53 protein-coding genes and 2 tRNA genes (2 of these 55 cut by a window edge) are annotated in these 57,671 nt (G+C 34.0%); 42 read left to right on the top strand and 13 right to left on the bottom strand.

Features of this window, described 5'->3' with window-relative positions:
- Positions 1-539, top strand: partial view of a CHAT domain-containing protein gene (locus M0051_RS12005; RefSeq protein WP_306741770.1) — the end only. Its footprint begins 2,293 nt before the window's first position; only the last 539 of its 2,832 coding nucleotides appear in the window; the start codon falls outside the window, past its left edge; its stop codon occupies positions 537-539.
- Positions 540-962: 423 nt separating this feature from the next.
- Here the strand turns inward: M0051_RS12005 and M0051_RS12000 are convergent, their stop codons facing one another.
- From M0051_RS12000 to M0051_RS11985, 4 genes are all read right to left on the bottom strand, one after another.
- On the bottom strand, positions 963-1,733 hold the full coding sequence (locus M0051_RS12000) for a hypothetical protein (protein ID WP_306741769.1): 771 nt from the start codon (positions 1,731-1,733) through the stop codon (positions 963-965).
- Complete coding sequence (locus M0051_RS11995) at positions 1,705-2,271, bottom strand: RNA polymerase sigma factor (protein WP_306741768.1); 567 nt, start codon at positions 2,269-2,271, stop codon at positions 1,705-1,707. The genes M0051_RS12000 and M0051_RS11995 overlap by 29 nt, the downstream gene beginning before the upstream one ends.
- Before the next feature lie 451 nt (positions 2,272-2,722).
- A tRNA-Val gene (locus M0051_RS11990) sits at positions 2,723-2,797 on the bottom strand.
- 27 nt (positions 2,798-2,824) lie between these two features.
- Positions 2,825-2,899 (bottom strand) — tRNA-Val (locus M0051_RS11985).
- A 141-nt stretch (positions 2,900-3,040) separates the two neighbouring features.
- Between M0051_RS11985 and M0051_RS11980 the strand changes: the two genes are divergently transcribed.
- The 4 genes from M0051_RS11980 (at position 3,041) to pheS (ending at position 6,269) form a co-directional block, all read left to right on the top strand.
- On the top strand, positions 3,041-3,391 hold the full coding sequence (locus M0051_RS11980; RefSeq protein WP_306741767.1) for a hypothetical protein: 351 nt from the start codon (positions 3,041-3,043) through the stop codon (positions 3,389-3,391).
- Positions 3,392-3,414: 23 nt separating this feature from the next.
- The gene (locus M0051_RS11975; protein WP_306741766.1) at positions 3,415-4,227 is read left to right on the top strand and encodes a peptidylprolyl isomerase; all 813 of its coding nucleotides are present in this window, start codon (positions 3,415-3,417) and stop codon (positions 4,225-4,227) included.
- 102 nt (positions 4,228-4,329) lie between these two features.
- Complete coding sequence (locus M0051_RS11970; protein ID WP_306741765.1) at positions 4,330-5,154, top strand: peptidylprolyl isomerase; 825 nt, start codon at positions 4,330-4,332, stop codon at positions 5,152-5,154.
- A 92-nt stretch (positions 5,155-5,246) separates the two neighbouring features.
- Positions 5,247-6,269, top strand: coding sequence for a phenylalanine--tRNA ligase subunit alpha (pheS, locus tag M0051_RS11965; protein WP_306741764.1), 1,023 nt, complete (start codon positions 5,247-5,249; stop codon positions 6,267-6,269).
- Between the two features lie 100 nt (positions 6,270-6,369).
- Here pheS and M0051_RS11960 read toward each other — a convergent pair whose 3' ends face one another.
- On the bottom strand, positions 6,370-6,789 hold the full coding sequence (locus M0051_RS11960) for an OsmC family protein (protein ID WP_306741763.1): 420 nt from the start codon (positions 6,787-6,789) through the stop codon (positions 6,370-6,372).
- 467 nt (positions 6,790-7,256) lie between these two features.
- Between M0051_RS11960 and M0051_RS11955 the strand changes: the two genes are divergently transcribed.
- The 25 genes from M0051_RS11955 (at position 7,257) to uvrC (ending at position 37,218) form a co-directional block, all read left to right on the top strand.
- A complete protein-coding gene (locus M0051_RS11955) occupies positions 7,257-7,961 on the top strand; it encodes a Crp/Fnr family transcriptional regulator (RefSeq protein WP_306741762.1) in 705 nt (234 codons plus the stop codon).
- Between the two features lie 555 nt (positions 7,962-8,516).
- The gene (locus M0051_RS11950) at positions 8,517-9,260 is read left to right on the top strand and encodes a hypothetical protein (RefSeq protein WP_306741761.1); all 744 of its coding nucleotides are present in this window, start codon (positions 8,517-8,519) and stop codon (positions 9,258-9,260) included.
- Between the two features lie 246 nt (positions 9,261-9,506).
- Positions 9,507-10,673, top strand: coding sequence for a hypothetical protein (locus M0051_RS11945; RefSeq protein ID WP_306741760.1), 1,167 nt, complete (start codon positions 9,507-9,509; stop codon positions 10,671-10,673).
- 7 nt (positions 10,674-10,680) lie between these two features.
- Complete coding sequence (locus tag M0051_RS11940; RefSeq protein ID WP_306741759.1) at positions 10,681-11,388, top strand: hypothetical protein; 708 nt, start codon at positions 10,681-10,683, stop codon at positions 11,386-11,388.
- A gap of 143 nt (positions 11,389-11,531) precedes the next feature.
- Complete coding sequence (locus M0051_RS11935) at positions 11,532-11,729, top strand: hypothetical protein (RefSeq protein WP_306741758.1); 198 nt, start codon at positions 11,532-11,534, stop codon at positions 11,727-11,729.
- 413 nt (positions 11,730-12,142) lie between these two features.
- Positions 12,143-12,307 carry a hypothetical protein gene (locus M0051_RS11930; RefSeq protein ID WP_306741757.1) on the top strand — a complete coding sequence of 55 codons (165 nt, stop codon included), beginning with the start codon at positions 12,143-12,145 and terminating at the stop codon, positions 12,305-12,307.
- Between the two features lie 24 nt (positions 12,308-12,331).
- Complete coding sequence (locus tag M0051_RS11925; RefSeq protein ID WP_306741756.1) at positions 12,332-13,579, top strand: aspartyl protease family protein; 1,248 nt, start codon at positions 12,332-12,334, stop codon at positions 13,577-13,579.
- 90 nt (positions 13,580-13,669) lie between these two features.
- Entirely contained in the window at positions 13,670-15,877 is a 2,208-nt protein-coding gene (locus M0051_RS11920; RefSeq protein ID WP_306741755.1) for a peptidase domain-containing ABC transporter, read from the top strand.
- A gap of 57 nt (positions 15,878-15,934) precedes the next feature.
- Complete coding sequence (locus M0051_RS11915) at positions 15,935-16,348, top strand: GxxExxY protein (protein ID WP_306741754.1); 414 nt, start codon at positions 15,935-15,937, stop codon at positions 16,346-16,348.
- Between the two features lie 28 nt (positions 16,349-16,376).
- Positions 16,377-17,675 (top strand): HlyD family secretion protein, encoded by a 1,299-nt coding sequence (locus M0051_RS11910; protein ID WP_306741753.1) that lies wholly within the window; start codon positions 16,377-16,379, stop codon positions 17,673-17,675.
- Positions 17,676-17,705: 30 nt separating this feature from the next.
- Positions 17,706-18,656 (top strand): ROK family protein, encoded by a 951-nt coding sequence (locus tag M0051_RS11905; protein WP_306741752.1) that lies wholly within the window; start codon positions 17,706-17,708, stop codon positions 18,654-18,656.
- 47 nt (positions 18,657-18,703) lie between these two features.
- Positions 18,704-19,690 (top strand): DUF3187 family protein, encoded by a 987-nt coding sequence (locus M0051_RS11900; RefSeq protein ID WP_306741751.1) that lies wholly within the window; start codon positions 18,704-18,706, stop codon positions 19,688-19,690.
- A gap of 12 nt (positions 19,691-19,702) precedes the next feature.
- Entirely contained in the window at positions 19,703-20,071 is a 369-nt protein-coding gene (locus M0051_RS11895; RefSeq protein WP_110362342.1) for a YccF domain-containing protein, read from the top strand.
- Between the two features lie 382 nt (positions 20,072-20,453).
- Positions 20,454-21,929 carry an oligosaccharide flippase family protein gene (locus M0051_RS11890; protein WP_306741750.1) on the top strand — a complete coding sequence of 492 codons (1,476 nt, stop codon included), beginning with the start codon at positions 20,454-20,456 and terminating at the stop codon, positions 21,927-21,929.
- 108 nt (positions 21,930-22,037) lie between these two features.
- Positions 22,038-22,472: a dUTP diphosphatase gene (dut, locus tag M0051_RS11885; protein ID WP_306741749.1), complete on the top strand. Its 435-nt coding sequence runs from the start codon at positions 22,038-22,040 to the stop codon at positions 22,470-22,472.
- Between the two features lie 93 nt (positions 22,473-22,565).
- The gene (locus M0051_RS11880; RefSeq protein ID WP_306741748.1) at positions 22,566-23,570 is read left to right on the top strand and encodes a sugar phosphate nucleotidyltransferase; all 1,005 of its coding nucleotides are present in this window, start codon (positions 22,566-22,568) and stop codon (positions 23,568-23,570) included.
- Positions 23,571-23,577: 7 nt separating this feature from the next.
- Complete coding sequence (locus tag M0051_RS11875; RefSeq protein WP_306741747.1) at positions 23,578-25,350, top strand: tetratricopeptide repeat protein; 1,773 nt, start codon at positions 23,578-23,580, stop codon at positions 25,348-25,350.
- Positions 25,340-26,206: a DUF4292 domain-containing protein gene (locus tag M0051_RS11870; protein WP_306741746.1), complete on the top strand. Its 867-nt coding sequence runs from the start codon at positions 25,340-25,342 to the stop codon at positions 26,204-26,206. The genes M0051_RS11875 and M0051_RS11870 overlap by 11 nt, the downstream gene beginning before the upstream one ends.
- 8 nt (positions 26,207-26,214) lie before the next feature.
- Positions 26,215-27,441 carry a murein hydrolase activator EnvC gene (locus M0051_RS11865; RefSeq protein WP_306741745.1) on the top strand — a complete coding sequence of 409 codons (1,227 nt, stop codon included), beginning with the start codon at positions 26,215-26,217 and terminating at the stop codon, positions 27,439-27,441.
- Positions 27,442-27,464: 23 nt separating this feature from the next.
- Positions 27,465-30,761: a DUF4175 family protein gene (locus tag M0051_RS11860; RefSeq protein WP_306741744.1), complete on the top strand. Its 3,297-nt coding sequence runs from the start codon at positions 27,465-27,467 to the stop codon at positions 30,759-30,761.
- Positions 30,754-31,161: an ATP-binding protein gene (locus tag M0051_RS11855; RefSeq protein ID WP_306741743.1), complete on the top strand. Its 408-nt coding sequence runs from the start codon at positions 30,754-30,756 to the stop codon at positions 31,159-31,161. Before M0051_RS11860 ends, M0051_RS11855 begins: the two co-directional genes overlap by 8 nt.
- The gene (gene ybeY, locus M0051_RS11850; protein ID WP_306741742.1) at positions 31,162-31,587 is read left to right on the top strand and encodes an rRNA maturation RNase YbeY; all 426 of its coding nucleotides are present in this window, start codon (positions 31,162-31,164) and stop codon (positions 31,585-31,587) included. It abuts the gene before it with no gap.
- Positions 31,588-31,738: 151 nt separating this feature from the next.
- A complete protein-coding gene (mnmG, locus tag M0051_RS11845) occupies positions 31,739-33,616 on the top strand; it encodes a tRNA uridine-5-carboxymethylaminomethyl(34) synthesis enzyme MnmG (RefSeq protein ID WP_306741741.1) in 1,878 nt (625 codons plus the stop codon).
- Between the two features lie 134 nt (positions 33,617-33,750).
- Positions 33,751-35,394: an adenine deaminase gene (ade, locus tag M0051_RS11840; protein ID WP_306741740.1), complete on the top strand. Its 1,644-nt coding sequence runs from the start codon at positions 33,751-33,753 to the stop codon at positions 35,392-35,394.
- Between the two features lie 21 nt (positions 35,395-35,415).
- Positions 35,416-37,218, top strand: coding sequence for an excinuclease ABC subunit UvrC (gene uvrC / locus M0051_RS11835; protein WP_306741739.1), 1,803 nt, complete (start codon positions 35,416-35,418; stop codon positions 37,216-37,218).
- 70 nt (positions 37,219-37,288) lie between these two features.
- On the opposite strand, the gene M0051_RS11830 is transcribed toward uvrC, so the two are convergent.
- Complete coding sequence (locus M0051_RS11830) at positions 37,289-38,272, bottom strand: lipoate--protein ligase (RefSeq protein ID WP_306741738.1); 984 nt, start codon at positions 38,270-38,272, stop codon at positions 37,289-37,291.
- 182 nt (positions 38,273-38,454) lie between these two features.
- On the opposite strand from M0051_RS11830, the gene dtd reads away from it, so the two are divergent.
- The 4 genes from dtd (at position 38,455) to M0051_RS11810 (ending at position 42,339) form a co-directional block, all read left to right on the top strand.
- The gene (gene dtd, locus M0051_RS11825) at positions 38,455-38,907 is read left to right on the top strand and encodes a D-aminoacyl-tRNA deacylase (RefSeq protein ID WP_306741737.1); all 453 of its coding nucleotides are present in this window, start codon (positions 38,455-38,457) and stop codon (positions 38,905-38,907) included.
- Positions 38,908-39,249, top strand: a complete 342-nt coding sequence (locus tag M0051_RS11820; protein WP_306741736.1) for a nucleotide pyrophosphohydrolase — start codon at positions 38,908-38,910, stop codon at positions 39,247-39,249.
- Positions 39,250-39,401: 152 nt separating this feature from the next.
- Positions 39,402-40,301 carry a deoxyribose-phosphate aldolase gene (gene deoC / locus M0051_RS11815; RefSeq protein ID WP_306741735.1) on the top strand — a complete coding sequence of 300 codons (900 nt, stop codon included), beginning with the start codon at positions 39,402-39,404 and terminating at the stop codon, positions 40,299-40,301.
- Between the two features lie 127 nt (positions 40,302-40,428).
- The gene (locus M0051_RS11810; protein ID WP_306741734.1) at positions 40,429-42,339 is read left to right on the top strand and encodes a PAS domain-containing sensor histidine kinase; all 1,911 of its coding nucleotides are present in this window, start codon (positions 40,429-40,431) and stop codon (positions 42,337-42,339) included.
- On the opposite strand, the gene M0051_RS11805 is transcribed toward M0051_RS11810, so the two are convergent.
- Positions 42,340-43,326, bottom strand: a complete 987-nt coding sequence (locus M0051_RS11805; RefSeq protein WP_306741733.1) for a polyprenyl synthetase family protein — start codon at positions 43,324-43,326, stop codon at positions 42,340-42,342.
- A 203-nt stretch (positions 43,327-43,529) separates the two neighbouring features.
- Here M0051_RS11805 and M0051_RS11800 point away from each other — a divergent pair, with 203 nt between their 5' ends.
- The 4 genes from M0051_RS11800 (at position 43,530) to M0051_RS11785 (ending at position 47,862) form a co-directional block, all read left to right on the top strand.
- A complete protein-coding gene (locus tag M0051_RS11800; protein ID WP_120238039.1) occupies positions 43,530-43,829 on the top strand; it encodes a helix-turn-helix transcriptional regulator in 300 nt (99 codons plus the stop codon).
- 43 nt (positions 43,830-43,872) lie between these two features.
- Positions 43,873-44,322, top strand: a complete 450-nt coding sequence (locus M0051_RS11795) for a 6-carboxytetrahydropterin synthase (protein WP_306741732.1) — start codon at positions 43,873-43,875, stop codon at positions 44,320-44,322.
- A gap of 165 nt (positions 44,323-44,487) precedes the next feature.
- Positions 44,488-47,262 (top strand): DNA polymerase I, encoded by a 2,775-nt coding sequence (polA, locus tag M0051_RS11790; protein ID WP_306741731.1) that lies wholly within the window; start codon positions 44,488-44,490, stop codon positions 47,260-47,262.
- Between the two features lie 18 nt (positions 47,263-47,280).
- Positions 47,281-47,862, top strand: a complete 582-nt coding sequence (locus M0051_RS11785; protein ID WP_306741730.1) for an N-acetyltransferase — start codon at positions 47,281-47,283, stop codon at positions 47,860-47,862.
- 153 nt (positions 47,863-48,015) lie between these two features.
- On the opposite strand, the gene M0051_RS11780 is transcribed toward M0051_RS11785, so the two are convergent.
- The 6 genes from M0051_RS11780 to M0051_RS11755 form a co-directional block, all read right to left on the bottom strand.
- Positions 48,016-49,704, bottom strand: coding sequence for a S41 family peptidase (locus M0051_RS11780; protein ID WP_306741729.1), 1,689 nt, complete (start codon positions 49,702-49,704; stop codon positions 48,016-48,018).
- A gap of 255 nt (positions 49,705-49,959) precedes the next feature.
- Positions 49,960-50,157, bottom strand: a complete 198-nt coding sequence (gene yidD, locus M0051_RS11775; protein ID WP_245625798.1) for a membrane protein insertion efficiency factor YidD — start codon at positions 50,155-50,157, stop codon at positions 49,960-49,962.
- Positions 50,141-50,587 carry a ribonuclease P protein component gene (locus tag M0051_RS11770; protein WP_306741728.1) on the bottom strand — a complete coding sequence of 149 codons (447 nt, stop codon included), beginning with the start codon at positions 50,585-50,587 and terminating at the stop codon, positions 50,141-50,143. The genes yidD and M0051_RS11770 overlap by 17 nt, the downstream gene beginning before the upstream one ends.
- 79 nt (positions 50,588-50,666) lie before the next feature.
- The gene (locus M0051_RS11765) at positions 50,667-51,425 is read right to left on the bottom strand and encodes a uroporphyrinogen-III synthase (protein WP_306741727.1); all 759 of its coding nucleotides are present in this window, start codon (positions 51,423-51,425) and stop codon (positions 50,667-50,669) included.
- 37 nt (positions 51,426-51,462) lie between these two features.
- The gene (locus M0051_RS11760) at positions 51,463-52,353 is read right to left on the bottom strand and encodes a DUF4271 domain-containing protein (RefSeq protein ID WP_306741726.1); all 891 of its coding nucleotides are present in this window, start codon (positions 52,351-52,353) and stop codon (positions 51,463-51,465) included.
- Positions 52,354-52,461: 108 nt separating this feature from the next.
- Positions 52,462-53,268, bottom strand: coding sequence for a 5'-nucleotidase, lipoprotein e(P4) family (locus tag M0051_RS11755; RefSeq protein WP_306741725.1), 807 nt, complete (start codon positions 53,266-53,268; stop codon positions 52,462-52,464).
- A 151-nt stretch (positions 53,269-53,419) separates the two neighbouring features.
- Between M0051_RS11755 and M0051_RS11750 the strand changes: the two genes are divergently transcribed.
- The 4 genes from M0051_RS11750 to M0051_RS11735 all read left to right on the top strand — a co-directional run.
- Positions 53,420-53,905: an RNA polymerase sigma factor gene (locus M0051_RS11750; RefSeq protein ID WP_306741724.1), complete on the top strand. Its 486-nt coding sequence runs from the start codon at positions 53,420-53,422 to the stop codon at positions 53,903-53,905.
- 11 nt (positions 53,906-53,916) lie between these two features.
- Positions 53,917-54,972, top strand: a complete 1,056-nt coding sequence (locus M0051_RS11745) for a hypothetical protein (protein WP_306741723.1) — start codon at positions 53,917-53,919, stop codon at positions 54,970-54,972.
- Positions 54,973-55,037: 65 nt separating this feature from the next.
- Positions 55,038-56,096, top strand: a complete 1,059-nt coding sequence (locus tag M0051_RS11740) for an outer membrane beta-barrel protein (protein WP_306741722.1) — start codon at positions 55,038-55,040, stop codon at positions 56,094-56,096.
- 202 nt (positions 56,097-56,298) lie between these two features.
- Positions 56,299-57,671, top strand: the 5' portion of a protein-coding gene (locus tag M0051_RS11735) for a tetratricopeptide repeat-containing sensor histidine kinase (RefSeq protein WP_306741721.1). It continues 553 nt past the right edge of the window; only the first 1,373 of its 1,926 coding nucleotides appear in the window; the start codon lies at positions 56,299-56,301; its stop codon lies off the right edge, out of view.

Raw genomic sequence — 57,671 nt, 5'->3', positions numbered from 1 at the left:
CTATGCATACAATTATAGATGATGAGAATCCAATGTATTCGAAACTGGTATTTACTCAAACAAGTGATACAGTTCAGGACGGATTATTGAATACGCATGAAATTTATAACATGAATTTTAATGCTAGAATGGTAGTTCTTAGTGCTTGTAACACAGGAGATGGAAAACTTTTAAAGGGTGAGGGTGTGATGAGTTTAGCTAGAGGGTTCTTTTATGCTGGCTGTCCTAGTATTATTATGACCTTATGGACAGTTGAAGACCAAACCGGATCTAATTTAATGACTAATTTTTATGGTTATCTTTCGCAAGGATTCGAGAAGGATGAAGCTCTTCGTCAAGCTAAATTAAAATATTTAGAAACTGCCGATCCACTCAAGTCCCATCCTTATTTCTGGTCAGGCTATGTAACTATGGGAGATGTTGAGCCATTATATGATTTCGATCTCAAAAATAATATGGTTTATATCGGTTTTGGTGGTTTTGCATTAATTGCTCTTATCGTATTTAGAATAAGAAGAGTTAGGAGAAGAGTTGTTTAAGTATTAAATAGAGATGATCCGAAAGCCTAAGATATTGTTTTAGGCTTTTTTACTTTTTCGGTTTCAGATAAGTTTGTATTTTTAATAACTATCGCATTATAAGGCAAATATAGCTATTTCTTCAATGGTAAATATCTGATAATTTGAATTTACATTTTATGTTTATGATATCTATTTGTAAATGAAAGATATGATAATATCATAAAACCAATGAGCTAAAAATTCTAATAGAGCCAAGAATAAATTCCTTTAATATTAAACGTTAGAATTTAAGAAACACCGTTGACTAGATATGATTTAATATTTTTAGTAATAGATAATGCACTATTCTCCTATATTAAGTATATGTTAGATTTTAGAAAAAAGCAAAGCCGTTCAATTTAGTTGAACGACTTTATATATGTGTTAATGAATGAGTGTAATCTATTCCAATTTATTAAGAATTTCTTGTGCTTTTGCTTTATAGAAGCTATTTCCTTTTGCAATTGTATTAAACTGTTTAATGGCTTTATCTCTTTCGTTTGTCATCAAGTAACAAAATCCTAAATACCATTCAGATTGTTCTATAAACAAGTTGTTTTTGTGCTTTATTACTCTTGTAAAATTCTTGTTTGCTTTATGATATTCATTAATTTCTAAATTAGAAATACCTGAATAAAAGTTACTCGTAATATTTGTACTATCCTTGTCTAATATTTTCTTAAAAAGGGTTAAAGCTGTATAATAATCCCTGGATTCGTAACTCTTTAATGCTGTTACAAGCATATTATCGATATTAGCATCAGCCGAACGAGAATTATTTACGATCGCATACGGCTTGTAGTAATTGCTGTAAACTTTCTCATTCGAATAGGAGCTCTTGTTGTTTACAAGGAACATTAAACTACCTAAACCAATAAATAATGCTAATGAAGCTGCAACAATATTCCATTTGGTTAGATACTTAAATTTGCGCTTCTCTTGTTCTTTAGGAGGTATTTCTATTGCCTCCAGCTTGCTTCTAAGATCCATAATGTCATTTTCCATTATAGCCTCGTCAACCTCTTGATGTAAATCCAGTTCCATCTGTAAGTCTGTATCATCAAGAAGGTCCTTCTCAAATTCCTTTAGTTGGTCGTCAGATAAACCACCATCCAGGAAATCCTCAATACGGTCAAAATTCATATCACTCATCATATACTTCTTTAAATTCATTATCACTTTTAATACTCTCTATCAGAGTTTGTTTACACTGATATTTCCTTTTCTTTGCGTACTTCTCACTCTTATAGCCCATGATATCGGCAATTTCTTTAAGTGAGATTTTGTCTAAAGCAAGTTGAAGAACTTTTCTACAATCCGGGCCAAGTTTTTGGAAGTGTTTCTGATACAGTCGATACCTCTCAGTTTGGTCATAAGTCTCAGAAGCTTCGTCTAATCGATTATCCAGAACTCCTTCCGAATTGATTTCATTGCTGTTCTTTTTCTTTTCAAGTTGCTTTAACCACAAAAGTCTGCAAATGGAATAGATGTATGTTTTAAAGTTACAACTAAGAACCAACGGTTCTTTTTTCATTTTACGATAGATTACAATAATAGCTTCTTGAAAAAGATCGCGTGCGTCCTCCTCGTTCCCATTATTGTTCTCGATAAAATTGCGAATACTTGGAAAGAACTTTTTGTAGATGTAATTTAATACATCATTATTGCTCATACTTATTCCCTCAAGTATCGCTTCAGTAGTGTAATCCATATTTTCTACCCCTTTATTCCTTTTATGGCAAAAAGGTAACCCTCAAAAAGTGAAAAAAAATTAAAAAAATATCAATCTTACATGTAAGTAATTGAAAATTAGATAAATAAAAAACAAAAAAACTATTTTTTTTTCGTCTTTTTTTTATTTGTTATCATAAACCAAAGCAATATACTACTTATATTCAAATTTGGTTACTGCTAAAGCCTATTTTTTTATGATGAAATTATAAAAAAGTGGTGTAAGCGTACTAAAAAAGGAAGTGAATGCCTCATTATACTGTAGCCTAGTTGAGCAATTATACTTTAAATTTTATACAAATTTAAGTTATAGATTTTAATATTCTGGATTTCTAAGGATTGTATAAGCAATTTATTCTACTAAAAATAAATGTTCAATCGAGAAAGGGTATAAACAAAAAAATCGGCTTTCAAATGAAAACCGATTTTTGTGGGCGATATAAGATTCGAACTTATGACCCCTTGGGTGTAAACCAAGTGCTCTGAACCAACTGAGCTAATCGCCCCTGTTATTGGGAAATTTTGCTTTTTTGTGGGCGATATAGGATTCGAACCTATGACCCCTTGGGTGTAAACCAAGTGCTCTGAACCAACTGAGCTAATCGCCCTTGCCCTTAAAAGCGATGCAAATATAAGGTGGAATATTTTTATCTGCAAGAATAATTTTCAAAAAAATGAAAAAAATATTTCTGAATGACCCTAATATTCGAGGAAAGCTTTAAATTTAGCATTCGTAAAAATTTGATACTATGGATAATAATTTAGAGAGAGACTGGAATAGTTTGTTATATAAAATTTCTGAAGAATTTAATGTTGATGCCGATTTAAATGGAACTTTACTTTTAATTGGTATACAAGAGCGAGGTTTAGGCTTTCAGGAAAGTTATTCAAAAGAGGAAAAGTGGGATCACATCGATTTAGCAACATGTACACTACTTATGAAATGGAATTACTATTCTATTGATGGATATGATGAAGACAATTGGCCTATATTTGTAAAGAACAAAATGGTTCCGCGCTTTTCAAAGGACAAAGAAACTCAATTGTTAAAATCATCGATTGTGGAATACTTTAAAGACAATGGATATTTGAATGATTAAATAACAAACCTATACACATTAAAATGAAGAAACTACTTTACCTGACCTTTATACTTGCAATGGTATCTTGTCAACAAAAATTGGAATTAGGAAAGAAAAACAGAATTGTTGAAATTGAAACTGAATATGGTGATATCAAAATTAAGCTATATGACGAAACACCTTTGCATCGCGATAATTTCGTAAAATTGGCTCATGCAAATTATTTTGATGGAACTTTATTTCACAGAGTGATTGATGGTTTTATGATACAAGGAGGAGACCCTGACTCTAAAGCAGCTAAACCTGGTGTTAGACTGGGAGAAGGTGGTCCGGGATATCAGATAGATGCTGAGTTCAATCCTACTTTATTTCACAAAAGAGGGGTTATTGCTGCGGCAAGAGAAGGTGATGCAGTTAATCCACAAAAGAAATCATCTGGTTCACAATTTTATTTGGCTCAAGGTAAAGTATATACTCAGGGAGGATTGGATACCTTGTTAATGAAATTGAATGATAGAGTAAAAAATCAAATTTTTGAAAAGGCTCAAAAAAATAAGGCTACTGAGATTATGAAATTTCAATCGGAAGGTGATATGGATAAGGTTTCAGAATTGATAGATCAGATTCAAGTTGAAGTTGACTCTGTTTTTGCGACTCAGCAAGTTAAGTTTACGCAGGATCAGATTGATGCTTACACAACAGTAGGAGGGATTCCTCACCTAGATGGCAATTACACAGTATTTGGTGAAGTAATTGAAGGTATTGAGTTTATTGATAGTATTGCCAAAGTAAAAAGAGATGAATTTGATCGGCCATTGGAGGATGTAACAATGAAAATAAAGATTGTTCAGTAATTGATTAAAAAGAATAGCGAGCTCCGGAAATTATTTCGGAGCTTTTTTTGTGATGAATTTTAATGATATCTATCTTAGTTCAGTTTTTTAAAAAGAGTAACAATGAGAAAATTAGTTATACTTCTGATTTTATTTTTATTTCAATTTTCTGCGAAGAATACTTTTGCCCAAGGAACCAATTCAATAATCCTGATTGAGACCAATTTGGGTAATATGAAGGTGATGCTTTACAAGGAAACACCCAAACACAGACAAAATTTTTTACAATTGGTGGAGAACGATCATTTCGATGGCACTCTTTTTTACCGCGTAATCAAAGGATTTGTTGCCCAGGGAGGATCGCAAGATTCGAGAAATGCACCAGCTGGTAAAGCTATTGGATATGGGGATGCAAATAGAACCATACAATCGGAGTTTAATAAAATGTTTTTCCATAAAAAGGGAGCTCTTGCTTCTCCGCGTCAGCCCGATAAGGTGAATATTTTTAAAGAATCAGATGTATCGCAGTTTTATATTGCACATGGTAGGGTATTTACTAATGAAGAATTGGATGCCATGGAGAAAGAGGTTAATGTGCCTTTACGAAAAAGAATCGTAAAGAGATATTTAACTCCAAAGAAAAGACAAATTCTGGATTCTTTGAAAAAGGCCAAAAAGGTGGCGGAGTTTCGTGAAATTGCAAAAAAAATAAAAGAATCAATTGAGTTTGATTACACTGCATCATCTGAAAAATTGGAATTTACTCCTGAGCAAAGAAAAGCATATACTACAGTAGGAGGAGTACCACATTTAGACAATAATTATACAGTTTTTGGAGAGGTAATTAGTGGATTAGAGGTTTTAGATAAAATTGTAAAGCTAAAAACAGATTCCAATGATCGACCTTATACTGATGTTAAGATGAAAGTAAAAATCTTAAAGTATTAAAGGCTTTTGGTATTTAGCCATTTGCTTTTAGCCAATGAGAAAAAAGTTTTTGTAACTTTGCCGACTGTTGCAATAAATAAAGAAGTTATATCATGCTTGACAAAATAAAAAACCTGCTTGATGAGTTGAATGGATTTTCAGCTACAACACTGGAAGAGGTAGAACAGTTCAGAATTAAACACCTTAGTAAAAAAGGTAGCATTGCTTCGTTGTTTGCCGATTTTAAAACTGTTCCAAACGAGGAGAAAAAAGCTGTGGGACAAGCTTTAAATGAGCTTAAAACAGTGGCTATGGATAAAGTAAATGCCTTAAAGGAAAGTTTTACCGGTGCTGAATTTGGCAAGTCTGGTTTGGATTTGACTTTGTCTGGCGATCCTGTAAAATTAGGTTCTCGCCACCCACTTTCGTTGGTAAGAAATGAGATTACAGAAATTTTCGCTCGTTTAGGATTTACCATTTCTGAAGGTCCGGAGATTGAAGATGATTGGCACAACTTCTCGGCATTGAACTTTCCTGATGAGCATCCGGCACGCGATATGCAGGATACTTTCTTTATCGAAAAAAATCCAGATGTAATTCTAAGAACTCACACATCATCGGTACAGGTTCATGATTTACAGGAAATGGAATTGCCAATTCGTTGTTTAACTCCTGGTAGAGTATTCCGTAACGAAGCAATTTCGGCTCGTGCACACTGTATTTTCCACCAAATTGAGGCTTTATATGTAGATGAGAAAGTTTCTTTTGCTGATTTGAAGCAAACGCTTACTTATTTTGCAAAAGAGTTCTTTGGTGAGAAAACTGAAATCAGATTGCGTCCTTCATACTTCCCATTTACTGAGCCATCAGCAGAGGTAGATGTTACTTGTTCGCTTTGTGGCGGAAAAGGATGTAATGTATGTAAGGGAACCGGATGGCTTGAAATTTTAGGTTGCGGTATGGTTGATCCAAATGTATTGGAATTAAACGGTATTGATAGCAAGAAGTACTCAGGTTTTGCCTTGGGTATGGGAATTGAGCGTATTACCATGTTGAAATATGGTATTAAAGATCTTCGCTTGTTCTTCGAGAACGATATCCGTTTCCTTGAGCAATTTACTGCAGCAGGATTCTAAGAAAATCACAATAGATTTAAAATATAAATGCCTTCCATAAAGGGAGGCATTTTTTATTTTTTGCAATATACAGACGCACGGCCGTGGGTCTCTATCCAATTTATTCTTCGTGGTAAATAATCTCCGAAGTAACAGGAATTACTTTTTTGTACAGAGCACTAACTCCACAATATTCTTCTTCCGATAGTTTTACAGCTCGTTCAATCTTAGCATGAGGAAAATCTTTACCAAAGAATTCATAAATAATGTGCATGTTTTTATAATAACTTGGCTGTTCCTCGCTCAATTCACCTTCAACCGAAACTTTGATATCACGAACTTCAACACGCATCTTTTTTAGGATCATTACGATATCGATACCGGTGCAGCCAGCGAGTGCTGTTAACATTAACTTTTTAGGACTAACACCAGTGCCATCACCCCCAACTTGTTTGCTGGCATCGGTTATCAATTCGTGTCCATCCATATTGGCTTTATAGGCAAAATTGCCTTGCCAGTCCATTTCTACTTTGTGTTTCATTGTTTATAAAGTTGCAGGTTACAAGTAGTGCATTTCAGGTTAGTGAAGGTCACAGCTTATAACTTATGTGTACGTAATTCAAAGAAATATTGATTTCAATCAAAATTATTAAAAAATATTGTAGCTTAAAACTTGTAATATCGATTACTACTCAAACGCGCCCTTAGTGCGTTTCACTTCTAAAATCACGTTGAACATGTATCGGCATTATACCAGAACATTTTAATTATTAAATGTTATAACATGAAGCTGTAAACAGATTTGGATTTGTTAGGAAAATCAAACAAGTGTGTAAATGGCTATTGGAGAAATATAACTTAAATTACTATATTTAAACCTGATTCTAAAGTTGGTGAAATTAGAATTAAGAAATGATTAAAACATCTGTAAAAATTGCTGGTTTGGCATGTTTTTTTAGGATGTTTAACAAAGCTATTTTATAACAAGTTTATTCAGTAAGCGTTGAAATGAAGCAAAATATTAATCTTCCAAACTGCAATCAGTTGGCTGAGAAATTCAGTCTTAAGTTTCCTGATCTGGGTGTCGACGATCAAAATCTTTTATTTTGGGGTGAAGAGGTACAATTCTTTAAACGTGGAAGTGTAATTTATAGAGAAGGAGACTTTGCCAAAGGTTGCTTCTTTCTTTATTCGGGTATTTTAAAGGTTTTTAAAACCGGATTGGAAGGAAAAGAGCAAATTATTCGTTTTGCAAAAGAGGGTGATTTAATCGGATTTAGATCGGTATTAAGTCATGAACGTTTTTGCACTTCCGCAAAGGTTATCGAAGATGCCGTGGTATGTTTTATCCCATCAAATGTTCTTACCAAACTGATACAAGAGAACTCTAATTTTGCCTTGCAGCTAATGAAAGTTACTTGTGCCGAATTGGGTGAAGCCAACAATTACATTACCGATATTGCACAAAAAACGGTAAGAGAGCGATTGGCTGAAGTATTGATACACCTTGAGGACACTTTCGGTTTAAATGAAGAAGGAACCCTAAAAATATCGCTTACGCGCGAGGAATTGGCCAATATGGTTGGAACAGCTACCGAATCGGTAATTCGATTGTTGTCGGAGTTTAAATCGGATAAACTGATAGAACTAAACGGTAGAAAAATAAAGATATTAAATAGCGAATCGCTTCGAAAAACCGGCGGTTTGATATAGAAAATAAGATATAGATGTAAGGAGCCCGTTCAATTTGTTGAGCGGGTTTTTTGCTTACTGAAAGTTTTGAAAGGTCAACGAGTCTAATAGTCGAACGGTCTAACAGTCGAATAGTCAAACAGTCGAATAGTCAAACAGTCAAATTTTCTATTGTACAGCTTAGGTAATCGGTATTATCCCTTTTTAAGAGTGTCGCTAGTATTTCTCCCACATGCTTTTTATTGTTGCGTGAACCAGTAAAATAAACACTATCGTGCCAATTGCGAATGTTATGTAACCATCGGTTTCGGGAATTCGGAATGATACAAATAATGTAAATATTAGACAAAGGATAGTTGCGGATACCAATAAATAATCTTTCATAAAATTAATTCTTCTGAATAGCCTGCAAAAGTTAGGTGTTGCACTTATTAATAACAATATCTGAAATTAAGATTAACAATATTTAACACTTACATTTTGGTGGGGCTTGCAAAATAAATTAACTTAATTCTCGTTTTTAAAAGAATATTATAATAAAGCTAACCATTTTATTAATCCAAAAATCATTTAAAAATGAGTGACAAAGAAAGTTTTGAAGCCCTAAAACCCAATTATTTATTAATTGAACAGGATGATGTGAAAGATCCCAATTTGCCTATTAATATTGCAGTTGGCGAAGCTTTTGATTTGTATCGTTATGCTACAATTGATAAAGATGCATTAACGGCAACAGATTTGGATATTGCAACAATAGAAGATTTACCAATTCGTGCAAAAGGTTTGCGAGAAGCACAAGGTAATTGGATACAAGTGCGCAAAGAAAGATCGGAAGCTGAAGAAAAGTGGACCACACTTTCGAAAGAAGCTTTCGAGACCAGAGATGAGTTATTACATTTCTGTAGATATGCCTACCGCAAAGATAATATGGCAATGCAAATTGTATATCATGTTGCCGAAGGTTATACCAATACCGACATGATTCAGGATCTTTCGGAATTGGCAAAATTGATTGAAAGCAAGCCAGAGGCATTTCAGGCGGTAGGTGGCGATCCTGCTAAAGCAACAAAAGCACAAGCTCTTGCCGAAGAGTGTAGTTTAATACTATCGAGTGTGAATGGGGATAAGGCAGAAAATGATAGGCCTGCAAAAGAAATGCGCGATAGAGCATTTACTTATCTAAAACAAGCTGTAGATGCAGTTCGTGATGCTGGTCGTTTCGTATTCTGGAAGAATCCGGAAAAGGCGGAATTGTATGCTAGTGTATATTTTAGAGAGCTTAGAGAAGAACGTGAATCTAAGCTTGAAGAACAGGATTAACCTTCTGAAACGCCCGAGAAGACTACTTACTTTTTGTAAGGGGAGCTTCCCAGGCCGAAGGAGAGCTTACTTTTTGTAAGGGAAACGTACTTTTAAGAAGGAAAGCAAATTTATACCTAAGGGATGCCTACTTTGTGTAAGGAAAGATTACTTATGCGAAGGAGGCTTTCTTTTTTGTAAGGACTAAAATATACCAAAACTCTTACTGAGCCGTAGCATGCTACGGCTCTACCCAAAAAAACTAAAATGAAAAAACAAATCTTAAACACCCTATTATTGCTAACAATTACTTTTAGTGGCTTAGCACAAAAAAATCAAGAATTAGATTACATCGATTATCACACTCAATTGAACCAAGCCAAGCTATTGATTGCACAATCGAAATTTGAGGAAGCTTTGCAAATCCATCAAAAAGTGTTTAAACAGTATCCAAAGCATTTTTATAAAGATGTTCACAATGCTTGTGTTTGTGCCATAAAATGTGAAAAGTTTAAAGAGGCAAGAAAGTTGGCACAAGAGCTAGTAAGTCTAGGGTATAGTTTAGTTAGATTTGAAAAACAAGCATTCGAATCGTTCAGAAATAGCTCTGAATGGAAAGTATTCGAGAAATCTTATCCCAAATTACGATTGAAATATGAGAGCGGTTTAAACCACGATTTGCGAGAGAAGTATCATCAGCTTTACGTGGAAGATCAACAAGTTGCCAAAAATGAATATGGTTATGGTGAGTTTAAAAATGACAGCGCCATGTTGGCATTATCCAAGCGTTTAAAAGAGTATTATAAAGAGGATGGGATTCCAGATTTTATCCATCAAAGTGATAGTATGTATACCAAGTATTTTATACTGTACCGTCATTATTTTGGGATGAAAAACAATGCCGACAACACGCCTGAGATTAAGAATAAATCCAATATCTATAAAGAGATTGATGCATTGAATTGGAAGGAAATTTTGTTAAAGGAATTAAGAGTTGGAAATATCAATCCCCAGTTTTACTCTGATGCTGTAATGTATAACGATTATAGTAACCCCTTTGGAAAGCCTGCCATTAAAATTGATTTCGATAAGGAAACGGTTTCCCCTTTTATGTGTTTAAAACCCGAAGATGTTGCTGAGAAAAACGCAAATAGGTTAGCCATTGGTTTAATGCCATTATCCGATGATAATAAGGATATTTTAGCCAATACTTGGTATGCTAAATATCCATTTAAGGCTATTAAGGATTCAATTGCCAAAACTAAAGGGGCTAGTTTGCTCGATAAGGTTATGCTTTCGAAGAAAATAGAATTACAGGTATACAATTCATTTCCGCATTCCGAATTGGATGATTTCTATCTGGATGATTACTCTCAGGTAAAAGAAAAATATTCTTATGGTTTTAAAGATTTGCCTACGGCGGATGTAAAATAAAGGTTTTATGGAGTTTTATAAGGGCCACAACCTAATAAAGCATTTAGTATTGATTTTATTGTGTTTGTTAGGCAATTACAGTTTGTATAGCCAAGTTTATAGCAAAAAAATCATCTATAAATACCAGGTTGAAAATTCCTCGGCTGAAGGAATAAAGAAGAAGCAAATCATGTATTTGGTATGTAATGGTAAAGCTTGGGTTTTCGATCCTCAAAAGCAATTTTCAGTTGGTTGGGTTGACGAAGGAAAGGATATATCCTCGCCTAATAGTAGCACAGGAGTTATCGATAATGGAGATACAGTTTGGCTGCATCCACCAAGACATGATATCTATTTTGTACATGAATTTACTCCTTTTCCAGAGGTAAGATTTCCCTTGACAGTGGGTAAACAATGGACAACGGACTTTGGATATGTTTGGCCAAGCAAGGAATTAAATATACCAAATGGCGTTAAAGTGAAACATCACTACAAAGTAGTATCGCAATTCGAGGAGTATTCTAACATTTTGCAACGAAACATTAACTGCTTTAAGGTTGAGGGATGGTTGAATCATCCTTTAATCCAATCGAAATGGATTGGTGTGTTCAATAAAGAGTTGGGATTTATAAGAATGGAGTTTTTCAATATCAACAAATCAATTACGAAAATGACCTTATCGGATTCTTTTGATTGGGATCAATGCAAGAAGAGGTTTGGCTTGTTTTCCTTGTGATTATAAATATATGATAGTATACTGTATATCTATTTAATTAACATCACAAATTAAATTTATTTACATTTTTTAACATTAATAAAGGTTACCTTTTTATGTTTTTAGGAATTAATAGGTATATAAAACCTATTTAACCACACAGAATGAACATTACGGAGAATAAAGAAGTGAAGAGAAAATTGATAAAATTGGCAATTCATAAATCAACGGGTAGACCAAAGGAATTAGCTGATATATTGAGTGTTTGTGAGCGAAATTTGTACAGAATAATTGAGGCTATAAAAGATGAAGGAATAAATATTAGATATTCCCGTCCGCTTAAATCATATATTATAGATTAAATATAAATAGTGAATATGGTTTAATTAAAAACGCTCACTGCCATTTTTGGCAGTGAGCGTTTTTAATTTAGTCGACTTATAATAATAATGCGCATTAAAAAGTCGTTCCGGAACAAATTAATCGATATCCGTTCTCATCCCGGAAACGACTTTGGTAGCTGAGCTACTCTGATCAAGGGCAAAGCTAGCTAAATGAGAGGATTCATGCAATGTTTGTGTGAGGAAGGATTGTATAGTTAAATTTTTATATGATGAAAAATTTTGAAGTATTGAATAGTCTAATGCTGTCATGCATAAAAGGAGGACGCAGTGTTGATAAAAAAGATCTTGATGGCGATGGAAATTGGGACATCAAAATAATCACTCGAAATGATGGAACTATAGTTACTAAAACAAGAAAATAGATAAATTGTATGAAAGATTTATTAAAAGACGCGATTACTAATTTAGAATTAGTTACTGTTAAAGGTGGTAAAAGAGAAGTTGAAAAAATTGATCATGATGGCGATGGGCGTTGGGACGAAAAAATAGTTAAAAAAGATGGTAAAGAAATAAAGAGAGTTATTAGACCTGTTTAATGCCAAAAATGAAGAGGATAAGTTATGCAAATAGCTTATCCTTTAAAATTTTATAAGATGAAGTATGTATTATTAATATTGTTTTTTTGTTGTACTAATGTAGTCTGTTATAGTAACAATTATAAAAAAGTACAATCTGTAGCAAAACTTAGAAATAAGAATTTCACCATCAATTTACCGGTAGAGATTAAAAATAATAAATATGTGCTGCCAAATGTTAGATTAAATGGTAGTAAAAAAGTTTATCGATTTTTACTAGATACAGGAGCCCAAAGTAGCTGCATTTCACAGGAAGTCCACGATGAGCTTGGTTTATTAAGCTGTTTTTCGGATAGCATTAGCGATGGCATCTCAAAAATGCATGTAAAATTTTCATTCTTGGATGTATCGTTCAATGATATACATTTTGATAAGGTCGGAGTTTCTGTGCTATCAAACAGTAGTTTAAACCCCAGTTGGGATTGTAGCAATATTGATGGTATAATTGGATATAATTTAATGAGATCCTGCATTTGGAGTTTGGATTCAAAAGGGGTTGTGATAACAAATAAATTGAGTAACCTTAAGTCTGTTGGGTTAAAGCAAAAAGAAAAGATTTCGAAAGGAGATAGTCCCTTTGTTGTTGGACACTTTGTTGATGGATTTAGAGCTACTATGTTATTTGATTTAGGCGACAATGGCACTTTCGAAGTTAAGAACAATTATCTTAAATATTTACGTACAAAAAAAATAAGAAGAGGAAAAGGAAGCCTTTATACTACTGTTTTAGGAGATATACAGGATACAACTACAAGTAAAATTGTACACCTTCCTGGCTTCATTTTTGAAAATGATACTCTTAGAAATGTTATAAGCTATGTTGGTCCAGGTATAGGCGATACTAATATTGCATCAATTGGTGCAGGAATATTAAACAACTTTAAGCTTACATTTGATTTTCCTAAAAGACATCTTTACGTACTAAAGAAAAACGAGAATTTTAATGTATCTAAATTTTTTAACTGCGGATTCGAGTATAGGATTGTCCAAAAGAAAATGTTCATACGGTTTGTTTGGAATGACACGGATGCTGAACGTGCAGGCTTAATGCCAGATCAGCAAATATTAAGAATTAATAGTATAGATTTTTCAGAGGTAAACAATTTGGAAACTTGTGAGCTCAAAAAAATTGTAAAGGAAGAATTAGGTAAAAAACAAATAGAATTGGAAGTAAAAGGGAGAGACGATATAGTTATTTTGAATAAGATGAAATTGGAAAAGAATATGTATTAATTCGATTTATTTGGGAAAAGTACAATTCATTTAGATATCAATAAAATTCCTTATTTTTAGGCTTGGAACTAAATCTAACTCCTACTTACCTTGAAAAAACGATTTCCACACTTTCGACAGTTGGATGCCATGGATTGTGGCCCAACCTGTTTGCGCATGATTGCCAAGCACTATGGCAAGAATTACACTTTACAATCATTACGCGATAAATCGCACATTACCCGCGAAGGCGTTTCGATGTTGGGTATTGCTGATGCGGCCGAAAGTATTGGAATGCGAAGTATGGGCGTTCGTATTTCTTTCGATCAGTTGGCGAAAGAGGCTCCACTTCCGGCAGTTTGTCATTGGGGACAAAACCACTTTGTAGTGGTGCACAAGGTAGAGGAGAAGCGCAACAAAACCATTGTTCATGTTGCCGATCCTGGATCGGGTTTGCTGAAATTTACCAAAGAAGAGTTCATTAAGCAATGGGCAAGTACACAAAGCCAGGGAGAGCTGAAAGGTTTGTGTTTGTTGTTGGAACCAACACCTGATTTTTACAGTAAGAACGGCGAAGATGTTTCTCAAAAGAAAAGCATAGGTTTTCTGCTAAAATACTTAAAGCCTTATCGCAAATTCATGATTCAGCTGGTATTGGGGATGCTATTTGGATCTTTGCTACAGCTGATTTTTCCATTTCTTACCCAATCCATTGTTGATATTGGGATCAACACCCAAAACTTGAGTTTTATTTACCTGGTACTCATAGCCCAGCTGGTATTGTTCATATCCAGAATGTCGGTAGAGTTTATTCGCTCCTGGATTTTACTGCACATTTCAACTCGAATTAATATTTCTTTGATATCCGATTTCCTGATCAAGTTAATGAAGTTGCCAATTGGATTCTTCGATATTAAAATGATTGGGGATTTGTTGCAAAGAATTCAAGATCATACCCGAATTGAGAACTTTTTGACATCTTCAACCTTAAATGTGTTGTTCTCTATGGTGAACCTCTTGATTTTTGGGGTTGTATTGGCAATTTACGATATGCAAATTTTCTTGGTTTTCATGTTGGGATCAGGACTTTATCTACTTTGGGTGAACCTGTTCTTGCGCAAGCGTAGAGAATTGGATGGAAAAAGATTTGCTCAAATGTCTAGCAATCAGAACTCGTTGGTGCAGTTAATCACCGGAATGCAGGAGATTAAATTGAACAACTGTGAGAAACAAAAACGTTGGGAGTGGGAACAAATTCAGGCCGAATTGTTCCAGGTTAGAACCAAAGGCTTGGCTTTAAATCAGTATCAGATTTCAGGATCGGTATTTTTTAACGAAACCAAAAATATCATAATCACATTCTTGGCAGCAAAAGCGGTTTTAGATGGTGGAATGACACTGGGTATGATGCTGGCGGTTCAATATATCATTGGTCAGTTGAATTCTCCGCTCGATAATTTGGTACAGGTAATTCACTCCTGGCAGGATGCAAAAATCTCCTTGGAACGTTTGGGTGAAATCCACGAAATGAAAGAGGAGGAGGATGTAAAAGATCAGAAACTTACAGAAATCCCTGATGAGAAAACCATTGATATTGAAAATGTTTGTTTCCAGTACGAAGGTCCGCATTCAGAAATGGTTTTGAACGATGTAAACCTACAGGTAGAAGAGGGAAAAACGACTGCAATTGTGGGAGCATCGGGTAGTGGAAAAACCACTTTAATTAAGCTGATGTTGGGGTTTTATCCTACTACAAAAGGTAGAATTTCATTGGGAGGAACAACCATAGAAAATTACAGCTCTGCCATGTGGCGCCAAAATTGTGGTGTAGTAATGCAGGATGGATTTATTTTCTCGGATACCATTGCCAAGAACATTGCGGTAGGGGTTGAGCATATCGATAAAAAGAGATTGTTGTATGCAGTACAAGTGGCTTGTATCGACCAGTTTATTGAAAATTTACCATTGCGTTACAATACCAATATTGGAGCCAATGGTCACGGATTAAGCCAGGGACAAAAGCAAAGAATACTGATTGCTCGTGCGGTTTATAAAAATCCTGAATTCTTGTTCTTTGATGAAGCTACCAATGCATTGGATGCAAACAATGAGTTGGCCATTATGGAAAACCTCGATGAATTTAATAAAGGCAGAACGGTTGTAGTAGTTGCACATAGATTAAGCACCGTGCGAAATGCTGATAAAATCATAGTGTTGGAGAAAGGAGAAATTGTAGAGCAAGGCACACACGAAGAGCTTACTTCTCTTGAAGGGAAATATTATCAGTTGGTTAAGAATCAGTTAGAACTAGGTAATTAATTTTTTTAGACGCTGATTTTATAAGATGATTATGATTTTTATGATATGGAATTGCACATGATAGAGAATTATAAATATACTGAGCTTACAGATAAGATTATTGAAGCATTTTATAAAGTTTATAATCAACTTGGAATTGGATTTCAAGAGAAAGTATATGAAAATGCTCTTTTAATTGAATTAGACAAAAGACTTTTAGACTGTGAAAAACAAAAGAATATTAAAGTATATTATGAGGGTCAGTTAATTGGTGATTATTATGCTGACATAGTAGTAAATGAGTCTGTCATAATTGAATTAAAAGCCGTAGAATCAATCCGTTTTGAGCATGAAGTTCAGTTGGTAAATTATTTACGAGCAACTAATATAGAAGTTGGGTTACTTTTAAATTTTGGTAATAAACCTCAAATTAAACGCAAGGTTTTTGCTAATAGCAGGAAAGTAAATCTTAATGATCATATGAAATCATAAAAATCTGCGTCTAAAAAGTTTAAATAACATGGAGAAAGACCCGAATATAGAATTAAGATCAGATGAAGTAAAAGAGATACTTGGAAGAGTTCCAAACTGGATTATTAGGAGTGGAACTACTTTGTTTTTTGTTGTGATAGCTGCCGTTGTTATTGGTAGTTATTTTTTCCGATATCCAGATATTATTGGATCAAGGTTGGTTTTAACAACATTGAATCCTCCTGCTGAACTGGTTGCCCGATCAAGCGGTAAAATACAAGATTTATATGTAAAAGATAATGAAGAAGTAAAAGAGGGGAGCCTGCTTGCGATTATTGAAAATCCAGCTTTTAACGAGGATGTTTTTGAACTTAAAGAAAAACTGGAAACCTTTCAGGGGCACTTAACAGGTGCTGAAAGTGTAAATGCTAATATTGTGGAGGGAACTTTCAGACTGGGTGAAGTGCAAAACTACTACAATACCTTTTTAAAATCGTGTGTTGATTATCAACGTTTTTTTGAATTGGAGTACTATGACAGAAAAATTGACTCCTACAAGAAGCAGATTAGTAAATACAATATGTTTTACGATCGCCAATATCAGCAAAAGAAAATATTGGAAAGCGAGTTGGCGATATCTAAGAAACAATACGAGAGGGATTCTTCATTATTCAAAAGAGGTGTAATATCTCAGCAAAACTTTCAAAATTCGAAGAAAAAGTATCTTGAGAGTTCCTATTCTTTTCATGGAGCCAGATCGGCATTGGCTTCAACGCAAATCAATATTTCCAATGTTGAACAACAAATTATCGACCTTGAATTGAAGAAGGAGAGAGAAAGAAAGGATCTTCAAAACTTCATGATTCAATCCTTCGATCAGTTAAAAGCACAAATTGATATCTGGGAGCAAAAATACCTCATTAAAACTCCAATTGATGGTAAGGTTACTTTCAACAAGTTTTATAGCTCTAATCAGAATGTTAAATCTGGGGAAAGGGTGTTTACTGTCTTGCCCGAAGATTCGACAAAAGTGGTTGCCCGGGTAGAATTGGGTATTCGCGGGGCTGGTAAAGTAAAGGTAGGACAAAGAGTGAATATAAAACTGGATAATTATCCTTATCTTGAATATGGGATGTTGGAAGGAACAATACAATCAATATCTAAAATACCAGAAGATCAGAAGTACAGTTTGGATGTGAATTTTCCAAATGGTCTGGTAACAAATTATGGTATTGAACTCGATTTTGCTCAAAAAATTGAAGGTGATGCTGAAATTATCACTGAAGATTTAAGATTACTTCAACGAATTTTTAATCCAATACGAGCATTGTTAAAAGAAAGGTTGTAAGTTCCTATCCCGTAAATTAGAATCGGTGATATGAAAGAACTAGCTGTTGGAATTGATATTGGTGGTACACATACGGTTTTTGGCTTGGTGGACAAGCTGGGTAATTGTTTGGCTCAAAACCGTATGTATACTAAGGATTTTGTTCGATTCCCCGACTTTGTTAACATTTTATCAAGTAAAATTAAGTCTATAGAAGTTCCTGGTCAATCCAATTATAAAATAATAGGAATTGGTGTAGGTGCTCCCAATGCCGACTACAAGAAACAAACTATAGAAAATGCTTCAAACCTTTCGTGGGAAGGGATTTTACCGCTAGGTAATTTACTTCGTGAGAATTTCGATTTACCAGTTAAGGTTACCAACGATGCCAATGCATCAGCAATGGCAGAGAAGCTATATGGTGGTGCAGTAGGTATGAAAAACTTTATGGTTTTAACTCTTGGGACTGGTCTAGGTAGTGGAATTGTTGTTAATAATGATATTGTATATGGTCATTCTGGATTTGCAGGCGAATTAGGGCATATAATAGCTCGTCCTAATGGTAGACAATGTGGTTGCGGAAGATATGGTTGTCTGGAGACATATGTTTCAGCTACGGGTATAAAAAGAACGGTTAGTAAACTATTAGCCAAATATTCTTTTGAAAGTGAGTTGCGCGGAATTCCATTTAATCGAATGAGTGCAAAGAAGCTTGCAGATGCTGCTTATAGAGGTGATAAAATTGCTATTGAATCTTTCGAATTTACGGGGAAAATTCTAGGAATTGCTTTGGCAAATGTGGTTGCGATTAATAATCCGGAAACAATATTTTTGGCAGGAGGATTATCTAAAGCTGGAGATTTGTTGTTAAAGCCTACTCAACATCATATGGAAGAGAATCTGCTGTCAGTTTATAAAGGTAAAACCAATTTGAAAATAACTTCCGTCAATGGAAATTCTGGAATTTTAGGTTCAGCAGCGATGATATGGAATCTTGTTTAATTATTTGTAGTTTTGGTTTTTACTCTATTAAAGCCAGACAACAATAGATGAGCCTACGATTAGTTAGCATTATTCTCTTTTTTTTCATGAGCAATACTTATGCTCAAAAAATTGTGGAGCCGTATCCAAGCCATAATCAAAGTCCATTAATTCACTTTTTTGGTTTGCCCAACCATTATGGAGGGAAAGTATTATCTAAGAATGATTTTGCGTTTGGCAGTTATCTAAATATTGCAAACAATGCAACATCATCCGAACTGCTTACTGAGGCGATATATCTTGATGGAGAAATGTACCGTAATGATCTAATTCTGAGGTACGGATTATTAGATTACCTACAGATTGAAATGACTATTCCTCTTGTAAGACATTCTACTGGAGTTATGGACCCAATAATAGTTGGATGGCACGATACTTTTGGATTACCCGGTAAATCAAGGGAAGTGATGTCAAATTTTGACCTTACCTATTTGTATCGAGAGAATGAAGAGACCCATATTCTAATGAATGAAAGCAAATTGAAGTTTGGTGATATTGCTTTGAAGTTAGATATGCCTGTATTGAATAATAAAATACATGTAGTATCCGTTGGTGCTTTTTTTAAGTTTTCAACAGGAAATAAAACTCAGTTGATAGGAAGTGGCACCAATGATTTAGGTGGTCATATATCAGGTAAAATTGTACCTACGTATAGAGAAAAAACATTTACCTATTTTTATTCTGCTGGGTACATGCACATTGGTTCTGGTGCACTGTTATCCGATATATTAACCAAGAATATTGTATTTGGAAGTGTTGGAAGTGCTTTTGGTTTAAGTAAAAGTTGGGTTCCAAAGGTTCAGTTTGATTTTCATTCTGGATTTTATAAAAAGTCCGCTACCAAACAGTTGGGCAGAGAATCCATACAATTGGTATTAGGAACTGATTACTTCATTTCGGATAATTTAAATCTATCACTCTCTTTTTCAGAGGATTTAATAGTAAATACTGCGCCAGATTTTGTATTGCAATTTGGTGTGTCATATAAACTTTAACCCATTACAATTATGAGTATTATTGGAAATATCATTTGGATCATTTTTGGAGGTCTTTTTATATTCTTTGAATATTTAATTGCTGGCCTTTTAATGTGCTTTACCATTGTAGGAATTCCTTTTGGAATTAAAATTATGCAATTGTCTATTTTGGGATTGGCACCTTTTGGTCAGAAAGTTGAGTACAACGATCACGCAGGTGGATGCCTGAGTATTATTTTGAATGTGATTTGGATTTTTATTGGAGGCTTGTGGATAGCTTTAACGCACTTGGTATTTGCTTTGATTTTTGCAATAACCATTATTGGAATACCTTTCGCTGCTCAGCATGTAAAGTTAGCTGGTTTTGCTCTTACACCGTTTGGAAAAAGTATTCGATAGATTAAAAACACAAAGTTTTATAAAAAGAAATATCCCGGCCGGAGAGGCACGGGATAATCACAAAATACTTAAACAACAAACACTAACATAAACGTTCCTTAACGCGTATGGAGAGCAAATGTGAGAAAAATATTTTGGATATGAAAATGAATAGGACTTTATAATGTCAAAAATATCAAATACTTACACCGAAAACGTTTGTATAAACCTTATTTATTTTCAATTTAAATACTGACAAGTCTTTTTTTCGATCAAAAAATAAAATTGCTCCACGTGGAACATTCTTTAAACCTTTTCTAATTCATTTTCAGTTGGTTTACAATAAAGACATAAATGGTATTTTCTAATATCTTTGCATTTTTAATCAAAATATTGCACAAAATTGAATCCACTTAAGAAACTTGCTGGCGAAACAGCCATTTATGGGATAAGCTCCATTATTGGTCGATTTTTAAATTGGTTATTATTCCCGGTTTACACCTATATTTTTGTACCTGAAGAGTATGGAATTGTAGCTAATTTAATGTCCTATGTAGCCTTATTTTTAGTTCTACTTACCTACGGAATGGAAACCGGTTATTTCCGATTTGCAAATAAGGAAGGCAAAGCGGATATCACATTTACAACCGGATTCTTTAGTTTAAGTGCATCTACACTTATTTTTTGGTTATTGATTTTTGTTTTTTTGAATCCTCTTGCGGATTATTTAAAAATCTCGGAGCACAAAGAGTATATTTTATTATTGGCCGCTACATTAGGCTTAGATGCCATAACTGCCTTACCATTTGCTAAACTTCGACTACAAAATAGAGCCTTCCGTTATGCAGGACTCAAACTGATAAATATATTTGTTAATGTAGGTATTAACTTATTTTTCTTGGTTTTATGCCCATGGATACACAAAAATTTCCCAAATGTTTCAATTGAATCAATCTGGAATCCGAATATAGGCGTTGGCTATATCTTTATTGCTTATTGTGTTGCATCAGTTATCAATTTTCTGTTGTTGTTACCAGATCTTAAATCCTTAAAGTTCAAAATAGATTCTAGTTTATTAAAGGAAATTTTGTCTTATTCCTGGCCAATATTAATTGTAAGTGTTTGCGGGCAAATCAATTTAAATTTGGATAAAATGTTGATGCCGAACCTAATTCCGGAATCCATGGATCCAATGTATCAAACTGGTATTTATGGTGCGAATTACAAGTTGGCTGTTATCATGACCTTATTTATTCAAGCATTCAGATATGCCTTTGAACCGTTCTTTTTTGCTCAATCAAAGCAAGAAAACTCAAAGCAGGTTTATGCTGACGTATTGAAGTATTTTACGCTATTCTGCTTATTGATTTTCTTGGGTGTAATGTTCTACATCGACATTGTAAAACTACTGATTAGATCGAATTATCATGAGGGTTTAAGCATTGTTCCTTATGTACTTCTTGGGAATTTGTTCTTTGGTGTTTTCTTTTCATTATCGCTTTGGTACAAGTTAAGCGATAAGACAAGGTATGGAGCCATTATGGCTATTATAGGATCGGTAATTACCATTGCTCTAAATATTATTCTAGTACCTAAAATAGGATATCAAGGAGCAGCCTATGCAGTATTTCTTTGTTTCGGTTTAATGATGGTTGTTTCTTATTTATTGGGACAAAAACACTATCCAGTTCCATACGATATTAAAAGAATCCTTTTTTATTTCATTTTCGCGATGATTCTTTTTGCAGTAAGTTCTCAAATAAGAATTGAAAGCCAATGGCTTAAAATGCTTGCCAAGACACCACTATTATTGGCTTTTATTGCTGCTGTAATACACAAAGAACAATTATGGGGAATGCTGAAAAAGCGCTCAAATTAAATAAAAACCATACTTTCGTAATCATTAATTTATCTTTCATAAGAGAGATGAATAATGTATCTTAGCGAATCGATAAAATAGAGTGTAAAAACTTCAAAATAAAAGCACATGAAAGTAAAAATCGTTAATAAATCGAAACACGATTTACCTAAATACAGCACTGAATTATCAGCAGGTATGGATTTAAGAGCAAATCTTAGCGAGCCGGTTTTTCTTAAATCATTGGAAAGAAAATTGATTTCTACTGGTTTATTTATCGAATTACCAGCTGGTTACGAAGCTCAAATTCGCCCAAGAAGTGGAATGGCATTAAAAGAGGGAATTTCAGTTTTAAATACTCCAGGAACTATCGATGCTGATTACCGTGGCGAAATAGGTGTTATCTTGGTAAACCTATCCAATCAGGTTGTTGAAATTAACGATGGAGATAGAATCTGTCAAATGGTTATTGCAGCGCATGAAACGGTGCAATGGGAATCAGTTGAAGATCTAGAAGTATCGGAACGTGGAGCTGGTGGATTTGGTCACACAGGAAAAGCTTAATCGTTAAAAAATATTAATTCGGATTGATTATCAAGCCTAAATCTTAAATTTGATCCGAATTTTAGCTAATTTAAACATTACTACTACAAAGCAATGAAAATTATTGTACCTATGGCAGGAATGGGGAAGCGCATGCGCCCTCATACTTTAACAGTGCCAAAACCATTAATTCCTATTGCAGGAAAACCTATTGTTCAACGATTAGTTGAAGAAATTGCAAAAGTTTCGAATGAAAGCATCGAAGAAATTGCTTTTATTATTGGAGATTTTGGCAAGGAAGTTGAAAATCAGCTATGCGAGATAGCTGAAAATATTGGAGCAAAGTCGAGCATTTATTACCAAAATGAAGCTTTGGGAACTGCACATGCAATTCATTGTGCTGCAGAATCTTTATCGGGAAAAGTTGTTGTTGCTTTTGCTGATACATTATTCAAAGCCGATTTTGTACTTGATGCTGAGGCAGACAGTGTGATTTGGGTGCAGAAAGTTGAAGATCCATCGGCATTTGGAGTAGTTAAACTTGATGGTGAAAATAGAATTACTGATTTCGTTGAGAAACCTCAGGAGTTTGTTTCTGATTTGGCAATTATCGGAATCTATTACTTTAAAGATGGTGAAAACCTAAGAAGTGAATTACAGTACTTGTTGGATAACAAAGTGGTTGTGAACGGTGAATACCAGTTAACCGATGCGTTAGAAAATATGAAAAATAAAGGTTTGGTATTTAAGCCAGGTCAAGTTATCGAGTGGATGGATTGTGGAAACAAGGATGCTACAGTTCATACAAATCAACGAATTCTTGAATATCATAAAGATGATGAATTGGTATGTGATTCATCGAATATTGAGAATTCAATTGTTATTCCTCCATGTTACATTGGAGAAAATGTGATTATAAAAAACTCTATTGTTGGGCCACACGTATCTGTGGGAGCAGGAACAGTAGTTAGTAATACAATGGTTCGCAATACAATTGTTCAACGCAATTCGAACCTGGAACATTTAAATCTTGAAAATTCTATGATTGGAAATCATGTAGATATTCAAGGTGATGTTGCAGAGTTAAATGTTGGCGATTTTGCGAGCTTCACAAAATAGATAAAGGATGAAGGCGGGAAGAAAATTGTTATTATCAATCTTGGTTGGAGGCTGTGTTTTATGCAGCATTCCTTCTCATGCAAAGAGTGTAAAATCTACCAAAAAGGATAAGCTTCAAAAAGAAGTAAAACTTACGGAACAGCAAAAGTTGGAGTTCGATTACGCTTTTGCTGAGGCCACCAAAGCCATTTTACTTGGTGAGGTAGAAAAAGGGATTTCTTTGTATGTTTCCTGCCTTAAAATAGATCCTTCGAGTGCTGTTGTACGATACGAATTAGCAAACATTTATCTAAGTAAAGAAAATTACAACAGTGCTCTTGAATTGGCTCGTGGTGCTGTAGCACAGCAACCTCGTAACCTTTGGTATCAGATTCAATTGGCAAATATTTACCAGAAGAAGGGTATGATTGATCATGCCTGTAAGGTATACGATGAACTGATTGAAATGTATCCGGAAAGAAATGATTTCTTTTACCTACAAGCAGCTTTATATGCTTCGGTTGAGAAGTTTGAAGAAGCAATAGAGGTTTATGACCGCTTAGAGAAAAAAGAAGGAATTCAGGAAGGAGTTTCTCTTGAAAAGGAGAGACTTTACATTAAAATGGGAGATAAGAAATCGGCCTATGCAGAAGTGCAAAAGTTGATTAAGAAATATCCTTATCGTGCCGATTTTTATGGAATGTTAGCTGATTTATATTTGGCCGATAACGAAGAGGAAAAAGCCTTTAAACAGTATCAGGAAATTTTGAAAATTGATCCAAATAATGGTTTGGTTCATTTTTACCTTGCTGATTTTTATAGAAAAAAAGGGGAACTAGAAAATGCGAATGCTTCATTGGCCAAAGCATTTGCCCAAGAAGAAGTACAGGCCGATCAGAAAATTCAATATTTAATTGCCATGTTAATGGCCCCTGATCAACCTGAATTATCCGATGATTATTTAAAATCTTTACTTGACACCTTGGTTAAAGTGCATCCTGGACACGTTCGTGTGCATGCCTTATATGCTGATTTTTTAAGAAAAAGAAAAGACAATGAAGGGGCAAAATATCATCTGGAAAAGGTATTGGAAGACGAAAAATCCAATTATATAGTTTGGGAGGAATTATTGCTGATTTATAATGAACTATTGGATTTCGATGGTATGTTAAAAGTGAGCTCTGAAGCATTAACATATTTCCCAAGTCAACCACTTTTGTATGTATTTAAAGGAGTAGCAGCAGCTCAAAGGAACGATTACAATACTGCTATTAGTGCATTCGAAAATGGAATGATGTATGTTGGTGATAATGTAAAGTTGCGTATCCAGTTCAGAACTTATATGGGTGATGCTTATTACCAAAACGGTAATGCTGATAAGGCATTTAAAGCCTACGATGAAGTTCTTTTGTTTGAGCCTGATAATGTGATTGTACTAAACAATTACAGTTATTACCTTTCGGTTCGTGGAGAACAACTTGAAAAGGCAAAAAAAATGAGTTCAAAATGTATTGCCTTAGAGGCAGAAAACCCAACTTATTTGGATACTCATGCTTGGGTTTTATACCGATTAGGAGAATACAAAGAGGCAAAGGAAACCATGGAAAATGCCTTGCAATTTGGTGGTAATGATTCAGCTGTACAGGTAGAGCATTATGGGGACATTCTTTACAGGTTAGGAGAAGGTGAAAAAGCCATGGAAGAGTGGAAGAAAGCAATGGAGTTGGGCGAAGGTTCAGAATACCTTGCAGAAAAAGTAAAAACAGGAACAATTCCTGAAGAACAAGAAGATGAAGAATAAATTAAATTCAAAAATATACCTGGGAGCCATGGTTTTAATCATGGCTTTTATTCAGTTTTCGTGTAAAACAACCTACGATCTTGGAGTGATAAAGGCTAAACCAATGTCGGATGCAAAACTGTATAGAAATTTAATAGATAGCAGTATACATTACAAAACCTTGTTCGTTAAGAAATTCTCGGCTAATTATACTGTTGATGGTGTAAAGAAGAGCTTTAAAGGTGCAATTAAAATTCAAAAAGATAGTCTGATTTGGATTTCAATAACCGCTCCGGTTGGAGGTTTAGAGGTGGCACGTTTAATGATCAGTCAGGATTCGGTTAAGATGATAGATAGATTGAAAAAGAAATACTTCATAGATGACTATGATTTTTTTAGAGAAAAATTGAATGTTGATTTTGATTTTAAATCTCTTCAAGCCATTCTTACCAATTCGGTTTTTCAGACAACAAATGGTGAAAAAGAAAAATCTTTTATTCGTAGCTTTAATGGACGGATTATTGATAATATGTACGTTTTTACTTCGGAAAAATCGCGAAAAGTTGATAGGAAACTTCGCAAGGATAAGTTAAAAAGGTTATCTCGTTTTGGATACCAAAGAGTTGACATTGATCCATCATTAATGAGAATTACAGATGTTTTGGTTAAGGATTTTGATGTTTTACAGGATTTAAGTGTAAAATACAGGGATTTTAAAATGTATGAGGATCGTAAATTTCCACAGCGATTAAGTTTCGAGGTGGCTGATCCAAAACATTTATTATCTTGTAGTGTTAAATTTAATAAGATCACTTTCGACGAAAAATTGAAGTTTTCGTTTAAAATTTCAAGTAAGTACGAAAGAATATATCCTTAAAATAGATTATGGGTGTTTCAAGAAAAAAAATCTTTAACTTTCCGCTATTTATAATTATTCTACTGATAACTTTATCTATAGACGGATTTTCTCAGACAAGCATTTCGACACTAAAAAAGCGAAAAGAGCAGAATGAAAAAGATATTGCATACACCAATACACTCATAAAGAATACGATAAAAAACAAGAAGGTAAGTTTGGGTCGATTGAATCTACTGAACCAAAGAATCCAATCAAGACAATCATTAATAAGTTCTATTGAAACTGAAATAGGCTATATTGGTAATCAAATTCATCAAAAGAATAAAGATATTTCGAAATTAGAAGATGAGTTAGAGAAATTAAAAAAGCAATATGCCAAGGTTATTGTGTATGCACACAAGCAAAGGAATTCCTACGAAAAATTAATGTTTTTACTTTCTTCCAAGGATTTTAACCAAGCCTATAAAAGGTATAAATACCTTCAGCAATTTTCCGAATATAGTAGAAAACAAGGCAAAACTATTGGAGTTAAAAAGGATTCCTTGTCGGCAAAAATTGTCGAATTAAATAAAGTTAAGGAAGAAAAGGTTAATCTTCTGGCACAAAAAACAAAGGAAAATAACAAGTTGTCTGCTGAAAAGTCACAACAATCCGCCTTGGTTCAGAAATTAAAAAAGAGGGAAAAACAACTTCGCGATGATTTGAGAAAACAAAAAAGATACGCTCAAAAATTGCAAAAGGAAATTCAAAAGATTATTGAACGTCAGGCGCGATTGGCAAAAAAATCAAACAAATCTTCAGGCAAATATGCCATTACTCCAGAGGACAAAACACTTTCCATATCCTTTGATAAGAATAAAGGAAAATTGCCTTGGCCAACCAAAACTGGTTTTATTTCAGAAAAGTTTGGAGAGCATCCACACCCGGTTTTAAAGCATGTTACTGTTCGAAACGATGGTGTTAATATTACTACAGATTCCAAATCGGATTGTAGATCGGTGTTTAAAGGCGAGGTTACTCATATTCTTTCAATGCCTGGTTTAAACAATGTCGTGATTATCCGCCATGGTGAGTTTTTCTCGGTATATTCAAATCTGGCCAGTGTGATTGTAAAAAAGGGAGATGTAGTTCAATCAAAAGAAAAAATTGGTGTTGTATACACCGATAATGCACAAGACCAAACAGTATTAAAATTTCAATTGTGGAAGGGGAGTACCAAATTAAATCCTGTACAGTGGTTGTATCGTAACTGATTGTATTGCGTAGAAGATAAGTAATGGAAAATAATCGGGATATTTTTATTGCGAAACTTGATCGTTTTATTCGCAAATACTACCAAAATTTACTGTTACGTGGATTTCTGCTATGCCTTGTATTGTTTTTATCTTATTTTTTCCTGATCTCTTTTTTCGAGTATTTCTTATACTTATCCGTTGCTGTTAGAACAACATTAATCTTTTTCTCTGCTTTATTCATTATTGTTTTAGGATATCAGTTTTTAATTCGTCCAATTGTTGGACTATTAAAAATTGGAAAACGAATTTCGTATCGACAAGCAATTGATATTATTTCAACACATTTTCCTGACCTTCAGGATAAACTAATTAATACCCTGGAATTAACCGAGCAAGCAGAACAAATAAATCAAAAAGAGAATTCTTTACTATTGGCCAGTATCAATCAAAGAATCGAATCGGTTAAAATTATTCCTTTCCGAAAAGCAGTTTCGCTTAAGGCAAATTATAAATATTTAAAGTACTTGTTTGCTCTTGCAACTATAATTGCTCTAGTGCATTTTTTAATCCCTGATATGTACTTAAACAGTACGGAAAGACTTGTAAATTACGACACAAAATACACTCCTCCTGCCGATTTTTCGTTTAAGTTAGATAATTGGACAGGAATAGCAGTAAAAGGCTCTAATTTTAGCTTAAAAGCTCACACTATAGGGAAGTACATTCCAAGCGAAGTGTACTTGCTTACAGATAATTCGAGGTTTTTGATGAAAAAAGAAAATTCGATAGAATTTTCCTATTTATTCCGAAATATCAATTCAGATATTAGTTTTCGACTACAATCGGGAAAAGTAATTTCTGAAGAATTTAAAATAAAGGTGATTTCCAAGCCTGGCATTAAAAATTTTTCTATTTCAATAAAATCTCCAGCCTATACAAAATTGCCTTTACGGATTGAAAAAAACATCGGAGATGTCAGTGTACCAGAAGGTTCGAACTTGGAGTGGGTGTTCGAAACTGACTTTTCAAGTACAGGAGAATTAATTTTTTCTGATTCACTGAATCCTAGCCCGGTAATTTTAGATGGAAGTAGGCTTAAATTTTCACGAAAAATCAGGAAACAAAATTCATATAGAATTTATCTAAGTAATAAAGAATTTAATAGAGAATCCTATGCAAAATACAATGTCGATGTAATTCCCGATTTGTATCCACAAATTAAAATTGCAAGCATTCAAGATTCATTGATTGAATCGGGATATTATTTTCGAGGTCAGATAAAAGATGATTATGGATTTTCAAAATTGAGATTTGTTTACGAAGCTGATAATTTATCTCCGGTTTACATTCCAATATCGTTCAACCGAAATTTGAGTGCTCAGGAGTTTTTCTTTTCTTTCGATTTTGCATCCGAAAATTTTCAAGAGGGAAGTAACGTAAAATATTATTTCGAAGTTTTCGATAATGATGGTATTAATGGTGCAAAGAAAGCAAGTTCACAACAATTCAATTATTACATTCCTGATTCGAAACAACTTTATGATTTGAATGCAGTTGTTCAGGATAGCATTGGAAGTAAAATTAACAAGAGTATCCAATTAAGCGAATCCATTCAACAAGATATTTTACGCATGCAAAAAAATACTTTGGATGGATCGGCAGAAAAATGGCAACAGGAACAATTGCTTAATGAAATAGGAAATAAGAAAAAGCAACTGGATGATTTGCTGCAAGAAGTGATTCAAGAAAATCAGCGTAAAAATCGTTTGATGAACTCAGCTGGAATGGATGATCCACTTTTAATGGAAAAGCAAAAGCAAATAGAAGATTTGCTTGAAAAAATAATGGATCCCGAACTGCAGAAGTTGTTTGATGAGTTCAATAAATTAGCCGAGGATCTTAAATCTGAAGACATCAATAAGCTAGGAAATCAGCTAAAAATGTCGGTTGATGATTTTCAAAAACAATTGGATAGAAATCTGCAATTACTTGAAAGATATGAGATTGAAGTTCGCGTTCAGCAATTGACAGATCGAATTAATAAATTGGCTGAAGAACAAGATGAATCTGCGGATAAGAATCGAAGAAAAGCTGGAAAAATAAGGCAAGATCAGAAGTTGGGAGAGGAAAAGTGGAATGCATTGAAAGATGATTTAAAAGATGTTCTGGATAAAAATTCCTCTATTCAGAAACCATACGATTTCGATAAGGATTTAAACGAGCTTCAAGACGAAATTGATAAAATGATACAAGAATCAAATCAATTTTTTGAGAACAATAAAATTGGTAAAGGGGCAAAGAGTATGAAAAAAACCTCTTCTAAACAGAGAAGTTTCGCTCAAAAATTGAATGATAATATTGCCAACAATATATCAGCGCAAATGATTGCTGATATTGGAAACTTAATTCGATTGATGAATAATTTGATTGAATTTTCTTTTCAGCAAGAAGAGGTTTTAAATAGCTTTAAAAGAATTGGCTATTTAAATCCAAAGTATGTTGAAATGATTGAAAAACAAGGTAATTTAAAAGAAGAATATGCTCTTATACAAGATTCTTTAACCGCCTTATCAGCCCGATCACCTCAGGTTGCCTCATTAATTGGTAATCGAATTTTCAATATTGAAAACGAACTGGAAAAAGTCATTGCTGATGCAAGTGAGAGAAGAAAAATACAGGCAGCAACAGCACAACATAAAGTTTTAACTGAGGTTAATGAGTTAAGTGTTTTTTTATCGGAAGCCTTAAAACAGATGATGGAGCAAATGGCAAATGCTATGCCTGGAGATCAAATGGGAGATAAGAAAGGAGGGCAACCTTCTTTTTCTGGTTTGAAATCTGATCAAAAATCACTAAAAAAAATGCTGGAAGAATTAATTTCTGATATGAAAAAAGGTAACTCAGGAAAAGACTCAAAAGAGAGGTTGGGGAAATTTTTACAGCAACAAGAAATGTATCGTCAAAATTTGCAAGAAATGCTTCGAAATGGAGGCCTTGGATACGAAAGTGAGAAAATCTTACGTGAAGTTACCAAAATGCTTGACCAAATGGAGTCGGACATTTCTAATTTTTCGATAAATTCGAATATGATTTTACGCCAAAATCGGATTTTTTCAAAATTATTGGAAGCTGAAAATGCCCATAAGGAAAAAGATTTTGATAAGAAACGAGAAAGTAAATCAGGAAATATTTTAAAATTGAGTAACCCTAGAGAAATATTTGAGTATAAAAGAGTACGAACAGATTTTGAAGGAGTATTTTATGACTCAAATGTAAAATTGTTCGACTATTATAATAAGTTGTACTTGGATTATATGATAAAACTTAATAATGACTAAATCTGATAACTTGTTGGTATTTCCATCTGAACTAGAAAATATAAGTAGGGTTGAAAGATTGATAGATGATATTTCATCCTCCTACAATTTAAGCTCGGAAATTTACGGTAAAATTTCGGTAGCTATCATAGAAGCGGTAAATAATGCCATTCTTCATGGCAACCGATTAGATGTATCAAAAAAAGTAAAAGTTGAATTCAATATCGATGAAGAAGCCATTCAGTTTATTGTTGAAGATGAAGGATCTGGATTTGATTTTGAAAATATTCCTGATCCAACCTTACCAGAAAATATAGAAAAAACACATGGTAGAGGTATTTTCCTTATGAATCATTTAGCTGATGATATTGAATTTTGCGAAAATGGCGCATTAGTTGATATGAAATTTAGATTTGCATAGATGTTGATTACATATAATTCGTGTGAAACAGAAATTCCCGCGATTGATCAAAAGCGTATTAGCGATTGGGTCAATCGCGTTGTCGTTAATAATGGCAGTGAGATAGGAGAGATAAATTATTATTTCTGCTCCGATGATTACTTGTTGGAAATGAATCGAGAACACCTTAATCATGATTATTATACGGATATTATAACCTTCGATTACACAGTAGCTAATATTATCTCAGGAGATCTTTTTATAAGTGTTGATACAGTACGTGACAATGCAGAAGAGTACAAATGTGAGTATTTAGAGGAACTCTATCGTGTTATTATTCATGGCGTACTTCATTTGTTAGGGATTGATGATAAAACTGATGAAGATCAGGCAATCATGACACAAAAGGAGGATGAATCATTAGCATTACTTACCAAGATTATTTAATTTTGTGAAATTTTTTAATTTATTTTGCTGGATTACAAGATGTTAGAGAGCGTTGTTGTTTTCTAGTATTTTGATATTCAGTGGATTAGTTTTAATTTATTTATCTTTGTAGGTAAATAAGGAATAAAGTATACAAATATCTTATAATAGTATGTTGCCTAAATATGATGTAATAGTAGTAGGGGCTGGACATGCAGGATGTGAAGCAGCTACTGCTGCAGCTAATCTTGGTTCATCTGTTCTTTTAATAACAATGGATATGAACAAGATTGCTCAAATGTCTTGTAATCCTGCAATAGGTGGAATTGCGAAAGGTCAGATTGTTCGAGAACTGGACGCATTAGGCGGATATACCGGTATTGTTACAGATCGTTCATCAATTCAATTTAGAATGTTGAATAGATCAAAAGGACCGGCAATGTGGAGTCCAAGAGCTCAATGTGATAGAATGATTTTCTCGGCTGAATGGCGCAAAATTGTTGAAAATACCGACAATTTAGATATGTGGCAGGATGCTGTTGTTGGAATTATTGTTGAAGATGGTGTTGTAAAAGGCGTAAAAACCAAACTTGGAATTGACATATATTCTGAAACGGTTGTGTTAACCAATGGGACTTTCCTGAATGGGTTAATGCACATTGGAAGAAAGCAAGAAACAGGAGGGCGTTCTGCAGAGCCAGCATCGTTCGGTATAAGTGAACAATTAAAATCCTTTGGATTCGAAGTAGGAAGAATGAAAACTGGTACACCAGCTCGATTAGATGGAAGAACAATTGATTTTTCTGTAATGAGAGAGCAGGGAGGTGAAAAAGGTTTTTATCAATTCTCATACCTGAATAATCATGTAGAGAAAATACTTCGTCAGAGACCTTGTTATATTACTTACACGAATCCAGAAGTTCATGATAATTTAAAAGAAGGATTTGAAGATTCACCAATGTATAATGGTACCATCCAAAGTACAGGTCCAAGATATTGTCCAAGTATTGAATCAAAACTTTCAACTTTTGCAGAAAAGAATGAACACTTGTTATTCTTGGAGCCGGAAGGGGAGCATACCCATGAATATTACATTAATGGATTTTCATCAAGTTTGCCTTGGGATGTTCAATTGAAAGCACTGCAAAAAGTACCTGGATTGGAGAATGTAAAAATGTATCGTCCTGGATATGCAATCGAGTATGATTACTTTGCTCCAACTCAATTGTTCCATACTTTGGAAACCAAAATTATCTCAAAATTGTATTTTGCAGGTCAAATTAATGGAACTACAGGATATGAAGAAGCCGGTGCTCAAGGAATGATGGCAGGTATTAATGCAGCCTTATCTGTGCAAGGTAAACCTGAATTTACCCTTAAAAGAGATGAAGCTTACATTGGAGTTTTAATTGATGATTTGGTTACAAAAGGGGTAGATGAACCATATCGAATGTTTACATCTCGAGCAGAATATCGAATTTTACTTCGCCAAGATGATGCAGATGTTCGATTAACGCCAAAAGCATATGAGTTGGGTTTGGCTGATAAGGAAAGAATGGATTTATTGGAAGAGAAAATTCAATACAGAGACAAGTTGTATCAGTTTTGTAAAGAGTTTAGTTGTAAACCAAAATTCTTAAATCCTGTATTGGAGAAATTAGGAACTAGTCCCTTGAAACAAGGTGTTAAGTTATATGATATTATTTTACGTCCTCAAGTAGGTATTCAAGATCTTATTGAAGATGTAATACCATTAAAAGAGGTAGTAGACGAAATTCCAAATCGTAAAGAGGAAATAATCGAAGCTGCCGAGGTTTTAATAAAGTATAGCGGATATATAGATAGAGAAAAACTAATTGCCGACAAGCTTACGCGTTTGGAAAATATCGATATAAAAGGTAGATTTGATTATATGACATTACAATCTTTATCTACCGAAGCCAGACAAAAGTTGGATAAGATTCAGCCGCAAACAATAGGGCAGGCATCACGTATTTCTGGTGTCTCACCAAGTGATATAAACGTTCTTTTGGTCCTTATGGGACGATAATGTTCCACGTGGAACCAAGGAGTATTTTTAAAAAGTTTACTCCTTAAAACGCCCGAAATCGATCTTCTTGTTTTAGACAAAGGGATAGTTTCGGGCCTTTTTGTAAGTGTATTTATGCTCTTAAAATTTCTATCATGAGAGATCAAAATTTTAAAATATCGGGTAAAATCGTAGATGTAATTTCACGAGAAATTATTTCTGGTGAAATAGAAGTAGTTGATGGATGCATAAAATCAATTGTTCCAAAAGAAGATGTTCCCGACAGATATATATTGCCAGGATTGGTCGATTCTCATATGCATATCGAAAGTTCTTTGTTAATTCCAAGTCGATTTGCAGCCGAAGCGGTAAAGTGTGGAACTTTGGGTTTGGTTACCGACCCTCATGAAATTGCAAATGTATTAGGTGAAATAGGTGTAGACTTCATGATTAATGATGCAAAGAAGGTTCCGTTGGAAATTAAATTCGGAGTCCCTTCTTGTGTTCCGGCAACAAAACATGAAACCTCAGGCTTTGTATTAGATAGTAACATTGTTGAAAGTTTACTCAAAAGAGAAGAGGTAGTTTGCCTGGCAGAGGTAATGGATTTTGTAGGAGTAGTAGAGGAAGATCTTGAAGTACTCAAAAAAATAGTTGCCTGTAAAAAGTTAGGAAAAAAGATAGATGGTCATGCACCAGGTTTAAAAGGTACAGATCTGAAAAAATATGTTGCTGCAGGAATTTCAGCGGATCATGAATGTTCAACCATTGAGGAAGCATTAGAGAAAATTGCTTTAGGTATGATAATTCAAATTAGAGAGGGGAGTGCTGCAAGAGATTTTGATTCTTTATGCTCTTTATTCGAATCGCATCCTGATAAGGTGATGTTGTGTACAGATGATCTTCATCCGGATGATATGGCAGAAAATGGTCATATCGATTACTTAATTAAGAAAGGGCTGAATAAGGGATATGATATTTTTAATTTACTTCGTGCTGCAAGTTACAATCCAATTCACCACTATGGTTTGGATTTAGGATTACTTCGAATTGGGGATTCTGCCGATTTCATTGTGGTGGATAACTTTGAACAATTTTCAGTAATGGAGGCATATCGAAAAGGGGAGTGCATATTAAGAAATGGCAATCCTTCTTTTGAGGTTCATAACGAAATTCTATTGAATAATTTTAGTCGGAAGCCAATAAGTTTATCTGAGATTTCCGTTCAACCTAAGAATGGTAAAATAAAAGTAATGGTGGCCAAGGATGGAGATCTTATCACTGATTCTATTCTATGCGATCCAAAAGTTGAGAGTTCAAATCTAGTTGCTGATGTAGAGAATGATATTTTAAAAATGGTTGTCATGAGTAGGTATGACAATGGGAAACCAGTAGTTGGTTTTGTTAAAGGATTTGGATTAAAAAAAGGCGCCATTGCAGAAAGTATAGCACATGACAGTCATAATATTATTGCCATTGGAACTAGTGATAAAGAACTGGTACATGCCATTAATACTTTAATTGATTTGAAAGGAGGGATTGTAGCAGTTAATAATGGGGATAGTAAATCAGTAAGACTTGAAGTGGCAGGTTTGATGTCAAATAAAACGGGGAGTCAACTTTTGGAAGAATACTCAGACTTGTCGGAATTTGCGTCAGAATTGGGATCTGATTTTGAATCACCTTTTATGACACTTGCCTTTATGTCACTTCTGGTTATTCCAAAACTAAAGTTATCCGATAAAGGTTTGTTTGATGTTGACCAATTTAAAGTTGTCGATTTATTTGTCAACGAATAGTAATTCTCTCTTTTTGATTTGATGATTAAAAACAAAAACATTGACCATTTAAAATCTCTGATTTCAGCTTTACCTGAAGAACCAGGAGTGTATCAATTCTTCGATGAGAATAATACCATTATATATGTAGGGAAGGCCAAGAGATTAAAACGAAGAGTAGCCTCTTATTTTAATAAGGTACATGATAATGCTAAAACCAATATCATGGTCCGAAAAATTTTTGAGATACGACACATTGTTGTAAACTCTGAAGAGGATGCATTGCTTTTAGAAAATAACCTTATTAAAAAGCATCAACCTAGGTATAATGTATTGTTGAAAGATGATAAGTCTTTTCCTTGGATTTGTATAAAAAAAGAGAATTTTCCACGAGTGTTTGTTACGAGAAATCTTGTGAAAGATGGATCTGAATACTTCGGACCATATACGAGTGTGAAAATGGTGAGAACCCTTATGGATATGATTCGATCTTTGTACAAACTTCGAACATGTAATTTAAGCTTGAATTCGGAAGGGATTTTGAATGGAAAATTTAAAGTTTGTTTGGAATATCATATTGGCAATTGTAAGGCTCCATGTGAAGGTAAAATCAATCAGGAAGAATACAACGAAACGATTCAAGCGATAAGGAATATTCTCAAAGGAAATATTAGAATGGTTACTTCCCATCTTAAAGATAAGATGAATGAGTTAGCAATGGAGTATAAGTTCGAAGAGGCACATACTATTAAAGAAAAACTTGAACTTTTAGATAAATATCAAAGCAAATCTACTATTGTAAATCCATCTATTAATAATGTTGATGTCTATTCTATTTTAGAGGATGAAGAATCTGCCTACGTTAACTTCTTAAAAGTGGTAAATGGAGCAATTATTCAAGCACACACAATTGAGTTAAAAAAGAAAATAGAGGAGAGTAAAGAGGATTTATTACTTCTGGCGATTACTGAAATTCGACAAAAGATATATAGCACAGCCAAGGAGATATTGGTGCCATTCGAAATAGATTTGCCTTATACTGGGGTAAAATGCTTGGTTCCTCAACGCGGTGACAAACGAAAATTACTGGACTTATCTTTACGCAATGTCAAATATTACCGTCTCGAGAAGTTAAAACAGGGGGAAAAGTCGAGAAAACAATCAAATTCAGATCGAATAATGGAAAGAATGAAAAACGATTTGAGACTGAAAGATCAACCGATTCACATTGAATGTTTCGATAACTCCAATATACAAGGAACAAACCCAGTTGCTTCTTGTGTTGTATTTCGAAACGGCAGGCCTTACAAAAAGGATTATCGACATTTTAATATTAAAACAGTTGTTGGTGCTAATGATTTTGCCTCGATGGAAGAAATCATTTATCGTAGATACAAAAGATTGCTGGATGAAAATCAGACATTACCTCAGTTAATAGTTATTGATGGGGGAAAAGGGCAATTGGGTGCAGCTCTAAATAGTTTGGGTAAATTAGATTTACGAGGTAAAATTTCTGTAATAGGTATTGCAAAGAAATTAGAAGAGATTTATTTCCCTGGTGATCCTTATCCATTATACCTAGATAAGAATTCAGAGACATTAAAAATCATTCAACATTTAAGGAATGAATCGCATCGATTTGCTATTACATTCCATAGGCAAAAACGTTCGAAGGCATTCATTGGTTCCGAATTGGATAAAATTGATGGAATCGGTCCAAAGACTGTTCAAAAGTTAATCCAAAGGTTTAAGTCTGTTGAAAATGTGAAGAAGGCAACATTAAATGAAATTTCAGAAGAAATTGGGAATTCAAAAGCCTTAAGTGTTTGGAAATACTTTAATTAGAATGTTTTATCTAAATAGAATTATAGATTGTAATTTACTCCTTTATAGACATTTACAAGAATAGAAGTATTTAGAAAAATAACTGGTATAGTTGTTTGGAGCTTATTTTATTAAAGTATAAATCTAAATTAATATCATTAAGTTTTTTGTAAATCAATGAGTTAATATGATTTTCACCTTTAATGTTTTCTAAAAAACAATCAAAATTTTTTGGTTTGATACAATTACCTGAAATGTCAAGTTTTGTAATGATTCCTTTTTCAATTTGCATTTCGATTTCTAGAATTTTACCTGAAGGGTAATTACAAATTTTTTCGAACTTGTAATTCGGGGAATATCCATAGTTCCATTCCCAACTTTCGAATTTAGCTGTTTTTAAATTTTCAATGGTAGCAATGTCTTCATCTGAAAAAGTAAATAGTTTGGAATTTGGATAGGTTAGAGCAAATTCATGAATCACCTTATTTGCAAAATCAGAAATGGAAAGCGAAGAGGAAAGATAGTCAGAGATATTGGTTACACGGCTTCTAATAGATCTTACACCTCTATCTTTGAACTTCAATGGATTTACCTTCAATAGTTGGTTTAAACGCTTTAAATCGCTTGAAAAAAGCATTGTGCCATGCTGCATAACTTTGTTCTTGTATACATGTGATGCATTGCCAGAAAATTTTTTCCCATCGATCGTTAAATCACTTTTTCCTTCGAATTTTGCATTTACACCAAGTTTTTGCAGTGCTTTGATAATAGGAGAACTGTAGCCTTTAAAATCGACCAACTTTCCTTTTTCACCTTTTTTAATCAGGCAATAGTTTAAATTTCCGAAATCATGATAAACGGTTCCACCTCCAGATAAACGACGAACTACAGGAATATTTTCTTCATTCACTCTATCAAGATTAACCTCTGCAAGTGTGTTCTGATGTTTTCCCACCACCAAGGAGTCTTGATTAATATATAAGAAAAAGAAATCTTCATCATAGTTTTTAAGAAGATATTCTTCGCAGGCAAGATTGTAATATGGATCGTTTGAATTGCTAATGAAATAATTCATGATTTAGATTTTGTTTTGCTAACACAAATATGATTAATATTTTGTGAAATGTCTTAATTTAGACTCAATTTTAATAAGTTGTTTTTTTTGAACATGGTATCGATTTCATCAATGAATCTTACTCAGAGAAACTTATCTTTAAAATCAAAAATAGATAATAACATCTTAATAAATATTTAGTTATGCGTGTTGTAATACAGCGAGTAAGTAAAGCATCTGTAACAGTTGAGAACAAAGTTGTTGGTAAAATTGATGAAGGCCTGATGATTTTGGTTGGAATTGAAATTGATGATAAGAAAGAAGATGCAGATTGGTTGAGTAAAAAGATTTGTAATCTCAGAATTTTTGATGATGAAGATGGTGTAATGAACAAATCATTACTTGATGTAAAAGGCAACATATTAACAGTTAGTCAATTTACCTTACATGCCAAGACCAAGAAAGGGAACAGACCATCATACATAGCAGCTGCTAAACCTGATATTTCAGTTCCTCTATATGAGTACTTTGTGGATAAATTAAAAAATGAATCAGGAGCAAATGTAGAGACAGGAAAATTTGGTGCTCATATGGAAGTTGCTTTGGTGAACGATGGACCAGTTACGATTTTAATAGATACTAAAAACAAAGAATAGATGGATAATTTAACGATTAAAGAAGCCCAAAAAAGAGTGGACAACTGGATTAAGGAGTACGGTGTTCGCTATTTTAATGAGCTTACCAATATGGCTATTCTTACTGAGGAAGTAGGCGAGGTTGCCAGAATCATTTCTAGGAAATATGGTGAGCAATCGTTCAAAGAAAAAGATAAGGAAATTGATCTGGCAGATGAAATGGCCGATGTGCTTTGGGTGTTGATTTGTTTGGCCAATCAAACTGGTGTTGATTTGAACGAAGCATTGATTAAAAATCTCGATAAGAAAACAAATCGAGATGCGAATCGGCACAAAGAAAACACGAAACTTTCTACGGATTAATTAAATAAGATCAAAATCAGACACAAAGAACTGTTTTTTTATATAGTTTTGTGGCTTTACGAAGAGTACTGAAAAGTACGAAATGGAAAAATCAGCGAATGTATTCGCAACCGGTTAAAATTTAATTAATTACATTTTTGAAACGTCAAAAAATGAAGAAAAACATTTTAGAGATCTTGAAAACGTACAATTTGGAATTGAACGATCAAGAAGTAGCAAATCAAGTTAAAGAGATTATTGCTTCTGATTATGATTCATTGTACAGTGTAGAGAATTTAAAGAAGAACTTTTCGTTAATCGATTTAACAACTTTAAATTCTACAGATACACACGAAAGAGCCAAAAGTTTTGCTGATAATGTAAATAACTTCCGGAATGATTTTGACATGCCAAATGTTGCTGCCATCTGTGTATATCCATACCAGGTGCCAACATTAAATGAAAACTTAAAAGCAGAAGGAGTAAATATTGCTTCTGTGGCCGGTGTTTTCCCATCTTCTCAATCATACATTGAAGTTAAGGCATTAGAATGTAAAATGGCTGTTGAAAAAGGAGCCGACGAAATTGATATTGTTATTTCGATTGGAGCATTCCTTGCTGGTGATTATCAAACAGTATTCGATGAGATTGTAGCTCAAAAAGAAGCTTGTGGAAAAGGACATTTGAAAGTGATTCTAGAAACTGGCGAGTTAAAAACAGCAACGAATATTAGAACTGCTTCGATATTAGCAATGGAAGCTGGTGCAGATTTTATTAAAACATCAACAGGTAAAGTTCCTGTTAATGCAACTTTAGAAGCTGCTCATATCATGACTCAAGCAATTGCTGAATATTATGAGAAAACTGGCAGAATGGTTGGATTTAAGCCTGCAGGGGGAATTTCAACAGCGAAAGATGCCATTGAATTTTACTCAATTTCTAATAGAAACTTGGGAGAGAAGTGGTTGAACAATGAGTACCTAAGAATTGGTGCATCAAGTTTGGCAAACAATCTTCTTACCGAGATTCATAAATTGGAAACAGGAGAGGAAAAGACAATCACATATTTTTAAAATTGTGAATATAATTTTATATAAGAGTCGGAAATTTTTTCCGACTTTTTTCGTTTAATGTAAAAAAACGTTTAACTTCAGAAAAAATATTGATAATATAAATCACCCTGCTGTTAATTTTAACTCGATGTACAAAGAATCCTCAGAACATCTGTTATTAAGAATAAAAGAACTTGAAGCTGAGTTAAAAGCTGTTAAACAATCATTTGGAGCAAAATCTGGTTTGGTAAAACATTTATTAAGAAATGCCAAAAGCCAAACTCAAGAATATTTATCTGTAATTGATACTGATTTTACTATTGTGGAAGTGAATCAAAATCGTTTAAAACAACTTTCCCAAAAGAGAAACGAAATAATAGGTAATAAGTGCTATAAAGCTTTTTACGATTTAGATAAAGAATGTAAAGAATGTACTGTTAAAGAGGTTATAAATTCAAGAAAAGTAAGTCGCTTTTTAAAATCATACGATCTTAATAATGCCATTAAATTTGAGGAAAAATCGGTCAGCCCAATTTTAAATGAAGAGGGTGGAGTTGAACGATTGGTTATTGAGAGTAAGGATATTAGTGGTTATTATCAACTTGTAGATAAAGTAGGACAAAGAGAAGAGTTTTTCAAAAATATTTTTGAATCTGCTGGAGATGCATTTTTAATTCATGACTCCAATGGTAATATTTTGGATTTTGGATCCAAATTACCTGTTTTATTAGGATATAGCGTGGAGGAGTTTAAAGGATTATCGGTAATTGACATTGATGATCCTCGTTTTTCCATGAAATTTGGTAGTCGCCAAGAGCATATGAAAGAGAAAGATCATTTGCTATTTGAAACTGAATTGATTCGTAAATCAGGAGAAAGAATACCAGTTGAAATAAGTGCAACGCTTATCCCTTTACAAGGGCAAAGGCTATTTTTCGTTTCTCTTCGAAATTTAGAGAAACGTAAAAAAGCAGAAGAAGATTTAAAAATAAGTGAAAAGCGATTCAGAACTTTAGTCGAGAATGCTCCGGATCTGATTATGCGATTCGACAAAAACTACAAACATTTGTTTGTTAATTCTGCTACGAAAACACTTTTGAACATTGAACCTGAGGAGTTTATTGGAAAAACGCACGATGAACTTGGTTTTCCAGAACACATGTGTAAGTTTTGGGAGGAAGAGATGAATAAGGTTTTTCAAAGTTCAAAGTTAAAAGCTGTTGAGTTTTCAATTCAGGTCGATGGAGAAGACAAATATTTTGATTGGCAGTTAATTCCAGAGTTTGACGAAGAAGGTCAAACTGAAACTATTTTAGCAGTTGCCAGAGACATTACCGCTCGTAAATTGAACGAAAGGGCATTGGAAGAAGCTGTAAAAACAAAAGATAAATTCTTTTCAATTATCGCTCATGATTTAAAAAATCCTTTTAACGCGATGTTACCAATCGTGCATATTTTAAAGGAGAATCATATTGATATGAAAAGAGAACAGCTTTCTGAAATGATTGAATTAATTGATTCTTCGGTGAAACAGGAATACAATCTTTTGAAAAACCTTTTGGAATGGTCAAGAGCACAAACAGGAGCAATTAAATTAAAACCTGAGAGCATTCAGCTTCGAGATCTTTTTGATTCAAATTTACTTCTTCATAGGGCAGTAGCCGAGAGTAAAAATATTTCCATTGAAGTAGATGGTAATCCGAAAGCCAATGTTTTGTCTGATAAATATATGCTTGAAACCGTAATTCGAAATTTGGTTTCTAATGCATTAAAGTTTACCGAAACAGATGGAAGTGTAAAAATTCAAATTACAGAGGATAAGAATCAAGTAATTTGTAGTGTTCAGGATAGTGGAATAGGCATTAGTCCTGAAAATCAGCAAAAATTATTCAGAATTGATACCAATTATACCCGATTGGGAACCAAAGAAGAGTCAGGTACAGGCTTAGGGCTTATACTTTGTAAAGAGTTTATAGAAAAAAATGGAGGAAGCATTACAGTGCAAAGTGAAGTAGCTGTAGGCAGTACATTCACTTTTAGTTTGCCTAAAGCTAATTAATTATTTTGTTCTCGAGATGGTGTATTCTACCAGCTCTTTCAAAGATGTATTGGCTTCAGATTCAGGAAAATTAGACAATATTTCTAATGATTTCTGTTTGTATTCCAGCATTTTGTCTCGTGTGTAGTCAATACCACCTTTTTCCTTCACAAACTGAATTAATTCATTCACTTTCTCAGAATTCTTGTTGTGCTTTCTAATGATTTTAAGAGCCCATTTTCGTTCCTTATCAGAAACATTTCTAAGAACATATATCAATGGGAGAGTGAGCTTCTTTTCTTTAATATCATTACCTGTTGGCTTGCCAATATTACCCTGTTTTTCGTAATCGAATAAATCATCCTTCATTTGGAAGGCAACTCCCAGGCATTCTCCAAATCTCTTTAATTTTTCTTGTTGATCTTTTGTTGCTCCAACCGATAAAGCTCCAAGTTGAGTACAAGAGGCAATTAAACTTGCTGTTTTTTTGTAAATGATATCAAAATAAACATCTTCTGTAATATCAAGCTTACGTGATTTTTCCAGTTGTAGAAGTTCCCCTTCACTCATTTCTCTAACAGCATCCGAAACAACTTGTAACTGATCGTATTCCTTATTTTCCAGTGCAACTAGCAAGCCTTTTGAAAGCAAAAAATCACCTACCAAAACTGCGGCTTTTGATTTCCAAAGTGCATTAATAGAGAAAAAACCTCGTCTTTCGTAGGCTTCGTCAACAACATCATCATGAATAAGTGTTGCAGTATGTAGTAATTGAGTTAATGCAGCAGCAACGTAAGTCGATTCTTGAATATCACCTATTAGTTTGGCACTAAGAAAAGTAAGAATAGGTCTTACTTCCTTACCTTTACGTTTAATAATATAATTATTAATAATATCTAACAAGCGAACCTTACTTTTCATCGATTCCTTAAAGTAAGAATCGAACTGTTTCATTTCCTTCTCAATAGGAGCTTTAATAATACTAATACTGCTTTTTTTCAAACTCATAGAAACCAAAGTTAATAATTTAAACTTCTCATGGAAGCCTTGCTGGATCTAAATTTTCAGATACAAATATCTCGTTTTTATTAAGACTACAAATAAATTATATACAAAACGAGAAATTTAAATATTTCGATATGATTATGCCTTTCATTCACGAATATATTTATATATTTGCATTTGATAATTTACGTGATTAATCTTAGTGTATGAAAATTAAAGAATTAGAACCTGAAAAACTGGAGCAGGCGGCGAATATGCTAAAAGCAATCGCCCATCCAATGAGAATTGCGATTTTGGGTTATCTGGAAGACGGTAAGAAACTGACGGTGACTGAAATTCATGAATTACTAAAAATAGAACAATCTACAACTTCTCATCATTTGGGAATTTTAAAGGATAAAGGTGTTCTTTCATCAAAGCGTGAGGGAAAAAACACTTATTATTTCTTAAAACACTGTAGTTTGAGTAATATTGTTGACTGTATCAGCAATTGCACACATGGATAAAGAATTAAAACCGGATAAAACCGGTTTTTTTATTATATAAACAATGGCAAAGATTAGATTAACAAAAGAGTTCCGATTTGAAATGGCACATGCCCTATGGAACTATGATGGATTGTGTAAAAACATTCATGGTCATTCTTATATTTTATTTGTTACGGTAATTGGAGAACCAATAACCGATAAAACAAATCCTAAATTAGGAATGGTAATGGATTTTGGAGAACTGAAGGGGATTGTATCAGAGGAGGTTGTTGATCAGTTGGATCATGCATTGGTTCTTAGCAAGGATACGCCAAATATCGATCAATTAAATATCCCACAAATGTTCGATCGATTTTTTGTAATGGATTATCAACCAACCTGTGAAAATATGATTGCGGATTTTGCAGAAAGAATAAAAGCAAGACTACCTGAAAGAGTGGAGCTTCATTCATTAAAACTGCACGAAACAGCAACTTCATTTGCAGAGTGGTATGCTTCTGATAATGAATAATATCTTAAAAATATAGGATGAGCCCGAATGATATATTCGGGCTTTTTTATTGCTATTAGTTTGCAATACATCCTGTAATTATTCATTAATAATTACTCATTGATAATTGCGATAGCAGTATTATCTTGTACTTTTGTTTGGATACATTTAATACATATATTTTTTATGCACTCATCAGCTAGCAACTCTGGCAAAAAGCTATTCTTATTAGATGCTTTTGCCTTGATATACAGATCGTATTACGCATTTATCAAGAATCCAAGATTTACTTCAACAGGCATTAATTCTTCTGCCATGCTTGGATTTACCAATACTCTACTTGAAGTTTTGGAGAAAGAAAAACCATCGCACATTGCGGTTGTATTTGATCCTGTTGGACCAACCTTTCGACATGAGATGTTCAAAGAGTACAAAGCTCAGCGACCTCCTATGCCTGAGGATCTTCGCAAATCGATTCCTTACATTAAAAGCATTATTCAAGGTTTTAATATTCCAGAATTGGATGTGGAAGGTTTTGAAGCAGATGATGTTATTGGAACACTTGCAAAAAAAGCTGAAAAGAAAGGCTATACAGTTTACATGATGACACCCGATAAGGATTATGCCCAGTTGGTGAGTGAAAATATTTTCATGTACAAACCGAAACGATCTGGAAAAGAAGTGGAAGTTTGGGGATTGCCGGAAGTTCGTGAAAACTTTGGAGTTGAAACAGCAGATCAAATTATTGATTATTTGGGATTAATGGGAGACTCTGCCGATAATATTCCAGGCTGTCCAGGTATTGGACCAAAGACTGCACAAAAATTGATTGGATTGTATAAATCAATAGATGGACTCTATGAGAACACCGATCAGTTAAAAGGAAAGCAGAAAGAAAAAATTGTGGCTTCTGAAGAGCAGGTTCGATTTTCGAAAGAGTTGGCAAAAATTGCATTGAATGCTCCTATAGATTTTGATGAAGAGAAATTTAAATTGATAGATTTCGATGAAGCCAAGTTAAGAGCTGTTTTTCAGGAATTGGAATTTTTTACAATTGCTGAAAGAGTATTTAAAAACCAAACTGATCTTTTTGTCTCTCAGACTGAGAAATCTACGGATAGTATTTCGACAGGAGAAAAAGAAATGATTCTCAGAGATGTAAAATCACTAAATTCTAAGTTTTTTATTCTTGATAATGAGCAAGTAAGATCTGATTTGAAAGCAGAATTATGTGTTCAAAAAGAATTTGCTTTTAGAACAATTTTGTCTGATTCTGATCCAAACACCTCAAAATTGAGAGGACTGTGCTTCTCATTTAAGAGTGACAAGTCTTTTTTTGTTCCATTTCCGGAAAATTTGGAAGAAGCCAAAAAAGTGGCCCAGGAATTCAAATACATTCTCGAAGATGAGAATATCATCAAAATTGGTCACGATTGCAAAAAAGACATTTTAGCACTTCGTTGGTTGGGCTGTGAAGTGAAGGCTCCAATTTTCGATACCATGATTGCGCATTACCTGATTCAACCGGAATTGAAACACGAATTCTCATTTGTTGCCAATTCAGTATTGAACTACAATGTAATTCAGGAAGAGGTGAAGGGGAAAGGCAAAAAGGCTCAACTGAGTTTGATGATGGAACCTGAACCTATAAAACACGATCAGTATTGCGAAGAAGTTGTACTATGTTTAGAGCTTAAATCAGAGCTTGAAAAGCAAATGGAGGACAATGGCCTAATCAAGTTGTTTAATGAGGTAGAAATGCCTCTTATGAGCATTCTGGCTGATATGGAATTCAATGGCGTGTCGCTTGATGTTCCAACCTTGAATGATTATGCAAAAGTGCTAAACGAAGAGGTTAATGGGATAGAAGCCGAAATTAAAGAAATGGCAGGTGTTGAATTCAATGTAGCTTCACCAAAACAGTTGGGAGAGGTCTTGTTCGAAAAAATGGAATTGGACAGCAAAGCCAAGAAAACCAAATCAGGACAGTATTCAACTTCCGAAGCTGTACTGGCCAAACTCAAGGGCAAGCACGAAATCATCCAAAAAATATTGGATTTCAGATCGCTGAAGAAATTGATTTCGACCTATGTGGAAGCCTTACCAACCTATATCAACCAGGCATCTGGGAAAATTCATACATCATTCAATCAGGCTGAAGCCGCAACGGGAAGATTGAGTTCTACCAATCCAAACCTGCAGAACATTCCAATTCGAACAGAACAGGGAAGATACATCCGTAAGGCATTTGTTCCTTCATCGGATCAGCACATATTCCTTTCTGCCGATTATTCGCAGGTAGAATTGCGTTTGATGGCACATATGAGTAAGGATAAGAACATGATTGATGCTTTCAATCACGCAGCAGATTTCCATCAGGCAACAGCAGCAAAAATTTATAAGCTACCAATTGAGGAGGTTAGCAAAGACATGAGATCTCGTGCGAAAACTGCCAATTTTGGTATCATTTACGGTATTTCAGCTTGGGGATTGGCCGAAAGATTGGACATCTCGAGAAAAGAAGGAAAAGAGCTTAAAGATGGCTATTTTGAATCTTATCCTGAGGTAAAAGCTTTTATGGATGCCAGTATCGAGAAAGCACGTGAGGATGAATATGTAGAGACCTTGATGGGACGTAGAAGATATTTAAAGGATATCAATTCGAGCAATGCTATTGTGCGTGGAGTGGCCGAAAGAAATGCCATTAATGCGCCAATCCAGGGATCGGCTGCCGATGTAATCAAAATTGCCATGATCAACATCGACAAGCGTATGAAAAAGGAGGGAATGAAATCGAAAATGATTATTCAAGTACATGATGAATTGAACTTTGATTGCCTAAAATCGGAATTGGAACAAATGAAGGTAATCCTTCGTGAAGAAATGGAAAATGCCGTACAGCTTTCGGTACCTCTTACCGTTGATATGGGAGTAGGAGAGAATTGGCTGGAAGCACATTAAAGGTTGGAATCTAATAATATGAGAATTAGAAAAGCGAGGGCAGAAGATTCCGGAGTAATTGCATCGTATATGATGTTGGCAATGGAGGATATTGTTTATGGGTTTATTGGTGAAAATTCATTCGAAAAGGCAATTCAACTTATAGAATGCCTGGTTAGAAAAGAAGCAAATCAATATTCTTATGAGAATTGTTGGATAGTAGAAGAAAACAAGCAAATTGTTGCAGTAGCCAATATTTACGATGGAGGGAGTTTATATGATCTTAGAAAACCCGTTGCTGATCAAATTAAGGTGATGTTTAACAGGGAATTCAATCCAGAGGATGAAACACAAAATGGAGAGTTTTATATTGACTGTATTGGAGTAAATCCTGATTGGCAAGGTAAAGGTTTAGGTACTAAATTACTTCAATTTTTGATTGAGGAATATGTTTGTAAAAAACAGGTACCAATTGGTTTGTTGGTAGATAATGATAATCCAAAAGCAAAAAGATTGTATTTAAACTTAGGTTTTGAAATCATAGGCTCTAAAATTCTGGCAGGGAAAAATATGGAGCATTTACAAATAAAAAAGTATTCATCTCAATCGAGTAAATATTAAAACTAATCTTGAAATCTTTATTGCTTAAGTGTCTGTATTGATTAAGAAGCTTAACAAACAAAAATCTCATTCCTTCTAAAGAAAGAATGAGATTTTTAAATATCAATTTTATTAGCTTCAGGCAATTATCTTATCCTTTGCCTTATCTATTTTTTACTTATTAATTGCATGCAATCCAATGCTGCCATTTAAAATACCTGCGTATTCATCATTGCTTTTAAGAACTTCAATGGCGCGAAGTAAAGTCTTATCATCTCGTAGGCTGAATTCTATGCCTCCTTTTTGATAATGGTATCTCTTCACTATTTCATGAGCCAGGAGCTCTTTTAATTCATCTTTGAAGCGTTGCATGTCTCGATCTAAATTAGGAGCTAATTTAGCCTCTAAAGCAGCAAATTCATCAGTCGAAATATCAAAGTTCTTTTCTTCTTTGGCCGATTTCTTTAGTGCTTTTAGGATCTCAGTACTTTCCGATTTGTAAGAGAAATCTTTACTTTCCTTTACAAACTTCACAAATTCAGTAAAAAGCTCATCGCTGACTTCAAATTCTTTGGCTGAAGCAATGCTTTCGTTGCTGTTAGCATATAACGTAGCAAAATCAAAGAACATGAAATCACGTATCATATTTACACTTAAAATACTATAGGTATCAGGATCTATTTTTACATCAGGAAGAATACCCCCACCATCGTAAACCTTTCGACCATTTTTAGTGTGATATTCAGTAATCAATGAATCAGCAATCTTACCAACGCTACCATCTTCGTTTCTGTTGCTGTAATCCAAAGCCTGAATACATCTTCCACTAGGAATGTAATACTTGGCTGTAGTTACCTTTAATTTGGTGTTATAAGTAAGATTTCTCGTAGTTTGAACCAATCCCTTTCCAAATGTTCTATTCCCGATCACAACACCTCTGTCAAGATCCTGAATTGCTCCAGAAACAATTTCTGATGCCGAAGCCGATCCTCTGTTTACCAATACAGCGATAGGAATTTCTGAATCAACAGGCGACTTTGTTGCTTTGTAGCTTTTGTCCCATTTAGAAACTTTCCCTTTGGTACTAACAATATCTTCACCTTTGTTCACAAAAAGGTTGGTAATTTCAATGGCCTGATCAAGCAAACCTCCTGGGTTTCCTCTTAAGTCAAGTATAATCGATTTTGCATTTTGTTCCTTTAATTCTTTCAATGCATTTTTTACCTCACCTGCCGATTTGTTGGTGAATTGGTTAAGGTGAATGTATCCGATAGAGTCGGTAATCATGCCATAATAAGGAACCGATTTTAGCTGAATTTTTTCACGAACCAACTTTTTCTCCAAGGTTTTCTTTACTCCTGGGCGTTTAATTTTAATGGTAAGCGGAACGTTAGGCTGGCCTTTTAACAGATTGCTCACATCATCGGTACTTTTATCTTTGGTGGATGTTCCATTGATTTCAAGCATTACATCCCCAGCTTTTAAACCAGCTTTATATGCAGGAAATCCTTCGTAAGGCTCTGCAATAATGACTTCATCTTTGTGTTTACTGATTAAAGCTCCAATTCCAGCATACTCACCAGTTGTCATCAATTTAAAATCTTCAATATCTGATTCTGATATGTATGTGGTATATGGATCGAGAGTTTTTAGCATGGCATCCATACTCTTTTTTACCAAGTCACCCGGATCAATTTCATCTACGTAAAACAAGTTCAATTCTCTGAACATGGTGTAGTAGATATTCAGGTTTTTACTGATTTCAAAATTTCTCTCGTCCCTGCTGAACCCGAAAAATGCTGCACTACAAAACAGTAGAATAGCCAGCATCCAAATGGCTCCTCTTTTTCCTCGAAGCTTCATATATTTCTGTTTTAATTGATATTTTTAATTAACCCTTGCGGAGATTTCCCTATCAAACACTAATCACTTAGCAGTATAATTTTATTAGTAGGTAATAACAAATATAGCTAATCCCATTGGAAATCTATCACCTTTAACATTTCTTAACCCTATTGTACTGAATTACAATGAATGTGCATGGTGATTTATAGTGGTATTACGGTTGTGAAGTGAAATGGTTCAATAAAAGTAGATTAGAAAGTAATAAAAATCCTTTCAAGGTACAGGATCATGACCATGCCCACCCCAGGGATGACAAGACAAAATTCTTTTGATAGCAAGATAAGATCCTTTAAAAGGACCGTGTTTTTTTAGAGCTTGAATGGCGTAGGAAGAACAGGTAGGAGTGTACCTACAAGCAGAAGGAGTAAGAGGAGAAATAAAATACTGATAGAACTTAATCGGCAGAATCATGATGAACAGAGCTGCCTGTTTCAGTAGGTTTAGAATGTTTTTCATATTCTCTAGGAATTCGTTGCAATGCTTTCTTCAATTGCTCTTCCATATCCTTTGTTTCCATGATTTTTTTAGGAAGGTATACAAGCATAAAAGCAATTTGAACCTCTTTTTTCTCTAATTCTTCGTAAAGCTTATGCTTATTTAAACGGTAAATTTCCCGAATTCGTCTTTTTAAAAGATTTCTTTTTACCGCATGTTTAAAGTTTCTTTTCGAGACTGTTATGGCAACTTGTGCCGGATAATCGGAATGAAGATTAGCAGCTTTCCATACCACTCGAAAAGGATAACAGGTAAATCCGTTCCCTTCGGAAAATAGTTTGCCAATAAGAATCTTGTGAGTGAGTCTTTCAGCTTTTTCAAAAGTAAAACGTGTCTTACGTGTCATTCTGTTCTGGATTATACTACAAAAATCGACAAAAAAAGGGGAAAACAAATTCCCCTTTTTTTATTTATGTTGTTAAAGACTATTTGTCTTTATTGTCTTTGTTATATTTCTTGATGAATTGATCCAAAGCCATAGTCATAGATGGAGCTTGTGGCATTGGAGCCTGAATATCAAGTCTTAACTTCGCATCGTTTACTGCTTTTGAAGTAGCAGGACCGAATGCTGCAATAATTGTATTGTTTTGCTCAAAATCAGGGAAGTTTTGTAACAAAGAAGCAATACCTGATGGGCTATAGAAAGCCAAGATGTCGTAATTTACATCTGCTAAATCAGATAAATCACTACTTACGGTACGATACAAAATTGCTTTCGTATACTTGATTTTGTTTTTATCAAGCAATGCAGGGATTGATTGTTTATGAATATCTGAAAGTGGAATCAGGAATTTTTCTGATTTGTGCTTCACGATAATATCCATTAACTCTTCAAAACGTTTTTCTCCAAAGAAGATTTTTCGTTTTCTGTAAACGATATACTTCTGAAGATAGAATGCAGTTGATTCAGAAATACAGAAATATTTCATATCATCAGGAACTGTAATTCTTAAGTCCTCACAAACTCTGAAAAAATGGTCAATAGCTGTTCTACTAGTAAAAATAACAGCTGTGTGATCCAAAATATTGATTCGTTCCTGTCTAAATTCTTTGGTTGATACACCTTCAACTTGGATAAAAGGACGAAAATCAATTTTCAAATTGTATTTTTCTGCCAAATCAAAATACGGTGACTTTTCGGTTTGGGGTTTGGGTTGCGATACCAGTATAGTCTTGATTCTCAAAACACTAGAGTTTAGTTCAACAATTCATTACACCGCCTTATACCAATGATTTTAACAGTTTGTAAATCACAAGTAAGGGCAAAATTTCCAAGGCACAAAGGTACAAAATCATATAAAATATTGAAACATGTTTGCGAAATAATATTTTAATCCCTCGAAATAGACGGAATAAATAAAATATTAAAGCAATAACTAAACCAGCGTTTAGTAGTAAATATGCGGCAAAATCAGCTATGAAAGGTACACTTAAGGTAATGGGCAAAAGAAAAATTCCAAGATTTTTATTGTAGATAAAAACGTTGTGAAGGTATTCTTTTCCCTCTTTTACACCATCAAAAATGTATGCCAATGTTCTTATAACGACAAATTTTCCGAAGTAAATTATCAGGAAAACAGCTAAAGTATAAAGGAAGCTAAGCAAGTTTGTTTTGATACCAAAATCGGAATACCAATAGTTGTAATAGAGTACTGCAAAAAATGAGGCATTAATAAAAAACAATCCATTCAAGAAGATACTTCCTCGAAGGTTTCTCATATTTTTTTCCAGGAACAAATTGTTCGAAACTTGGTAATTTACAATTGCATCAATAAGACGTTGCAGGTATTTACCGAATGAAAACCGAATAATTGCCATCAGAATCACTACAAAAAGACTAACTCCAACCATCCAATCACTTTGAGAGGTTTCAATTAATTTTCCTTCTTTGATTAAAGGTCGTTCAATACTATCAGTTGAAATTGAATCTCTAAGTGAGATGTGATTCAGGTGAATCGAGTCTGTTATGGTACTATCTGCAATAATTTCGGCTGTTTGACCAGTCGTATCTTTCCCATTATTTAAGCTATCTAGCTTAAAATTAACTTGAAGAGAAGAATCTTGAAATGCCGTTTTATGAACGGGAGAGACTGATGAGTTGATGAAAACCATTATAATTCGTGTACCATTACCACTAATTAATTACAAAGATAATTTTATTTTATTGAGCTCTTGCATGTAGCAAAAGAAAGCCCGTAAATTTCTTACGGGCTATTGAGTTTATATTTCTTCGTATCCAATGAGGCGTTTTACTCTAAGCTTTTCTTTTTCATCTGCATTGAGTTTTTTATCACTCTTTAATACTTGTCTTTCCCATGAACCATACATCGGGTTAGGCAGTACAATAAATTTCGCTCCAAAAAGATCTTTCATGGCATCAACTTTTCCGAAACCATAATTTTCCGATCGATCTTCTAAAATTTCATCAAAATCTCCAATATTATCACCAGCAAGAATCAGAATGTCATGAGTTTCGCTCACTTTATTTCGTCTTACAGTTTTTACGCTTGTATTGGTTTTAAGCAGAATGTGTGCTTCATCTGCAAAAGGAAAACCTAGTTTTTTAAGGTTTTGTAATGTTTTCTTTGCGGCAGAAGTATCTCTGTTTGAGATGTAAAAAGTTTCAACTCCTTTCGATTCTGCATATTTTAAAAACTCTAAAGATCCAGGAGTAGCCTGAGCTTTTGCCATATCGGTCCACTCTTTCCAAGCTGCTGATGAATAAGATTTACCAGTTCTTATAGAGTTAGTTTCGAATGGACTATTGTCTAAAACTGTCTCGTCAATATCAACCACAACCGCTTTCGCCTTATTACCCGAATAACTTGCCAACTGTTTGTCTAAAGATAGTTTGGCAGCGTTAAATGCCTGATAGTATAAAGCTCTGCACTCTGATGCTCTCTGATACCATATGGTAGCCATTACCAAATGTTCATTTGGGTTTTGTGTATCCTTATTGTTCGCAGGATTTTGCTGACATGCAAACAGGCCGGAAGCGATTAGAATCGCAAAAAATATTTTTCTCATGTGAGTTTGTGTTATAATTTTAAACTTTCACCTTCGTTTGGTGATCGGATTTACACGGAAAGGAAAAATAAATGGTTTAAATTCGAAGATAATAAAAAATAGCTGTAACATTTCAAATATGTTGTCCGTCCTAGATATGAAACTGGCCTAAATGAACACTGTAGAGTACAATAAAAGCGTAGACAAGTATGCCGATGGCATGTTTCGCTTTATCCTCAAAAACATTAAAGATGAGGATAAAGCGCGTGATATCGTACAAGACAGTTTCGAGAAGTTGTGGCGTAATATTGAGAATGTAAATTATCAGAAAGTAAAGTCATATCTTTTCACAACGGCTTATCATACCATGATCGATTTGATAAGAAAAGAGAAAAGAAAAGAAGATTTTGAGAATGTTGATGTAAAAGAATATTCACATTCGGAACAGTATAGCGATTTAAAAGAGGTTTTAAATATTGCATTGGAGAAACTTTCAGATGTTCAAAGATCTGTAATACTATTGAGAGATTATGAAGGATATTCCTATGCAGAAATAGCCAAGATTACAGATTTAAGTGAATCGCAGGTGAAAGTTTACATTTACAGAGCCAGGAAAAATTTGAAAAGTTTCATTGGTAGTATAGAAACATTGGTGTAGCAAGATTGATGATGAGAAGAATAGACAGACACAATTACGAAGAATTCTTTCTTGATTATTTGGAAGGAAATTTAAACGATTCAGAGAAGAAAAATCTGGAAAGTTTCCTTGCGCTTAATCCTGATTTAAAGGAGGAGTTGGAAGAAATGTGCCTGATTGAGTTAGAGGAGGAGAACATTACTTTCGATAAATCATCATTGAAACAGATTCCTTTTGAAACAGATTTTGAGGATTTCTGTGTAGCCAAACTGGAAGGTGATTTAGAACGAGAAGAAGAGATTTCCTTCACGAAATATTTAAATGATAATCTTATTGGTAAAGCTCAATATCAATTGTATGAAAAAACCAAGCTTAAAGCTGATATTGATATCATTTATCCCGATAGGGAAGAGTTAAAGAGAAAGGAACGTAAGATTATTCCTTACTGGATGATTTCCGGAGTGGGAATTGCAGCATCGATATTGCTTCTTTTTTCAGTTTGGAATACTTCTATTTCTGATAAAAATGCAGAGCAGGTTTCAACTAAAAAAGTTGCTTATAATGATTCTGTAAAAAAGAAGGTGGTGATTACACCAACAAAAGATTCCAATAGATTGGAAAAATTGGTAGGAATTAATTCGGAATCGAAAACAACAAAGCAAGAATCGGTTGAAATAGACAATCAAGAAGTTGAAAAAGTGATTGCAAAGAGCCAATCAATAGAAAACAAGCAAGTTACAGATCAGATAGTTAGTTTGCCTAACGTCATTAAAACAGCGGAGTTTAAAGTTTTAGCCAATGTTGAAGTGAAAGAGCAAAAAATTGAGGTTTCAAATCAGGAAAAGGAAATAAATGAGGTTCCTGTTAATTCTGGTTTGGATAATCTAGGCATGTCGTGGAAGTCAAGCGTAAAAGCGAAAAGAAAAAGCAATTCATTGCTTTATGCGGTTGCAAAAATGGGAGTTGACAAGATAGGAGAGATTGCTGGAAAGAAAGTGCAGTTGGAAAAACAATACGATTCAGAAACAGAAAAAACGCGTTTAAGATTCAATACCAAAGGATTAGGCTTTTCTACTTCAATAAAATAAAAATTACCTGTAACTAATGGAGTGTTGATTCGTCTTACCCATAGAATTACCTAAAAAACATTATTATGAAGAAATTACTTGTAATGTATTTTGCACTTGCAATTGGATGTAGTGCTTACGCTCAAAATACAATCGATACTTTAAAGACAGATACACTTAAGAAGAAAAAAATCTTAATTGAAGATAGCTGGTCCAATAAAAAGAAAAAAGCCAAAACCAAGAAAACTTTTCAGCAGTTTGAGCACCAGGATACCATGAAAGTGGAGTTCATGAACAAAGATGTTGTTAAGGCTGTACAAACCGAAAAGGGAGGGAAGGTTAAGGTAGGTAGGATTGGAAAATTTGCTTATCAGGAAGGTAGGGATACTACTAAAATAAGAATTGGAGGAAAGCAGATTAACATTATAGATGGTTGGCACGGAACCAGAATTAAGATTGAGAAAGTGCACCCTTGGGATCCAGACCAAGATAAATTCTTTATGGAAAAAGAACCTGAATTTAGAGGACACTGGGCAGGATTTGAAATGGGAATAAATGGTTTTGCAAACGAAGATTATACAGGGTATTCCTATGATTTTATGGAATTGGATATGGCAAAATCTATTGCCGTTAACCTAAATTTTTTACAGTACGATATCAGCTTACAAAAAGAAAGAAATACAATTGGTTTGGTAACGGGTCTGGGTTTAGAGTGGAACAACTACAGATTTGATAATGATATTACTTTGCAAAAAGTGAATGGAGTTATTCAACCTCTAGATTTGTCTGTTCAACATCCTGATTGGAATATTAAAAAGACAAAACTAACAACGCTTTACCTTACGGTTCCATTATTAATGGAATTTCAAATTCCAGTAAAATACAAGAAGAGAAGAGTTCACATGTCTGCTGGTGTTGTGGGAGGATTAAGACTAGGTTCTCATACCAAAATCAAACATGGAGGCGATAAAGATAAAGATCATGATGATTTTAAGTTGAAAACATTGAGATATGCAGCTCATGCTCGCATTGGTTACCGTTCTTTGAACTTTTTTGCAACTTATGGTTTAACCGAATTATTTGAAAGTGGCAAAGGACCCGACTTAACACCATTTACAGTAGGAATTACCTTGGTTAGCTTTTAAAGTTAAAACTCTAATTTTGACAAACGGCCAGATTTTATTAAAGTCTGGCCTTGTTGTTATTATAGAATTTGCCATTTTGACCAATGTTGATATTTTTAGCATAAAATAGTATATTAGAGGCATGAAAAAAGCCCCCTTATACATATTGCTGATATTATGTTTTCAATCTTTTGGTTTTGACAGCTTTGAAACTCAAGTTAGTTTGGATAGCTTACAAAAGAGATATGGTTCATCTGCAGGGCAAAATAAATTGAATGCCTTACTGGATCTTAGTAAATTTTATTGGAATGTAGATCCTGCACAGGCAATAGAAAAATCAAAACATGCGCTGGGTACAGCACAATCGCTTGAGAGTACCCCCGAAATTATAAAAGCGATGTTTTATGTTGGGACTGCCTACTACTACGATAACCAACTTGATAATTCCTTGGATTATCTTCTTCAAGCACATCATCATGCCGAAAAAAACAACTTTAAGAAAGAAATAGCTGATATCAGCAAGCAATTGGCGACGGTTTATTATGAAACCAATCGCTTAAATAAATCATACTCCTATACCATTCAAGCATTCAATATCTACGAAAACTTTGGTGACGAAGGAGGAATTGCTGCTTGTGAGAACTTATTGGGCTTGTATTATAAGGGGATTGGTGTATTCGATGAAGCTCAAAAACATTTTGAAATAGCTCTTGAAATTGGGAATAAATTATCTCGTGAAAGAATAATACAATCCGTTTTAAATGATTTAGGATCAATGTATGCAGAAATTGGTGAAACGGATAAGGCTATTGAAATTTACCAAGATGCATTGCAATACCATAAATCCAATGGAGCAACCTTTAAAAGTGGGGCATTCGAGTTAGATTTATCTCAGTTGTATATTCAAAATGGAGAGTTATCCAAAGCTCAAAAACATTTGGATAGAGGATACACCATTGCGATGAACCTTAAATCTAAACGCTTATACCGTGATTATTACAGAATCTTGGCCAATTATCACATCCAGAATGGCAAACAAAAAGAATCTGTATTGGCTTTTCAAAAGTTGCAACAGTACCAGGATTCGATTGCAGATGATAAATTAAGCAGTAAAATTGAAGAGTTGGATTCGCGCCATGCAATTAGTATTAAGAATCAGGAAAATCAGGTGTTGAGGGATGAGAATCAGGAACAGCAATTAAAAATTACTCGCCAGTATATTATTGGATTATTGATTTTAATGGTTTTCATTTCGGTGATTTTTATCTTGATTATCAGGTATAGGAACAATCTAAAAGACAATGAACTATTGCATTTGAAGAACAGCTTGGTTCACCAGCACCAAGAGGAATTGATTGAAGCCATGAAACGAATCAAAGTGAGTGAAGATAAGCTTCGTGTTGCCAACGATACCAAGGATAAAATGTTTTCATTAATTGCGCACGATTTAAGAGGTGCAATTGGCAATATTAGTAATGGATTGAGAATGTACCTTGGGGAGGAAGATTTAGACCTTTCAGAGGAAGATAAGGAGGAGTTTTTACAAGCTTTGTTTCATTCTTCAGATAATGCTTATGAACTTTTGGAAAATCTTTT

Source organism: Marinifilum sp. D714 (assembly GCF_030851345.1).
Classification (GTDB): domain Bacteria; phylum Bacteroidota; class Bacteroidia; order Bacteroidales; family Marinifilaceae; genus Marinifilum.
This window is presented reverse-complemented; position numbering and strand designations above follow the sequence as displayed.

What these genes read in the sequence shown, in the direction of transcription:
- M0051_RS12000 (WP_306741769.1), bottom strand. Translation starts at nt 1,733, where the DNA reads ATGAATTTAAAGAAGTATATGATGAGTGATATGAATTTTGACCGTATT.
- M0051_RS11995 (WP_306741768.1), bottom strand. Translation starts at nt 2,271, where the DNA reads ATGGATTACACTACTGAAGCGATACTTGAGGGAATAAGTATGAGCAAT.
- M0051_RS11980 (WP_306741767.1), top strand. Translation starts at nt 3,041, where the DNA reads ATGGATAATAATTTAGAGAGAGACTGGAATAGTTTGTTATATAAAATT.
- M0051_RS11975 (WP_306741766.1), top strand. Translation starts at nt 3,415, where the DNA reads ATGAAGAAACTACTTTACCTGACCTTTATACTTGCAATGGTATCTTGT.
- M0051_RS11970 (WP_306741765.1), top strand. Translation starts at nt 4,330, where the DNA reads ATGAGAAAATTAGTTATACTTCTGATTTTATTTTTATTTCAATTTTCT.
- pheS (WP_306741764.1), top strand. Translation starts at nt 5,247, where the DNA reads ATGCTTGACAAAATAAAAAACCTGCTTGATGAGTTGAATGGATTTTCA.
- M0051_RS11960 (WP_306741763.1), bottom strand. Translation starts at nt 6,789, where the DNA reads ATGAAACACAAAGTAGAAATGGACTGGCAAGGCAATTTTGCCTATAAA.
- M0051_RS11955 (WP_306741762.1), top strand. Translation starts at nt 7,257, where the DNA reads ATGAAGCAAAATATTAATCTTCCAAACTGCAATCAGTTGGCTGAGAAA.
- M0051_RS11950 (WP_306741761.1), top strand. Translation starts at nt 8,517, where the DNA reads ATGAGTGACAAAGAAAGTTTTGAAGCCCTAAAACCCAATTATTTATTA.
- M0051_RS11945 (WP_306741760.1), top strand. Translation starts at nt 9,507, where the DNA reads ATGAAAAAACAAATCTTAAACACCCTATTATTGCTAACAATTACTTTT.
- M0051_RS11940 (WP_306741759.1), top strand. Translation starts at nt 10,681, where the DNA reads ATGGAGTTTTATAAGGGCCACAACCTAATAAAGCATTTAGTATTGATT.
- M0051_RS11935 (WP_306741758.1), top strand. Translation starts at nt 11,532, where the DNA reads ATGAACATTACGGAGAATAAAGAAGTGAAGAGAAAATTGATAAAATTG.
- M0051_RS11930 (WP_306741757.1), top strand. Translation starts at nt 12,143, where the DNA reads ATGAAAGATTTATTAAAAGACGCGATTACTAATTTAGAATTAGTTACT.
- M0051_RS11925 (WP_306741756.1), top strand. Translation starts at nt 12,332, where the DNA reads ATGCAAATAGCTTATCCTTTAAAATTTTATAAGATGAAGTATGTATTA.
- M0051_RS11915 (WP_306741754.1), top strand. Translation starts at nt 15,935, where the DNA reads ATGATAGAGAATTATAAATATACTGAGCTTACAGATAAGATTATTGAA.
- M0051_RS11910 (WP_306741753.1), top strand. Translation starts at nt 16,377, where the DNA reads ATGGAGAAAGACCCGAATATAGAATTAAGATCAGATGAAGTAAAAGAG.
- M0051_RS11905 (WP_306741752.1), top strand. Translation starts at nt 17,706, where the DNA reads ATGAAAGAACTAGCTGTTGGAATTGATATTGGTGGTACACATACGGTT.
- M0051_RS11900 (WP_306741751.1), top strand. Translation starts at nt 18,704, where the DNA reads ATGAGCCTACGATTAGTTAGCATTATTCTCTTTTTTTTCATGAGCAAT.
- M0051_RS11895 (WP_110362342.1), top strand. Translation starts at nt 19,703, where the DNA reads ATGAGTATTATTGGAAATATCATTTGGATCATTTTTGGAGGTCTTTTT.
- dut (WP_306741749.1), top strand. Translation starts at nt 22,038, where the DNA reads ATGAAAGTAAAAATCGTTAATAAATCGAAACACGATTTACCTAAATAC.
- M0051_RS11880 (WP_306741748.1), top strand. Translation starts at nt 22,566, where the DNA reads ATGAAAATTATTGTACCTATGGCAGGAATGGGGAAGCGCATGCGCCCT.
- M0051_RS11875 (WP_306741747.1), top strand. Translation starts at nt 23,578, where the DNA reads ATGAAGGCGGGAAGAAAATTGTTATTATCAATCTTGGTTGGAGGCTGT.
- M0051_RS11870 (WP_306741746.1), top strand. Translation starts at nt 25,340, where the DNA reads ATGAAGAATAAATTAAATTCAAAAATATACCTGGGAGCCATGGTTTTA.
- M0051_RS11865 (WP_306741745.1), top strand. Translation starts at nt 26,215, where the DNA reads ATGGGTGTTTCAAGAAAAAAAATCTTTAACTTTCCGCTATTTATAATT.
- M0051_RS11860 (WP_306741744.1), top strand. Translation starts at nt 27,465, where the DNA reads ATGGAAAATAATCGGGATATTTTTATTGCGAAACTTGATCGTTTTATT.
- M0051_RS11855 (WP_306741743.1), top strand. Translation starts at nt 30,754, where the DNA reads ATGACTAAATCTGATAACTTGTTGGTATTTCCATCTGAACTAGAAAAT.
- ybeY (WP_306741742.1), top strand. Translation starts at nt 31,162, where the DNA reads ATGTTGATTACATATAATTCGTGTGAAACAGAAATTCCCGCGATTGAT.
- mnmG (WP_306741741.1), top strand. Translation starts at nt 31,739, where the DNA reads ATGTTGCCTAAATATGATGTAATAGTAGTAGGGGCTGGACATGCAGGA.
- ade (WP_306741740.1), top strand. Translation starts at nt 33,751, where the DNA reads ATGAGAGATCAAAATTTTAAAATATCGGGTAAAATCGTAGATGTAATT.
- uvrC (WP_306741739.1), top strand. Translation starts at nt 35,416, where the DNA reads ATGATTAAAAACAAAAACATTGACCATTTAAAATCTCTGATTTCAGCT.
- M0051_RS11830 (WP_306741738.1), bottom strand. Translation starts at nt 38,272, where the DNA reads ATGAATTATTTCATTAGCAATTCAAACGATCCATATTACAATCTTGCC.
- dtd (WP_306741737.1), top strand. Translation starts at nt 38,455, where the DNA reads ATGCGTGTTGTAATACAGCGAGTAAGTAAAGCATCTGTAACAGTTGAG.
- M0051_RS11820 (WP_306741736.1), top strand. Translation starts at nt 38,908, where the DNA reads ATGGATAATTTAACGATTAAAGAAGCCCAAAAAAGAGTGGACAACTGG.
- deoC (WP_306741735.1), top strand. Translation starts at nt 39,402, where the DNA reads ATGAAGAAAAACATTTTAGAGATCTTGAAAACGTACAATTTGGAATTG.
- M0051_RS11810 (WP_306741734.1), top strand. Translation starts at nt 40,429, where the DNA reads ATGTACAAAGAATCCTCAGAACATCTGTTATTAAGAATAAAAGAACTT.
- M0051_RS11805 (WP_306741733.1), bottom strand. Translation starts at nt 43,326, where the DNA reads ATGAGTTTGAAAAAAAGCAGTATTAGTATTATTAAAGCTCCTATTGAG.
- M0051_RS11800 (WP_120238039.1), top strand. Translation starts at nt 43,530, where the DNA reads ATGAAAATTAAAGAATTAGAACCTGAAAAACTGGAGCAGGCGGCGAAT.
- M0051_RS11795 (WP_306741732.1), top strand. Translation starts at nt 43,873, where the DNA reads ATGGCAAAGATTAGATTAACAAAAGAGTTCCGATTTGAAATGGCACAT.
- polA (WP_306741731.1), top strand. Translation starts at nt 44,488, where the DNA reads ATGCACTCATCAGCTAGCAACTCTGGCAAAAAGCTATTCTTATTAGAT.
- M0051_RS11785 (WP_306741730.1), top strand. Translation starts at nt 47,281, where the DNA reads ATGAGAATTAGAAAAGCGAGGGCAGAAGATTCCGGAGTAATTGCATCG.
- M0051_RS11780 (WP_306741729.1), bottom strand. Translation starts at nt 49,704, where the DNA reads ATGAAGCTTCGAGGAAAAAGAGGAGCCATTTGGATGCTGGCTATTCTA.
- yidD (WP_245625798.1), bottom strand. Translation starts at nt 50,157, where the DNA reads ATGATTCTGCCGATTAAGTTCTATCAGTATTTTATTTCTCCTCTTACT.
- M0051_RS11770 (WP_306741728.1), bottom strand. Translation starts at nt 50,587, where the DNA reads ATGACACGTAAGACACGTTTTACTTTTGAAAAAGCTGAAAGACTCACT.
- M0051_RS11760 (WP_306741726.1), bottom strand. Translation starts at nt 52,353, where the DNA reads ATGGTTTTCATCAACTCATCAGTCTCTCCCGTTCATAAAACGGCATTT.
- M0051_RS11755 (WP_306741725.1), bottom strand. Translation starts at nt 53,268, where the DNA reads ATGAGAAAAATATTTTTTGCGATTCTAATCGCTTCCGGCCTGTTTGCA.
- M0051_RS11750 (WP_306741724.1), top strand. Translation starts at nt 53,420, where the DNA reads ATGAACACTGTAGAGTACAATAAAAGCGTAGACAAGTATGCCGATGGC.
- M0051_RS11745 (WP_306741723.1), top strand. Translation starts at nt 53,917, where the DNA reads ATGAGAAGAATAGACAGACACAATTACGAAGAATTCTTTCTTGATTAT.
- M0051_RS11740 (WP_306741722.1), top strand. Translation starts at nt 55,038, where the DNA reads ATGAAGAAATTACTTGTAATGTATTTTGCACTTGCAATTGGATGTAGT.